Genomic DNA, 41,983 nt, shown 5'->3' on the forward strand with positions numbered 1-41,983 from the left:
CACCGAGGGCGCGGAACGTATCGGTGTATACCGGGTTTTCCATCACGCGAATGCGCAGGCCATCGATATCTTCCGGCGCGTTGACCGGGCGTTCGCTATTGGTCAGGTTGCGGAAGCCACGCTCGGCGTAGGCAAGGCCCTTCAGGTTGACCTCGGAGAGCTTGTCCAGCAGCTCCTGACCGATGGGGCCATCGAGGACTTCGTAGGCGGCTTCCGGTGAGGGAAACAGGAACGGCAGTTCAAACACCGCCATTTCCTCGACAAAGTTGGCCACCGGCCCGTTGGTGATCACGCCCATATCCACGGTGCCGATCTGCATGCCTTCCAGCAGCGTGCGCTCGTCACCCAGCGAGGCGTTGGGGTAAATCTCGATATCCACCTTGCCGTCGGTGCGCTCTTCAACAAGCTCTTCAAACTTGGTGGCGGCGATATGGAAGCCATCCTGCTCGTTCACCACATGCGCCAGGCGCAGGGTAACGGGGTCCATATCCTCAACGGAGGCGTTAGCGGCACTCACCAGCGCCAGTGAGATGCCAAGTGCCAGCGTGCTACGTGCAAATGTTTTCATTTATTGTGTTCCCGGTTCTTTAGGTTCAGAGATGCCCGTTAAGGATGCACCAAGGAACTGAAAAGGGTCAATTGACTTAAGCGGCTAAGCGCTCCCGCGGCTGGACACAGCCCGCCCGCGCGGGTAGGATACGCCCCCTAAGCGCCCGTAGCTCAGTTGGATAGAGTATCGGCCTCCGAAGCCGAGGGTCGCAGGTTCGAATCCTGCCGGGCGCGCCAAATTGTGAAAAAAGGGCCTGCGAGAGATCGCAGGCCCTTTTTTGTTTGTTGGTTTGGCTGTTATCGGCCAAGAGCGGTCTTTGAGGTAGCGCTGATATAACGAGGCTGTAGAAAAACACGTTTTCGAGTTGTTTCCACCGCCTGTTGTCCTTATTCATTTACCCAGCCGGTCATCTGGCTGAGTAATCTTAATATCGGCATTTACCCACTTGAGCGCCCAGCTAAAGCTTGTTGAAGACGGCCTTTTGCTCTTACCCCGCTCTAAACCCTTCATGACGCGGCCATGTGGCCGTAATTCGCCAACTTCTCAATATTGTGCACCATACAGTAGAGCTTCCACTGACCTTGCACCTTCTTCTTGCCCCGCAGGCTGAAGCGGCTCAGCCTCTTCGTCGTGCCAATATTACCGAACACCGGTTCTACTACCGACATGCGGTGGCTGTAAATTTCTTTACCCTTGGGGCTATCGACTCGGTGCTTCATCCAGTCGGTATAATTGGGCAACCGGTTGTTCTCGATAATAAAAGACACTTGTCGACCAGCACCGTTGCGATGGTCGGCAGAGCTCGGATTTTGCATGCATCGGTATTTCTTTGGGCAATGCCGACATTGCAGCAAACGTCCTTCGAAGTGTACCCGGATCTTGCCATTGTCGGCTTCCCGCTGCCCTCGATAAGTCAATTTTTCGCCGGTTGGGCAGATACACGTTAGCTTTACAGGATCAAACTGGAACGCGCTCGCTGGCGTCGTCTCTCGCCACCCTTTGTCCGGTAGGTCCTGGTGGCGCTTGCCGTATTTGTCTTTCTGGTCGGCGAACTTCGGATCTCGACTTCGGAACTGGTTATCGGGGATGTAGCCATTGATCTTCCGTTCGTGCAGGTACTTCATATTGACTTCATTAGCGAAGCCGGTATCCGCGGTCACGACGGTGCCTTTCTGGTAAATATTCTCCGCAATACCCAGCTTCTTAAAGCGCGCTTCAACGGTTTCCAATACTGGCTGCAAGGTGTGGTGTTCTTGGCCTTCGCCAAAGGCCTGAGCGTCAATAATGATTTGGTGTTTTTTGTCCACTGTGGCGACACCGTTATAGCCCTGAATCGTGCCTTTACTGGTGGTCATCTTGGCACTTTCGTTATCGGTGAGGTTGCTCTTCACTTCCTTGATCCGCTTCCCCCGGCCCATCCTTGGGCTGTTCGTCTTTAGGAAACGATCCACTTTGTTCATGGCATCATCTAACGAGAGGATCATCTTAGCCCGGCGAATATCCCGGTCCAGGTCGGCTTCCGTTTCGGCTTCGTCACGCGCGTGGTGCTCCAGTAGGTGATGCCGAATCAGACCTCTCAATTTGTCGCGCTTCTCGCCCAGTTCTTTGAACGTGCCAGACCACTCTTTAGAGGCATCGGATGACATCTTACAGCCGTCAATGGCAAAGAGCTCGTTACCCAGCAAGCCTTGTTCATGGCACACCAGCAGCACTTGTTCGAACAGCGCTTCAATCTCGTCAGCATGGCGACTGACGAAGCTCGCCAGCGTGGTGAAGTGGGGCACGGTATCGCAGGAAAGGGCTTTGAAAATAATATTGGTCTCGCAACACCACTGCATCTCGCGACTGGAGGTGATGCCTTTTGAGTAGGCAAACAGGATGATCTTCAACAGGATGGCCGGATCGTAGGCCAACCGACCAGTCGCATCGTTGCGGTACTTGGGATGGAAAACGGATAAGTCGAGCTTGTGCTCGATCAGGTAGTGCACAGCGTGTTCAAAGGTGCCGGGCTGGAGTTGATCCTGGTAGTTGATCACCACCATGGCGTTCTGGTCGTAGTTATAAGACTTGAAGCGCGGCATGCTGACCACTCCTCGTCTGTTTCCTCGATCCTACCAAAACATAGCCGTCAGCGAGGTTTTTCTACAGCCTCAACGCCGGCGTAACGGGCCGATTTGTGGAGCGGCAGCGGAACAAAGCGATCCCGTTGACGCACTTGTTAAAATCAATCCCTCTGAAAAAGTGGAGGATCCAGTATATATTCCATAATTCCAGCATGCTCACCTTGGTAGTGAACAGAAAGTGGACTCTCTGCGGGAATAACGCCGATCTCCAGTTGGCCGATATCCATACCCGGAACAAATGGTGAAAAGAACAAAATTCGCCCTTCGAAGAGCGCCATATCACCATTTACAACTGCTGGGGCTCTCCCTTCCATCATTTGGGAAAATTGTTCTGGCGCGCTAAATGCGATCGAGTAAGAATTTATGAAGTCCCACTCTCGATATGGTTCAGACGTATTTAAAGGAGCTTTTAATGCTAACCCTCTTCGGAAAAAGACGTCATTACTGCTTAGGTGGCTAGCGTTGGGGTGCTGCTGCTTCCATGCCTCAACGTGACGGTAAATCATCTGGTCATTTACAGTGAGGATGGCCGCAACAGCTTCCGCTGATATCAAAGGCTCGACGCCAGATAGGCTCTCGCGAACCTGAATGAATTCGGCTGGTTTGGTTATGCCAGATACTCGAGACAAATAGTCGTAAACCGACCTTTTCAAACGTCGCGGATTGCCATTCTCGCGAAGCCGTTTCCCATCAAACCATTCCTCTGCAATAACCGAACAAAATAGATCAAGTTCATGACAGCTAATGCGCTCCAATAGCTCTGAAGAGAACTCCTTTCGGAACTCATCTATTCCGTCAGAAAAATAGCTCAGAACGTCAGCTTCGAGTTCAGAACCATCGACCATTTTTATCTTCGTGCTATTGGGACTGCGCACAATTGAAGCGCCTTCCTCATGGGCAGCTATGAGGAATCGCTCCATAAATGCCGCAGATTGCTGATATTGCGGCAACAGTATCGTGTCAGAAGCTGTGTAATTCTTTTTCATGACTTTTAACGCCAGCCAGAATGCGCGGCTACGGAATGAAGGCGAAGCCGCAATGCAGTAGGCGTCGCCGTGACTGGCCTTGTTATATTCTTCACTTAATCACTTCTAATCAAATAACGAAAGATTACCGGCTGCCAAACTTAGATAGTATTTCTTCGTCTGTCTCCGCCTTCTCACTCTCTGATGAATAGCAAAAGCTAATTGTTCGATCATCGCAAAAGTGCGAATACAGATCAGGCCTTAGCAACCTTGTTTTATTATCGTTAAATGGTGTTCTATTTCTATTCTCGCCATTTCTTCTTACATCAAAGCAATACAGTTTGTTTGGGCATCCACTGTCGCTTGAGGATAAATCATTAACCATCGGGTTTTTTAGGCGATCGGGCTTATTTAACTCTACTCTGGTAGGTATAAACCTAGCGAACTGCTCATTAAACTGCTTCAAAATCTCACCAACATTCGAAGCATACTGTATACCAAAAAACTCCCTTAATTCTTTGGCACCTATAATAAAACCATTCACATTTACAGGGATTGTTATGTTTATGTTCGCATCACCCTCTCTCATTATTTTGGCTTTCATGAGAGCGAATTGAGGTCGTGCTTCATTATCCTGATATAGCTTAGCTAAAACTATATAATTATATTTTTTATACTTGAATGGAAAAGCGTCAATAACCCAACCATTTTCCTCCATATCTTCTTTAAGAAGCCGAAAACTCTCGAAAACACTCATGCAATCTCCCACCCAAAATTTACAATTTTATTCACGCCGTACAACCAATTATAAAATATATCTTACTTTCAGATTCTCAGCAAAAAACACGTAACCTTGTATTGAGTCTCGCGCAAACCTCCAGAAATATAACGCCGCCATAAACGGCGCGAGCTTGCGAGCGTCCGGCGACCGGAGGGAGCGAATTTGATGGCCTTGTTAGAAGATTTCATAGTTTGAGCTTCTTTTTTGCGACGCTCTTAAATTTAATGTAACTACTTCGAAACTCTTCAATCAGTTTATGCTCTTTACTTACGTAAACCTCGTATTCTTTTGTTTTACGTAAATCTGGTTGAAGCATCACCCGATTCCCACCAATATCAAAATAGTTTAATTGAAAATATGCTATTGCTTCTTCGAGTGTCGATTGCACCTTTTTCCTATTTTTCTCTAAGGACGCATTCCAATACTTAGAGTTGTATTTAGATATTTCCGAATAATAATCATCAAACAAGTCTTGATGTGAAGGAAACAAACAATGGTTCGCGGCAACGTGGTTAAGTGAGTCATTGATGTCCTCGTAACTTGCAATGGACTCCAAGGCATTAAAATTACTGACGTCTCTTTTTCTCCTTGGGCTCTCATCCCTATAAAGATAGTAATCAAGTAAAAACAACGATATCCCAAGACCAATCATTATCCAGCCAGCAATGTCATTACCCTGGAGTGGCTCTCGTGTATTGAACTCTACAAATAGAAGCGCAAGAGCCAAGATTAAATCAGGATTAATTGCCGCAATTCCGCCAGCAACTAGAATAAACCCGACAGACTTAAGACCTTTTGTAACTAAAATTTTAAGAATATTTATGACTCTATCCATCCGTACCTTCTAATGCCAGCGCACAACGGCGCCCTTGGAATGGAGGCGAAGCCGCAATGGAAAGGGCGTCCGGCGGCCGCAGGCCGCGAATTGATGCGCCTTGTTAGGCATCCTCTCGCCCTACCCAGAATTCAATCTCTCGGCTCAACGTGACGGGGAATGGCTCTTTCTGAAAGATCTCCTTCTCTTTCCACGGCTCCCACAAGAGGTAGGCAACGACTCGATGGTTGCCATCGATTATTTCGTGCTCGCCATCTTTCTCAATCAAAATCGGCGCGCAGGGTAAATTGCCGTTTTCTCGAAGATACTGTAATAATCTGGCGAGTCTAGGCTTGGCTTCCTCCCCCATGAACTCAGAATAAGCGCACGGGACACCAGCTGCATGAAAGCCAATCATCTCCTGGATGCGACGATTGCACTCCGGTGTTAGCACCAATGATGGAGGATAAATAACTTCTCTACTCCATTTTAATGACGACCAATATTTCAGGTCTTTATTCGCAAGCAAGCCCTGCCATCTACCTTCGAGAGGGGATGGTGGCGGCCAACCTTCAGACTCTGCGTAATAACCAATCCACTGATCGATTACATCATCCGGAAAGTTCGGTAAATCTTTGGAAACTTGCTCGATGATGCCCATCTCTCTTCCTTGCCTAACAGCGTATTAGACGGCACGCTCTATGATTGAATCAACGTGCTGCCACTTTTTTCCTGCAAATGTAGCCTACCAGATCCCCCCAAGCCTATGATTCTTCGAGCCATTAATTTCCATTAGGCTGTATATCCAAAATTCGCGCGCCTGCTGCATTTTCCAGAATGTCCGCTTAGGGCCGTTTTCTGCCCCAACGCTTTACAGCTATACATCACGTTTTACTTCCCTAGCTTGCTCATGCCCCTCAATTCTCTACTGAATTTAGCCTAGCACAAGATGGTTAAGTAGGCTGAGGATAGTAAGCCTTTCTTTCAACGCTCGGTCGTGGCGGACTTGATTAGGATTTATAACATTTTCCAGCGTTGGCGGGTTTGTTGCAGGAGCAGTATTGCTTAGATGGTAGCTGGTGGGCGAAGACACAATGCTGAGCAAACAAGAACCACGCGTAAGCTCCTGTAAGCCAAGAGGCGAGGTCGTGTGCTAATGGCCATCACGCTGTTAGCTGCCAGTGCAAAGCCTGCACTTTAAGCCGACATAAAATCATTCCAGCGCCTTACCAAATAGTTATGCTCATCCATGACGGTATTCCACACCGCGATGCGGCTCATTCTTGTCTGGTAGTCTCCGCCGTCGCGGATTTCGCCTCGATGAATCATATCAGAGGTGCCATCGGGGCCTGGAAGACTCTTGGCGGCAGGCTTACCGCCATACCAAAAGTCCCACTCAGCAGTGGATAGGTGAGGGCGGGTCAGTTCTGGGGTGGAAATGTAATAGCCTTGGCGGGCCATGACGGCGCCGGGCCATCCAGAAATCCACCAGTTGAGGTAGTCATAGGCAGCATCTAGTGTGCGCCCCTTCACATGGCGTGAGATTGACATGCCACCGTACCAGGCGCGGTAGCCCTCTGTTGGCGCCGCCATTCGCACCTTGATGTTGCGTTTTTTGAGGTCCGTCATGGCGGGCGACCATAGGCTTTCGATGCCGACTCGGCCGCGCACCATGTCGGAAGAGGCTTGATCCTGGTTGCTCCAGAAGGCGCGGAAGTGTTGCTGACGCTTGAGATTGATAAGGCAATCGATAAGGCTGTCGATCTCTGTCACGCTGAGATTGCCAAGGTCTTCGAACTCGACCAGCCCCGCTGCTTTGGCGGCCAGTGCGGCGTCAATGGCGCCGATGGCGCTGTCATTTTGCAGGCTGACCAAGCCTTTCCAGCGCTTGTCCAACAACCAGCTCCAGCTCTCTTGGTTGATATCCAGCCCTTTAGGGAGCATGTCCATGCGATAACCGAAGCTGTCCACATTGTGGCTAACTGGGAGCATGGTGATATGCCCGCTTGGGCGAGGACCATAATTGCCATCGGGTTGGATGTAGAGAAGATTGACCGGGTTACTGCCTGCACCAAGAGGCGCGTGGGGGGTTAGCCTACCTGTCTTTGGCAGGTCATTGATCATGTCCCAGTGTTTAATGCGATCCACCTGAATGGGTTGAATCGCATTAGCGGGCCACACGAAGTCCACGTTGTGAAACCATTGGTCATAGATATCGAAGCTGTCAGGGGTTAGCACCCCCGCCTGCTGGGCGGCAACGCCATCGAGTACCTCAAAGGTAAGGCGAATACCCAGGTCTTCCCTGGCACGCTTGCGAATGCTTTCAAGCAGTGTCACCGAGGTGCCGAGCACCCTCAGGGTGACGGGGCCACGATTCACATAGGGCGCGGCACACTCTTTGGGTGATGCAGCTTCATGCATGGAATATCCTGGGGCTTGGGTGGTTGCTAACGGCCTTCATGAAGGTCTCCAGCGAGTCTGTCACGCGCTTGGCGGTGATGCCATGAGTGATAAAAATTAGCTCCGAGATGCGATCGTTGTTAGGCCAGTCGCTTACGTGCTCGGGTGGATGAACGGTGTGCTGAACACCGTGTATGATCACCGGGCGAGTATCGTCTTTGACATGCAACACGCCTTTGACTCGCATGACTTGACTGCCATGGCGATTGAGCAACATCGAGAGCCAAAGGCCAAAGCACGTCCAGTCCACTTCGCCGTCGAAGCAGAGGCGGAATGACTGAACATCTCCAAGGTGAGAAGCCGCGTCAGGTGCTGGCGGCTTACGCCAGGGCCCAAGCCATGTTTTTACCTCTGAGTAACTGTAGTGGTCAATATGCGGCCCACTGCCGAATAGCTCATCACTGGCCTGCTTTAAGGCTTCCTGCCCCAATTGCTGCGCTGCCGGGTTGATGGAGTCAATCAGGCTCTGAACCTCATCAAGCTGGGCTTGATCGACCAGGTCGACCTTACTGATGACGAGTTTGTCGGCTACCGCAATCTGGGATTCCCACACCGGCTGGAGTCTGTGGCTAGTGGTTGCGTTGAGGGCATCGACCAGCGTGAGATTGGTGCCTGGGCGCAGGTGATGGCGTAGCACAGGGTCTGCGGTGATCGTTGAGGCGATGGGCCCGGGGTCGGCCAGGCCAGTGGTCTCCAGAATGATTCGTTTGAAGGGTGGAATTTTACCGTCCTGCCGCTGTGACATCAGGCGTCTTAAGGCATCAGACAGCTCGCCACGAATGGTGCAACAGACACAGCCACTGGAGAGCAGCACGGCATCTTCGGCGATTTCACCCAGCAGGCGGTTGTCCAGGCCCACGTCGCCGAACTCGTTGATCAGCACGGCGCTGTCGCCGAAGTCTTCACTGGCCAGTACCGATTTGAGCAAGGTGGTTTTGCCACTGCCCAGAAAGCCGGATATCACGTGAACCGGTAGCAGTGGCGTCTCGTCGTTCATTGATCGGCTCCTCTCAGGGGCAAGCTAGAAACATCTAAGCATCAGTTTAACGATGCCAGAAAATTCTCATCCAACGGGTCGATATCCCGCCCGGTCATCAGCTCGGCTTGGCGCCAGATGCCACCCAGATCCTGGACGATCTCGCGCTTGCCTGTTGCGCTGGCAATCACAAAGCTGGATGCCTGAAAATCATCGAGCACGAGACGATGTGGCTTAAGTACGCGGTTGATCAGCTCTGCCCGGTAGGCTCTGGCACGGCGACGCTCGTAGTGCGCCTGCTCAGGGTCTTCGATGTGAGTGCTCCAGTGGTCTTCACCGCCGAATACGCCGCATAATCCGCACATAAGAGCTCCTTTAACAGTTGATTCAGATTGGCAATGGGCCTATTGGGATTTATTGGGGAGACTCAAGTGATCGCTGGCGGCAAGGGTTACGCGCATAAGTGCTTCATCCTCTCCGCAAGGTGCCGTTAGCTGGATGCTGGTGTGCTGGTGATTCTCATCAACACCACTGGGCAGTGCGACAGCTGGAGCGTCTAGCAGGCTCGCCACCATGCTTAGCCGCAGCGTGGCGAGATTTACTGCAGCGAAGCGCTCTGGGTCATCTTCCAAAGGTGCAAGGAGGGGGGCCGTGTGAGCAACGGTGGGGGAGAGTAGCGTCGCCCCGGCGAGTTCATGGCGAAGCTGAGCTTGAAGCACCCGGCGTTGGCGATAAAGCGTCACGATGCTGTCCGGTGCCATCTTCTGGGCATTTAACAATCGCTGCCGAACTCTGGGATCCATAGTGTCTGCAGCGCCACTTTCCAGCAGTTCACGGTACTCGGTGTACGCTTCTGCGGCGCCCAGCCAGCCGTGATGTTGAATGAGGCTGAGGGTGTCGCTCACGCTGGCAAGCTTGCGTCTGATCAGGTGAAAGCCCGCATTAGCAAGCTGCTCGGCGCTGCGCTCCAGGTTTTGCCGCACACCTTCTTCTATGCGCTCGTCGTCCAGATAGGCGGTATCCAGCACGATTACCGTGCGTTCGGGGTCAGCACCCTCCCGCGTTGTAACCTCTTCTCCTCGCATCGCATCGTCGATGGCCAAACAGTCTTGTAGGGTTGTCGCGATGACGCCAATGGTGTCCAGGCTATGGGCGAGTGGAGTCACGCCTTGCAGACTATGGCGAGCCTGGGATGGGCGATAGGAGGTAAGGCCATTAAAGGCGGCAGGTACCCGCAGCGAGCCTGCCGTATCGGTGCCTATCGCTGCAGGTACGATGCCTTTGGCGACGGCCACTGCTGAGCCAGCACTGGAGCCGCCGGGCACTCTGGGCTCTCCCGTACCCGGCGTATGGTGAGGCGTGCCATAGTGCGGGTTCAGCCCAAGGCCTGAATAGGCCAGTTCGGTAAGGTTGGTCTTGCCCAGGCATATCATGCCAGCCGCTGTCGCATGGCGAACCGCCGTGGCATCGTACGTGGCGGGCCCTTCGGCGAGCACTCGGCCGCCAGCCGTCGTTGCTACCCCAGCAACATCGAATAGATCCTTCCAGGCGAGCGGGACACCATCAAGCGGCCCTAGCGAGATGCCGCGTTCTTGGCGCCGAGCAGCGGCCTCGGCTTCGAACATGGCGCGCTCTGGAGTGAGCGATATAAAAACGGCGTCACTGTCTTTAGCTGCCGTCAGGCATTGGCGCGTCAGCATGACAGGGTCGAGCTTGCCATGTTGGATGGCTTCGCCGATGGCAAGGGCAGTGCTTGGGTAATCGGTCATTATAAAAATCCCCCGAGTTGGCCGACTGGCGCAGTAGCGATGGTTAATGCCAGCTTAGCGATCTTCACGCTTAAGTGCAGAGGCCGGGATATCGTCGGCTGTCAGGCGCTCGAAGCGTTTCTGCTCGGTGTAGACCCAGTTAAGCCCTACTGATGTCGCCAGAAAACGATCATCAAAATTACTATCCAGCTCTTCTTGGGGATAGCGACGCAGGATCCAGGTTTTCATCAGTATCACGTACACCACCAACGCGGTGATGAAGCCAACGGCATAGGCGTACTCTAGGAATATAAGTGCCATGGCCCCGCCAGCCAGCCAGGCGATAATGCCAGCTGGGTTGAAGCCGTTGAAAAAGCGGAACTGGCCTGCGGGATCGTACAAGGCGGGCACGTTAAGGCGACGGTGCCGCAAGATATAGTAATCTGCCACCATAATGCCGCCGACAGCGGAGAGTACCGCGCCATAGTAGCTGAGGAAGGTAAACAAATTGTTCAGAATCAGCCAAGGCATGGAAGCGGTGCCGATGATACCGGCGATAATCAAGGCGACAGGATAGCTAATACGAGGGGCACCGGCATTGACGAAGGTAAGGGCAGCCGGAATCAAGTTGGCGGCATTATTGGTAGACCACTGAGCCAATATCACCATGGCTAATAGTGCCACCATGGTGAAGCCCCCGCCCTGGCCTTGAATGACGGTGACGGGGTTCCAGTCACCTGCTGCGATAAAGGACACGCCACCAATCAACGCAACCCAGGCCTGAGTCGCCGGTAAGGCCAGAAACTGTGCGACGAAGACGTTGCGATTGCGGGCAAAGAAGCTGCGTTGTCCTCCTGGCGTGCGTAGGAAGCGGGTCAAGTTGGGAATATCCACCGCTAGTGCTGACCAAAAAGCCATGTTGGCGAAGAACAGCACCAAAGGCACTACTTGTTGATCGCCAACAAACGTCCAGATATTGATGCCGTTGGTCTCAGCTAACACGTTGAGCGTGAAGTACATCCAGACTGAGATGGCGACGATGCAGGGGGCGGCGATAGAGGCGAGTAATTCTACTGCGCGAATGCCGAGAGCGGTGTTGACGATCTGCACGACAGCGAAGAGCACATACCACAATACCCAATTATCAAACCCCCACAGGTATTCGACAATGCCGTTAAGCGCCAGGGCGCCGAGGTAAGTTTGTACGCCGAACCAGATGGCGGCGACCACACCACGTGAGACAGCCGGAAGATGCGTGCCCTTGAGCCCAAAGGGGGCACGTAAGTAGACGGCAAAAGAGAGGCCGTGCTCTGTTCCTATATCAGCGGTAAGACTCATGACGACGCCAAGCACAAGGTTGGCAAGGAAGATGATGGCCACGACCTGCACCAGTGGCAGGCCAGCAACACCGCCAGCGCCGAGCTGGAAGGTGGCAATGATGACGGCCATCCCGATCCATAACCAGATAAAACCAAAGAAACCGATCGTTCGCTGATTCAGCCAGACCGGCAAGATGGAGGCTTCCAGCAAGTTCTGGTGGCTATTGTCTGATCCAGCCGACGTTGCTGGTTCGTTGATACCTTTTGTGGATTCCATTGCATTGTTCCCCTGAGTTGTTGGTGGTCAGTTTTGGTGACAATGGCGTGCTCATTTTTTAAATTATAAAATGTAGTATGGATACAAAAATCATTAGTTAGCAAGAGGCGCGCTGTAATTCCACGGCGCAAATTGGCCTGAGATAATCTAAAATTCTGTTTTTGAATAAAAAAATTAAGCAAAATCAGGGTGAGTGTCTTTTGGGGATGATGCGTGGGTTGTTGTCGCTTTTGCTCGGCTCAAAAGGCGGGGTAGGAAGTGTTAGAATATAACAATTTGAATGTGCCGTTGCTTAGATGGCGATAGGTAAGCAGGCTTGGTAATCCCTAGGGAAGGATAAGTTTGTGGAGGATGTGGTTCTGACCATTGACGATAGTTCTAATAGTGTTCAAGAAGGGCAAGCTCCACGCTATGCCAAGATTCAAGAATCGTTACGTGATGCCATTCTGTCTCAGCGTTTGCCGCCCAGCCTGGTGCTGCTTGAGGGGCCGCTGGCGAGAATGTATGGAACTAGCCGCGGGCCAGTTCGCAAGGCGCTTGAGCTGTTGCATCAAGAGGGGTTGATAAGTCGCTTTGAGGGGCGTGGTTTTTTGGCAACGTCCGAGCCCGAAACGGTCACGCCGGAGCGTCAGACGCTGACGCCGGAGATGTTGGGTCTCGCCTCTGATTATAAGTCCCAGATCGATGCTCGTCCGATTTCTGACCGCATATACGCCGAGGTGGAAGAGGCTGTTGCCACATGCTTAGCCTTTGGTCATTTTCGCATCGTTGAGACGACGCTTAGTGAATATTATGGCGTCAGTCGTACTGTCGCCAGGCAAGTGCTGGGACGCCTTCGTAACCAAAGGTTGGTAGAAAAAGATAATTACTCGCACTGGTTGGCGGGGCCTCTTACTGCCCAGGCAGTGGCTGAAGATTTCGAAATTCGTGCGCTGCTTGAACCGGCGGCGCTTAAGGCTTCAGGGCCTCTGCTGGAGAAAGCCGAGTTAGAGGCCATGAAAGCAAACACCCAGCGCTTGATTGATCATCCCGAACTGCAGAATGCGGAGTCGATCACACACCTTGAGCAAGATTTGCATCAACGCTGCCTGCGTCACTACCGAAATCGCAAAGCTTGCGAGATGATTGCCCAGAGCCAACTGCCGGTGATCGTCAATCGCATGTTTTTTCAGACGGTCGGAGTGCCCCCGAATGAGCCTCTTTTGAGGGAGCATCAGCTGGTGCTTGACCATCTCTTGTTTGGTGCTTTCGATGCTGCCGCTTCAAGTTTGCAAGCACATCTCCAGGCTGCTGCCGAGCGCACCCGGCGCCGGTTAAAGGTATTGTCCGTTTTTCCCGAGCCTGATCTCCCGCCTTACCTGCTCAAAATTTCTTGAGCCACCCTCCTCAGTGCCCCTGCTGTCCTGTAGGCCGCTAGATGCTTGCAAAAGGGGCAGTGGAGCCTTTTCTTAAAATGTAATATGGATTCATTAGTCCAAAAATGCTCAATTTGAGGGCATTTAAATTATTTTTATCTCCTCTTCAGCTATGTACTGCACCAAGCAGTCTAGGTATTTGTAGTCAAAATTTATGAATTTATTGATTTTATGGCTCGATTTTAGGGCTTTTTAGCGTTTTTTTGCCTTATTGGTGCAATTGGAGTTGGTTTGCTGAGCGATTTTGGACATCAGCAATGTGTTATTGACAGAAATGACTTTTGTGTCCAGCCTTCAATTTATGGCGGTTGGTGATAGCCATCATCCGCCTACTGCAAGCACACCATGATCAAGTACCAACAACGAGGTGTTCAAAATGGCTAAAAAAGAGATTCTCTGTGCATTTGGCGTTGACGTTGATGCCGTCGCTGGCTGGCTGGGGTCTTACGGTGGTGAGGATTCGCCCGACGATATTTCCCGCGGTTTGTTTGCTGGTGAAGTGGGGGCGCCGCGTCTGCTTAAACTGTTTGAGCGCTACAACCTGAAAACGACCTGGTTCATTCCCGGCCACAGCATTGAGACCTTTCCGGATCAGATGAAGGCCGTGGTTGATGCCGGTCACGAGGTTGGCGTTCACGGCTATAGCCACGAAAACCCTATCGCTATGACGCGTGAGCAAGAGCGGGACGTGCTTGACTACAACATCGAACTGGTTACCAAACTATCCGGTAAGCGGCCGACAGGCTACGTGGCACCGTGGTGGGAGTTCAGCCCGGTCACCAATGAGCTGCTACTCGAGCGTGGCATCAAGTATGACCACAGCTTAATGCACAATGATTTTCATCCTTACTATGTGCGCGTCGGCGACTCCTGGACCAAGATCGACTACTCCAAGCCTGCGAAGGAGTGGATGAAGCCGCTGGTTCGCGGCAAGGAAACCGATTTGATCGAGATTCCTGCCAACTGGTATCTCGATGACCTCCCGCCGATGATGTTCATCAAAAAAGCCCCTAATAGCCATGGTTTTGTTAGCCCGCGCCATTTGGGTGAAATGTGGCAAGACCAGTTTGATTGGGTCTACCGCGAGAACGACTATGCGGTGTTTACCATGACCATTCACCCGGATGTGTCGGGCCGCCCTCAAGTGCTGATAATGCTTGAACGTCTGATTGAACATATGCAGAGCCATGAGGGCGTGCGCTTCTGTACCTTCGATGAGATTGCTGACGACTTCGCTAAGCGCAGCCCGCGCAGCTGATGTCGAGAAGCACTGTTAATAATACAAAACGATAATTGAAAAGAGGGTGAAGTCGATGGCCGAGCCAAATTCAGTTACAACTTCCGAGGCAAGTCAGCACGCTGATGAGCCCTGGAATGCTGTCATCACCAAAAAACAGATCGGCTATGCCTCGCTGGTTTGTTTCATTGCCTGGGTGGCGTCGGTCTACGACTACACCCTGTTTGGAACCTTACTGCCCGTGATTGCCGAAGACTTTGGCTGGAGTGCTGCCAAGGCGACCGCGATTAATACTTACGCCACGATAGGGGTATTCCTTGTTTCATTGGTCGTCGGCTTTCTGATTGACCGCTATGGACGCAAGAAGACGTTGATCATGTTGGTGATTGGCGGTGCCGTTAGCTCTGGCCTGTCGGGGGTCGCCATCGGTGCCGCTTCAATGGTGATCATCCGGGCCTTTTCTGGCTTTGCGGTTTCTGAGGAGGTGGTTAATGCCGTCTATCTGAATGAGATCTACAAGAAGGCCAAGGGCCGTGGCTTCATGTATAGCCTGGTTCAGAGCGGCTGGCCAGTTGGCGCGCTTTTGGCAGCGGGTATGACGTCGTTGCTGCTACCTGTGGTGGGCTGGCGTGGCAGCTTTTTTGTGGCGGCCTGTGCCTCCATCATTGTCATCGTCATGGCGATCAAATTACCTGAGTCGCCAATATTCGCTGCGATCAAGGAAGTCGAGCGTCGGCGAAAGGCTGGAGATGCTGAAGGAGCCGCTAAGCTGGCTGCTGAACAAGATATTGAGGTCGATACAGGCAGTAACATGGGGCTGAAGGGCGTATTTGCGCCTGAATTACGCTGCCATACCATCTCTTTATCGTTGGTCTGGTTATTCAGTTGGATGGCGATTCAAGTCTTCGCAGTGTTGGGTACGACAGTGCTAGTGGAAGCGAAGGGAGTTAGTTTTGAAAACTCTCTTTACGTGTTGATCCTGGCCAATGCCGTTGGCTTTGTAGGGTACCTGAGCCATGGCTTAGTAGGAGATCGTATCGGCCGCCGTAACACTGTGCTGATGGGGTTCCTGCTTGGTGGTATAGCCAGCATCTTTATGTTGCTTGGCCCGGCAGATGACAGCTTTATCTACATGATGTACGCCATCACTTTGTTTTTCTTGCTTGGTCCTTTTGCGGCGATCCTCTTCTATATGGGGGAGTCTTTCCCTCCTCACCTTCGTGGTACTGGAACGAATGTGGCTCACGTAATGGCTCCGTTAGGTGCGATTGCTGGTTCGGGTCTTGTCTCAATACTTCTGACAATTGGTGTGCCAATGACTTGGGCCGCGATTTTGGCTGGCTCTTTGCCGTTGGTTCTTAGTGGCTTGTTGATGTTCGGTACGCGCCATGTGGATCACCTCGAAAATGACCCTATAGAGGAGGCTGTGGCATGAGCGTATTAGCGCGCGACGATGGTTTGGCAGGCAAGGTGGCCATCATCTCAGGTGCCGCTAGCGGCATTGGTCAAGCCCTTGCCGTCAGCTATGCCAAAGCTGGCGTTAAGGTGGTGGCAGGCTACTACCCGAACGATCCCCATGATGTAGAGGAAACGGTTTCCGCGGTAAAAGCCATTGGCGGAGAGTGTGTGGCGGTTGCATTAGATGTGAGAGATGCCAATCAATGCGATCACTTTGCACAGACGGCTATCGACACTTTTGGTGCTCTGCACATCGTTGTTGCCGGTGCTGGCATTCTGCGCCAGGCACCCTTAGAGGAGCTTAGCGATCAGGCATGGGACGACATGCTATCCGTAGACTTGACGGGGGTAATGAGAGTGTTCCGTAGCGCTTCCAAGTTGATGCAGGAAGGGGGCTCTATGGTGGCTATTTCCTCTATCGCAGGAGGCGTGTATGGATGGGATAACCATGCCCATTATGCGGCAGCCAAAAGTGGCTTAGTAGGATTAGTAAAGTCTCTGGCGGTTGAACTGGCCCCTCGCGGTATTCGTGTTAATACCCTGATTCCTGGATTGATCGAGACGCCTCAGTCTTTGGATCCGGTTAATTCGCTGGGGCCAGACGGCTTAGCGGCAGCCGGTAAATCAATCCCCTTGGGGCGTGTGGGGTATGCCGATGAAGCAGCCCGTACTGCGCGTTTTCTGAGCAGTGACGATGCAGCCTACGTAACAGGCCAGCAACTGGTGGTCGATGGCGGCTTGACCGTGCGTTGGCCGAGCTAATCGTCTGCCTATGAAGCGAGGAGATATCCTCGCTTCTTTTATTTAATAAGCTGGGTGATCCTTATGTCTAAAAAACTTCAGGGAAAAGTGGCGCTTGTCGTGGGGGGCGCTAGCGGTATCGGCCGGGCTATTGCGGAGTGTTTTCATGCGGAAGGGGCCGCCGTTGCCTTGGCTGATCGCAATCGTGACGCATGTGAAGAGTTAGCAATATTACTCGGAGCTAGTGCAACGCATCATCGTGTCGATGTCGCTGATGAATCTTCTGTTCAGTCGATGGTTAATGAGGTGGTACGCCAGCACCAAGCTATCGATGTACTGGTCAATTGCGCGGGTATTCTGGATGAAACGCCTTTCTTGGAAATTTCTGCTGAGACTTTTGATCGAATGATTAGTATTAACCTGCGCGGTGCTTTCTTGGTTGGGCGCTATGTTGCTGAGCAGATGGTTAAACAAAAAAGCGGCCGGATCATCAATATTTCCTCCCAGCTAGCACTCAAGGGAGGCGTGGGCTTATCGCACTACTGCTCAGCGAAAGCCGGGCTACTGGGGTTGACTAAGTCGATGGCCAGAGAGTTAGCCCCCTATGGGATTCTTACCAACGCCATCGCCCCAGGCCCTATTCTAACGCCGATGTTAGAAGGGCTTAGTAAAGAGTGGGTGGCCAATAAAGAAGCCGAACTCCCTCTCGGCCGATTTGGAACAGCAGAAGAAGTGGCGCCCACGGCGCTTATGCTCGCTGCCTCACCCGATGGCGATCTTTACCTAGGGCAGACGCTTGGGCCTAACAGTGGCGACGTCATGTAGTGGGCTGAAAATAAACTTATGCTAAGCCTTATTTTTGTAAAGTGGTTTTCCACCACGCTGGTGGTGGTCTGCGTATCAATTGCAGCCGTGCGCCTGGGCCCCAAGATCGGAGGTGTTTTGGCAGGTACGCCAATAGTGCTGGGCCCAGGCTACTTTTTCATGATTCGCGAGCAATCCGACCCCTTCGTCGCTGATGCGGCTCTGGGCTCTTTGCATGCTATGTTGGCGACGTTGATATTCTGTCTTAGCTACGTACTGCTGGCGAAGCGATGGGGCGCTGTTGTCAGTGTTGCTTGCTCTGCACTCATTTGGATGGTTGCAGCCGCAATAGCAGATCAGCTACCAGGAGGCGTTTACTTTGCACTGGCGCTTTTTGGCGTAATGTTAGCATTTGCGCGGACTTACGTTAATTCAATGGGGCTCTCTTCCAAAGCCGTTTCGGCGCCCGTACGTTGGGGAGATTTGCTCGTTCGCGGTGTGTTAGCGGGAGGTGTTGTATGTTTAGCGACAATTCTATTGGTGAATGTCGATCCTGCTATCTCGGGTATTGTGCTGAGTTTCCCTATCGGGATGTTGACGATTGCGCTGACACTTCATCAGCGATATGGGGTTGAAGTAGCGCGTGTTACGTTAGCCAATACGCAGCTTGGAATGCTCAGCTTGGTGGCGTTTAGTGCTACGCTGGGCTTAAGCGTTGAAGTAGTTTCCGGAAGCTTAGCATTTTTATTTTCATTGGCTTTGTCGATTTTAGTAAGTTTCTTGCTATGGCTTTTAGTGGGGATAAATGGTCGTAGAGTTTTTCGGCGAGCGTGATGACTCAACGAATTAAATATAACCATGCGGTTACAACCTAGCCTTCAAGAATGCAGTGGTAGTTCAGGTGGAAGATGTGTGTCTTGCCCTAAAATACAAAACACCCGATGCGCTGCATCGGGTAATATAAAAGTTAATCGGCATCAACCTATTTCAGTACTAGACTGCGGCTCAATCCGGTCGTCGTCCTGAGCACTTTCTTCATGCGCGTATTTTACCCATGTCTTGCCAAGATGGTTGCGTAACTCACGGCCGATGCGCTCTACATCTCTGGCCTCCATGGCGGCCATGATGGCTTCGTGCTCTGCCATCGCAATCGACCATTTGTCATTCTTCTGATTGGAGAGATAACGCACTCGGTACAATTGGCGACTTAGGTTGCCATGAATTTCTACAAGTGAGGCGTTCCCCGACAGAGATACAATCCGGTTATGAATTTCTTGGTTGAGCCGAAAGTAGTTCTGTCGATCTCGACGCAGGAAAGCCGCTTTCATTTCAAAGTGAAGAGCCTGAAGTTCAGCTATGTCGTCATCAGTAGCCTTAACACATGCTAGCTCTGCTGCGGCCTGTTCAAGAACGCTCAGGACGTAGGCTTTTTCCTGAATATCTGCCGGGCTGACATCAGCCACCACGGCCCCTCGATGCGGAGAAATGACGACTAATCCTTCGGCTGCCAGGGTTTTTAGGGCTTCTCGCATGGGGGTGCGTGACACTTTCAGTTGGTCAGCCAAGGTACGCTCAGGCAGCCGCTGCCCTGGTTGGAAATGATCCATGACAATATGTTCGCGCAAGTAGTCAGCCACTTTTTCTACCAGTCCTGCACGGTTCGTAGTCTCTATCTCTTCCATTTAGCATCGCCACAGTAATTAGATTCCTGTCGAAATAATGGCATACCATATAAACCCTTTCAAATATAACTCAATTTTTGTTATTGACTAATCTCTTTATAAAACAATTAGTTGTTTAACTTGTTTTAGCTATTGCGACCAAAGTTCAATCGCGGCGACATTGACCTTAAAAATGGTATACCACTACATTGCATTAAAACGACCTCGCTTCGTTAGCACGTACCCTAGTGCATCGTGGCCATGACCCTACCGAGGGCGCACCGGGAGACATCTTCAAGTCATGAATTTTCTACAGCACTTTGATTCTGAAAAAGTTATTGAGGCATGCGTTGCTGGTGCCGGCGACTTTGGGCGTGGTGTATTGCGTCAGGCAGGGCAGATGAAAGGACTGTCAGTGCGTATTGCCGTAGACGTTAATGCTGATGTGGCCGCCCGCGCCCTCCAGCTTTCAGGCGTGCCAGATAAAAAAATAATGGTATGCCATAGCAGTGCGGAAGTAACTGAAGCCTGGGATAAAGGGCTCTTTATCGCCTCAGGCCGTCTTGAACTCGTGACTCACCTGCCATTCGATATTTTAGTAGAGTCAACTGGTATACCAGATGTGGGGGCTCGCCATGCTGAGCTCGCTATCCAGGCCGGTAAGCACGTAGGTATCGCGACGAAGGAAACGGAGTCGGTTGTCGGTCCCTATCTCACTCGCCTGGCCGAACGCCACAAGCGGCTTTTTACCCCGTTGGACGGCGATCAGCCCAGTTTGTTGATCGGGCTTGTTACGTGGGCGCAGACATTGGGCTTCGAGGTTGTCGCGGCTGGCAAAAGCAGCGAATACGATTTTATCTGGGATGAGCAGGACGGCGCGGTCTGGTGCAACGGTCAACGCTACCCGGCACCCGATTTGAAAAGCTTGTGGGCCCTGCCAGAAAACCAGGAGGCAACCACCGTTACGGCACGCAGCAAGGCGCTATCGGCGATTCCACAGATTTCGGTGCCGGATCTCTGTGAGATGACCAACGTCGCCAACGCCACCGGACTGATCCCCGACTGTCCTGCTTTTCATGCCATGGTGCTACGCACTCATGAAGTCCCGACCCTACTTGATCATCGAGAGTTTGGGGGGGTATTGCAGGGCAGTGGTCGATTGGAAGTGTTCAACTGCCTACGCCGACCCGATGAAGTCAGCTTTGCCGGTGGTGTCTTCGTCGTCCTGCGCTGTGAGGACCAGGAAACATGGGAATTACTACATGGAAAGGGGCATGTGCTTAGCCGCCGTGGTCACAGTGCGATGGTATACCTTCCGCGCCATCTACTAGGGCTCGAAGCGCCCATTTCCATGCTTGATGCGGCCCTCAAGGGACTTCCTTCTGGCGGTGGATCAGCGGTCAAACCGCGTGTCGACCTTATCGCTCGGGCCACGCAGGACTTCGTTAGTGGGCAGGCGCTCGAAATGAAAGGCCATCATCGGCATATCGAAGGTCTGAAGCCTGAAGTTCACGATGCTGCTCCATTATCTGCATCTTCTCCTGTCCCGTTTTATTTGCTGCCTGGCGCTGAAATTGTTCGCCCGATTAGTGCGGGTCAGCCTATTACGCTTGATGATGTTTCGTTGCCGGATTCGCATATGCTTCGGCTTCGTCTTGAGCAAGATGCCATGTTCTTTGAGAACTTGGCACCCTCAAATAGAAACCTAAAAAAGGAGACTCATCACTTAAGAGACGCTTAACCTGTTGTTCGTTCACTAAGCATTACAGCGACACTAAATAACAAAATCTTTTGGAGAATGCCATGTTAGTTAAACAATCGCTCTTAGCGGCAGGTTCTCTCGGTTTGGCACTTGTAGGGTATGCATCAGTAACGATCGCAAGTGACACGACCGAGAACTATCCAACCAAGCCTCTTCAATTCCTGGTAGCAGCCGGAGCAGGCGGAGGCACCGATAACTTTGCTCGCACTGTGAAGCCAATGTTGGAAGAGGTATTGGATACTCGTATAACCGTCGTTAATCTGCCCTCGGCCTCAGGTGCCATTGCGCACCAGCGCACGGCCAATAGCGAACCGGACGGTCATACTCTCGACTTCGCTTCCTCGACCCTGGTGACGTCTCTGGCCGCAGGTCAGAACCCGACGGGACTGGACGAACTCACACCAGTTGCTCGCATGCAGTCCGATGTGATGACCTTGATCGTCGACCCTGAGAAATACCCCGACTTCGAATCTTTCCGGAAGCATGCCGAAGAGAACCCGGGGGAGGTCATTATCGGTGGTACTCACGCGGCCAGTCCCGACCGCATGGCATTCCTGTCGTTCAGGGACGCTTCGGATCTGGATATCAACTTCATTCCCTACGATGAAGAGGGTAGCGTTTCAGCCAATGTGATGGGCGGAAACATCGATGGCATGTTCGGTGAAATCAGTTCGACCCTGAGTTATATGGAATCAGGCGAGATGATGCCCATCCTGGTCTTTGCTGAGGAGCGTCTGGGCAACTTTCCTGATATTCCGACGACCGTTGAACATGGCTGGGACCTGACTGACGGCAACGAGCGTGGCGTATTCGTCAACGCTGATACCCCCGAAGCGGTCTTGGCTAAAATCGAATCGTCTTTGAAAGAGGTTTACGATTCCGATGCCTATCAGGAATACGAAGAGCGAGTGAACCTGCATTACCGTGAAGGTTGGCTGGGGAGTGAAGACTATCGCCAGCAGTTGGAGAAGAATCTAGAACTCTACAAGCGCCTGCTCGAAGAGTAATGAGGTTAATTAACCTTTAGCCTGAGACCAGGTTGGTCAAGCATCGTCAACCTGGTCCCTTAGCCATCAATCTTCGTGTCACTTGATCGGCACATTATCATCGGGTCCGACCATGCAAGCTAAGGTAATGACTTTCTCTGCCGCGATAATACTGCTTGCTATCGTGGCACTCATACCCACCCTCCAGCTCCCCAGCGCAGAGGAGGTTTCGACATTCATCGGCCCGCGCTTATGGCCATTGTGCTTGCTGATAGCTCTGTTGGGACTGGGTAGTTTTCTGCTGCTGACGACCTGGCGAAGCAGGCACCCAAAAATTGACGAGGAAGAAGAGAGTCCGTCTGAAGAAGCCGATGGCAAGGCAGATACATTAGCTCATTCCCTGGCAGCGACTCGTCATTGGTGGCTGATGCTAGGTACTGTTGCCTACACCGTGTTGATGCAGGGCATCGGTTTTCTCCTGGCTACCATCGTCTTTACCTTTTTCTGCACCGTGTTATTGGGTGCCCGCCACTGGGGCGCGATCCTCGCAACCATCGTCGTTGCAGTCGTGCTTATCCAAGGCGTGTTCTCGTATCTTTTGGGAATTCCCCTGCCCTGACCTAGGAGTTGAACATGCTCGACAGTTTCCTGAACGGGTTGGCAGTGGTTTTCCAGCCCATGAATTTTCTTCTTTTGACCTCTGCTGTCTTCATCGGCTTCATTGGCGGGGCCTTGCCGGGCATTAGTGGGGTTATCCTTGTGGTGATCCTGCTTCCGGTCACCTACGGCATGGACCCCACCGCCGCGTTCATGCTACTGACGGCCATTTATGGCTCTACCGTTTTTTCAGGCTTGATTACCGCCATCCTTTACCGAGCGCCGGGTACACCGGAAGCCGTAATGACAGCGTTTGACGGCTACCCCATGACGCAGCAGGGGCAAGCCGGTAAAGCCTTGGGTATCGGAGTCTTGAGCTCGGCCATTGGTGGGTTGGTGGGGACCATTGCCCTGATCATATTTACGCCGGTGCTTGCATCGTTCGCACTCAAGTTCTCGTCTCCCGAGTACTTTGCTTTAGCCGTCCTGGGCCTCACGGTAGTGGCTTCTTTGGGTGGGCGATTGATCTATGGCCTCATTGGGGCGTGCCTCGGCCTGTTTATCGCCACCATTGGTTTTGATCCACTGACAGGCACCAGTCGTTATACTTTTGGAAGTCTGGAGCTTGCCGAAGGGGTGGGGTTGATTCCCGTCATCGTTGGGCTGTTTGCCATATCGGAAGTCATGAAGCGCGCCTTGGGCGAGGAAACCCATCAGCCGCTGAAGAAGGTCTCCATCAAGATCTTCGACATGCCTATTTTGCGCAAGATTGGCGTTACCCTGTCTCGGTCCTCACTACTGGGGGTCGTCATCGGGATCTTGCCCGGTATCGGCGCCAGTACGGCTGCCATGGTCAGTTACAGCGAGGCGGTCCGCTGGTCCAAGACCCCTGAGCAATTCGGGAAAGGAGCACCGGAAGGCATCGCTGCCCCCGAAGCGGCGAACAATGCCGCCGCAATGGGGGCCTTGGTACCACTGTTCGCCCTCGGCATTCCCGGAAGCGGGACGACCGCTATCATTCTCGGTGCGTTCATCATGCATGGCCTGCAGCCAGGGCCCATGTTCATGCTGAACAGCAGCGATCTGGTCTATGCGGTGTTTGCTGGTCTGTTCATCGTCAATTTCATGATACTCCTGTTCTCGAAGCCGTTCATCGCCTTGTTCACCAGACTGTTGAACATACCGTACTCGGCCTTGGGGCCTATCATCGTCATGTGCTGCATCATCGGCACTTATTCAGTGCGCAACTCAATGTTTGATGTATGGCTGATGCTAGGGTTTGGCGTTCTAGGCTTTCTATTGGAAAAGCTCAAATTCCCCCTGGTTTCGATCATTCTCGGCCTTGTGCTCGGGCCTATTGCTGAAAGCGAGCTACGCCGGACCCTAGCCATGTCTCGAGGTGATTTTACGATCTTTTTCGAGCGGCCCATCAGCGCAACGTTGATCGTTATCTCGATACTGCTGCTCGCTGCAGCTATTGTCGTGCCTCTGCGCAAGCGGGCAAAGCTGAAGGCAGCGAATACTTAATCTGCAAAGGGAGATTTCCATGACGCTTGTTCTGGGCGCCATCGCCGATGACTTTACCGGTGCTACGGATCTTGCCAACAACCTGGTGCGTGCTGGCATGCGGTGTGTGCAGACCATCGGCGTGCCGAGCTCCGACTTCGCCCTCGACAATGTCGATGCCGTGGTGATTGCGCTTAAGTCACGCTCCATTCCGGCCACTCAAGCAGTGTCGGATTCGCTTGCCGCGTTGGCCTGGCTCGAGGAGCACAACGCCCGACAGATATTCTTCAAGTATTGCTCGACGTTCGACTCCACAGAGGCGGGCAATATAGGGCCGGTTGCCGATGCACTACTGGAGCAACTGGGCGCATCGCAGACGGTGATGGTACCGGCTTTTCCGGTTAACGGACGCACCGTCTATCAGGGACATCTGTTTGTAGGAGATCGATTGCTCAACGAGAGTGGCATGCAACATCACCCTCTCACGCCGATGACAGACGCCAATCTGGTTCGTGTTCTGGGTCGCCAGACAGCGCATGACGTCGGACTGGCCGCTTATCCGGTGTTATCCGGTGGCACAGCATCGACTCGTGCACATCTGGATAAGTTATCTGCCGATGGTATTCGTCATGTGATTTGCGACACATTGGACGAAGACAATCTGGACGTGCTTGCCGGGGCCGTGGTCGGTTATCCATTGGTGACAGGTGGATCTGGTCTTGGCCAGGCTTTGCCGGAGCACTATCGGCGCAAGGGATGGCTTACCGAGGTCAGCGACCCGGGGCGCCTGGCACCGGCTTCCGGCAGCGCCCTGGTGCTTTCCGGCAGCTGCTCCAGTGCGACGCTGGGCCAGGTGGCCAACTTCCTTGAACGCCATCCAGGAATGGCACTCGACCCGCTGCTGCTGGCAAAGGATTCCGCTCACCTTGAGAACGCACTCGCCTTTGCCCGTGAGCATCTCACTGAGGGTGGGCCGGTATTAATCTACGCCTCCGCCGATGCAGGTCGCGTCAAGGCCGCCCAGGAGGAGTTGGGGGTCGAACAGGCCGGCGAGCTGGTTGAAAAGGCCCTGGGTGAGCTGGCTCGAACCTTGGTTTCAGAAGGGGTAGGGCGGTTGGTCGTCGCCGGTGGTGAGTCTTCGGGTGCTGTAGTTTCGGCCCTGGGCATCCGTCAGCTTCGTATAGGCAATCAGATCGATCCCGGTGTGCCCTGGACTCAAGCGCCCCTGGAAGGAAAGGACGCGCCGCTGTCCCTGGCACTGAAGTCGGGCAACTTTGGCAGTGAAGACTTCTTCTCACGCGCCTTCGAGGTGCTAGAGACACGAACCAAAGGAAAATAACCCCATGAGCCTTCATGACGAGAATCGTCTTCGCGAACAGATCGCCACCCTGGGTAAATCCCTCTTCGACCGCGGCCTGACCATGGGCTCCAGTGGCAACATCAGCGTGCGGACCGATGACGGTGGGTGGCTGATGACGCCCACCAATGCCTGCCTGGGCCGCCTGGACCCGGGGTGTATTTCACGACTTGACCGGGATGGGCACTGGAAAGCAGGGGACAAGCCTACGAAAGAGAGCTTTCTGCATATGGCGATGTATGCAGAACGTCCCCAGTCCGAGGCGATCGTCCATCTCCACTCGACTCACTCTGTGGCCGTCTCCTGCCTACCTGGCATCGACCCCTGCGATTGCATTCCGCCATTGACCGCTTACTACGTGATGCGAGTCGGGAAGCTACCTTTAGTGCCTTACCATATACCCGGCGACCCTAGCTTGGGGGATGCTGTTAAGGGGTTGGCTGGTCAGCATAGTGCTGTATTGCTGGCCAACCATGGCCCAGTGGTCGCGGGCAAAAATTTAGAGGCGGCGGTTTACGCTACGGAGGAATTAGAAGAAACAGCTAAGCTGTTTCTATTATTGCAGGGCAAGAACCCTCGTATCCTGTCGCCCGAGCAGGTGGTGGAGCTTGAAAAACGTTTTCCCAAAGCCTGACAAAAATATATCACCCGCTCACATAGCGAGCCATTTCTTCTATGAATTCTTTAACTAATAATCTTTAGCTGCCGGGTCCCGTGTGATTAATTATCCGCTTATTAAATAACTCGGGCGCTTAATTTCCCATTCTTTCATCACTGATATCGGTGACTGATGGTACAGCGCCTTCTGGGGGATATAGTGATTGTACAGCCAATTGTAGCGCTTCAGTGTCTACCTTCAATTCTCATACCGACGTGTGGCGAGAATGTCGCTAATACGGCCATTGAAGCGCTCCATCATGCCATTTGTCTGAGGTCGCCCAGGTTTGATTAGGCGGTGCTCAATGCCTTTCTTTTGGCACACTTGGTTAAAGGGATGGTGGCTGCTCGGTCTTCGTTCACCCGCTCGCGTGAAGCGCTCCGTGAACGATTTATCATTGTCAATCAGCACTGTCTGGATCTTGAATTCACGTCATGAACATCGTCACGGTACCGCCAGCGCCGGATTGTCGAATCGGTCACGTTACACTGACGCGTCAATTCACTATCACTGATATTGGTAGACGCTGCCTGAATCTCAGCACGGATTTTGGGTGTCGTAGTCGCTTGCTTATGCAGTTTGATGTCCATAACCTGCTCCCGAATGAATTGCTGTGGAAGCTCTCTAACGGCCAATAGAAGATAACTTCTATAGCTCATGTGGTCATCAGGGGCCCTACATCTACACAGAAAATACATGCAGCCGTATTGAATTGGCTTAGGTATAAAGCGCCAGGTAGCGGTTTTTGGAAGGTAGCAGGTGCTGACGACACAGGTGAGCCAGGCGTTCGCGGTCTTCGTCACGAATCGCCTCAATCATCAATTCGTGCTCGCGGCGGGCTTGAGCGAGGGCGTCGCGGTCGGTGATCGCAATGAAACGGATGCCGTGGGCTTTCTGGGCGAACTCGTTGATGGTGGCGTAGAGGTAAGTGTTGCCGCAGGCCCGGAAAAGCGTGCGATGGAAAGCGATGTTCATATGAAACACCTGACGCAGGTCGTGAGCATACACGGCCTCGCTGTGCTGCTGATGAACCGCTTCCAGTTCGGCAAGCCATTCCGGCGGAGCGGGCAAAGGCAGCTTGTTGACGGCGGCCAGCTCGAGAATCTCGCGCATGGCGTAGATCTCTTCGACCTCATCCGGTGGATAGCTCCTGACGAAGGCGCCCCGGTTTTTGATGCGTTCCGTCAGGCCAATGCTATCGAGTTGGAAGAGCGCTTGGCGGACGACGTGCCGCTTGCAGTTAAAGCGCTCCATCATGGTTTCTTCGACCAGCCGCTCGCGGGGGTGCAGGCGGCCGAGCACAATGTCCTCTTCTACCGCGGCCACGATGTCACTGACACCATGGGCAGGTTGCGAGGCTTGGGTTTCGGCACCGCGTGTTGACGGCTGGGCGGTTCGGCTCATGATCGGTTTCTCAGCCTCCATGGCAGGGCATATGGTTAAGAAGTGTACCAAACTCGCCTTCACGCTTCATGCTGCCTCGGAATCCGGCAGGTGGGCGCCGGTCGACAGGCGCGGAAATCGCAGCCTTCCTCGGCTTGCAGGATCTGCTCCATAAACAGGCGACGATAGCCCAACAGGGGCGCTTCGCTCGTCTCGGTTTTGAACGCCTGCCGACGTGCATCAAGCTCCTTGTCATCCACTTCCAGGCTTAGCCGATTGTTGCTGACATCCAGCGATATGACGTCGCCATCGCGCACCAGTCCTAGTGGGCCGCCCTCGGCAGATTCCGGGGAAACGTGGAGCACGACGGTACCTGCCGCCGTGCCGCTCATGCGCCCATCGGATATACGCACCATATCTTTGACGCCCTGGGCGGCCAGTTTCTTGGGGATCGGGATGTAGCCAGCTTCGGGCATGCCCGGTGCGCCCTTGGGCCCGATATTCTGCAGTATCAGCACATCGTCGGCGTTAACATCCAGGTCGGGATCGTCAATGCGGTTGGCCAGGTCCTCAAGCCCGGTGAACACCACGGCGCGGCCGCGATGGGTCATCAACTCGGCGGAGGCAGCCGACTGCTTGATGATGGCGCCGGCGGGGGCCAGATTGCCGCGCAACACCGCGATCCCCCCTTGGGCATAAATGGGGCTTTGCTTGGGGCGCACGATCTTCTGGTCGATGAGATGCACGGCGGCATCGATGTTTTCACCCAGGGTTTGGCCGTTGATGGTCATGGCATTCAGGTGCAATAGCGGTTTTAGCTCGCGCAACAGGGTGGGCAAGCCGCCGGCGCGGTGCAGGTCCTCCATGTAGCCCTCGCCAGAGGGCTTGAGGTCCACCAGTACCGGGGTTTCCTGGCTCATGCGGTCGAAGGCTTCAAGGTCGATGTCGATGCCTAGTCGCCCGGCGATGGCGGTCAGGTGAATCAAGGCGTTGGTCGAGCCGCCTAATGCGAGCAGAACCCGCAGGGCGTTCTCGAATGCCTCAGGGGTCAGAATTTGATCGGGGGTAACACCAGCCCGAGCGAGCGCTACGGCCTGGGCACCGGATTGCTCGGCGATGCGTTGCCGGTCGGCATAGACCGCCGGTGCAGTAGCGCTGTTGGGCAGCATGATACCCAGCGTCTCAGCCAGGCAAGCCATGGTGCTGGCGGTACCCATTACCGAGCAGGTGCCTACGGTGGGGACCAGCTTGTCGTTGACCTCGTTGATCTCCGCCTCGTCGATGTCCTTGCCGCGATAGGCCGCCCAGTAACGGCGACAGTCGGTACAGGCACCAACGCGTGTACCACGATGTGAGCCAGAGAGCATGGGACCCGTGACGACCTGGACCGATGGAACACCGGCGCTTGAAGCAGCCATCAACTGAGCGGGAACGGTCTTGTCGCAGCCGCCGATCAGTACCACGGCATCCATCGGCTGAGCGCGAATCATCTCTTCAGTATCCAACGCCATGAGGTTGCGCAGGTACATGCTGGTGGGGTTGGCGAAGGACTCATGGAGGGTGATGGTAGGAAAATCGACCGGCAAGCCGCCCGCGAGCATCACTCCGCGTTTTACGCTCTCGACTAACCCCGGCACGTTGCCGTGACAGGCGTTGTAGCCGCTATAGGTATTGGCAATGCCAATGACCGGGCGTGAAAGCGCGTCATCCGTGTAGCCCATTCCCTTGATAAAAGCCTTGCGCAGGAACAGCGAAAAGTCGGCATCGCCGTAGTTGGTTAGGCGATTGGACATGCCCAGAGTAGGGCCGTCGGCGTCAGATTGCTGATGGTCACTGCCTTGGCGGTTGTTTCGGAAGTCCTGGCTCATCGCGGTTTCCTCTATGTTGTTCGCGGCTTGTCGGAGGTCCGTTGATTACGGTTCTTGAACGCAAGGCTAGGCGGTAAAAATCGGCTTGGCAAGATTATTAATAATATTATTGACAATATTGTTGATAGGCAACTACGTTTGATCTTGCAAGCACGCCTTGCACGACAATGTGCGATACAACGACAAACAGCACGTGAGGTAACAAAGATGCAAATCCGTAGCGCTTACGCCGCAACCCTATTGTCCGCCCTGATGTTTTCAGGGGCCGCCCAAGCCGATTATTCAGCCGCTGATGAGATCAAGGTGCTGCAAGGTTTCAAGGCCGGTGGGGGCAGTGATGCCTTGGCTCAGTTGACCCAACCGTTCTTGCGGGAGTCGCTGGGTGTGGAATTTATTAACGAGTACTTGCCTGGGGCCACAGGCGCGATTGCCTGGACCCGTCTAGCCCACCAGTCGCCGAATGATGGCAGCGTCATCAGCATCACCAATACGCCGATGTTGATGACCAACTACATCATGAATGACGCCATCAATTATTCGATCGAGGAACTGACGCCAATCGCCAACGTGGTCACCGACCCAGGCATCATTGTGGTACCAGAGGATAGCCCCTATGAAACCGTGGAAGAGTTCCTCGCTGCCGCTGAGGAAAGACCCGGTGAGATCACGGTGGGCAACTCGGGTGTTGGGGGGGATGACTTCTTCTCGACCATCATGATCGAGAAGGCGACCGGCCTGTCCTTCCAGAAGGTGCCTTTCCAGGGCGATGGCCCATCGGCCACGGCGGCGCTGGGCGGCAAGATCGATGCCAGCTTCAACAACCTGGGTAACGTCTATGGCCATATCAAGTCGGGCAGCCTGCGGCCGCTAGCGATATTTGCCGAAGAGCGTCTGGATATCCTGCCTGATGTGCCCACCATGGTAGAGATGGATATCGACGTCGTGGCGGGTTCCTCACGCGGTTACAGCGCGCCAGCGGGCATTCCTGACGAGGCTCGCGATGAGCTGATCGCTGCCTTTGAGGCGCTGGGAGAGAACGAGGAGTTCCAGAAGACTGCCCAGGAGCGTGCCATGAACCTCGACATCCAGACCGGTGACGATTACGGCCAGATGATGCAGGACATGGAAGGCCAGTTCGTAGAAATCTGGGCAGATGTCAAAGATGAGGTCAACCAGTAAGGCAACGGCGCCAAAGGCGCAATACGGCGATCGACAAGGGGGTGTGAGATGAACATGAGTCGTCTGGTGTTGGGGGTGTTTGCCATTGGCTTAGCAGCGACGTTCTATGTCACTGCGCTTGGCTACCCCGATAAGGCGGCGAACATGCCTCTTATCTACTCGGTCGTCGTGGCCTTGTTAGGCGCGGCGATGGTGGGGCAAGAGATCATCAGTACCTTGCGTCGCCGCAAGGTGTCGGTCGAGGGAGCGGCCACCGCTTCCGATGCTGCCCCAGAGGAGACAGCCGTTAGCGAGCAGGAACACCAACGCAAGCCATGGAAGGCCATGCTGATCTTCCTGCTGGCCGCCGTCTACCTCTATAGCATTTCGATACTGGGGTACCTGGGCGCTACGGTGGGCTTCATGGTCGTGGCCCTGTCGATCATCGGACATCTCTCATGGCGTTTCGCCGCAATCGGTATCGTGTTGCTGGTCACGCTAGTGTGTACGGTTTTCATCGGCTTTTTGGGTCTGCCTGTGCCGCTGCTGCCGCCATTGCTGTCCTCATAACGACATTGTGCGCACTTCTTATCCTCAGCTCGCCTTTATCGGCCCAGCCTGTCAGCGAGTTGGGGGTGGGTGCCTGACGCAGGCTTCTGGAGTCTAGTCATATGGATAACCTTGTTCTGGTGGGCCTGACCAACGTCATCTCGTTCACCAATATTGCCCTGATTCTGGGCGGCACGCTGCTGGGGCTATTTGTGGGGGCCATGCCAGGGCTCTCTGCCACGATGGCGCTGGCCTTGTTGCTGCCGCTCACCTTCGGTATGGACCCGGCCTCGGGGCTCAGTATGCTGGCGTCGCTTTACGTGGGGGCCTCATACGGTGGTTCGATCGCCGCCATTTTGTTGCGGACACCCGGTACGCCGTCGGCTGCCGCCACCGTGCTTGATGGCTATCCGCTATCGCAACAGGGTCAGGCTGGCAAGGCGTTGGGGGTCTCGATCTTCGCGTCTTTCATTGGTGGTCTGATGAGCGGTATTGCACTGCTCACAGCAGCGCCTCTACTCGGCGTTCTAGTGCTCAAGTTCGGCCCGATCGAGCTTTTCGCCATTGCCGTACTGGGCATTACCATCATCGGCTCGCTGGCTCAGGGCTCGGTCATCAGCGGTCTGCTTTCCGGGGCCCTGGGGCTGCTGGTGAGTACTGTCGGCATGGACCTGATCACCGGTACGCCACGCATGACCTACGGCATCATTAATCTTTTCTCGGGCATTGAGTTCACGGTGGCGCTGATCGGACTGTTCTCGATCCCCCAGGCGCTCATCCTGATCGAGAATGCGCATGGTAAACAAAAGGTGGCGAGCAAGATCACCGACCGGTTGATTCCGCCACTGGCCGAGCTTCGCCGTTTGCTCCCCAATATTTTCCGCTCCGGCGGCATTGGCATCATTACCGGCCTGATTCCGGGAACCGGCGGTGATACGGCGAGCTGGTTCGCCTATAACGAGGCGAAACGTTTTGCCAAGGACAAGAGCCGCTTCGGCAAGGGTGACATCGCCGGGGTGGCCGCTCCTGAAGCCGCCAACAATGCGGTGGTCGGCGGTGCCCTGATTCCCACGATTGCCCTGGGCATTCCTGGCAGTTCCTCCACTGCGATTCTACTGGGGGCCCTCATGGTGCAGGGCATCCTGCCCGGCCCCAATCTGCTCACAGATTATGGCGATGTTACCTACACCCTGATCTGGGCGGTCATTTTCGCCAACATTGGCTTACTGCTGGTGGGTCTTTTGTTTACCCGCCTATGCGTGAGTGTGACACGGATCCCTGACAGCTTTGTGGCCTGCTCGATTATAACGCTGTGTGTGATCGGTGCCTTTGCGATTAACAACAGCCTGTTCGAGGTAGGGATGATGCTCGGTTTTGGGCTGTTCGGTTACTGGATGAACAAGGCGGGCGTATCGCCAGCGCCGATGGTGATCGGGCTGATTCTTGGGCCGGTCATGGAAACCAGTTTCCAGCAGTCAATGCTGATCGGTCAGGGCAATCTGGGCATCTTTTTGACCAGCCCTATCGCCGTTGTGTTGCTGTGCATTGCCGCTTTCTCAGTACTGCAGGCGACCCCATTTTTCCGCTGGTTGCGGGGAACGCTGAGAAGCCGTACTCAGCCGGAATGACCCAATCTCAATGTAAGGATTTACCATGACAACGATAACTGACGTACGAGCTCGGACGGTCAATGTACCGCTGGATACTCCCACCAGCTTTTCCAATCGCCAGGTACTTAAGCGCGATTACGTGCTGGTTGAGGTGGTGGGCGATGATGGCCATGTGGGCATTGGTTTTTGCTATGGCGGCAACAATGCGGGTTCGCTGGTGGCCAATGCCGTCAGGGAACTGCTCAAGCCGGTGCTGATCGGGGCGGATGCCCATTCGACCGAGGCACTGTGGCAGGCAATGTATCAGGAATCGCTGCTGCATGGTCGCTGCGGTTCGGTAATGCGTGCGATCAGTATTCTGGATACCGCGCTTTGGGACCGTAATGCCCGGGCCGCGCAACTGCCGCTTTATAAATACCTGGGCGCAAGCGACACGCAAAGCGTGCCAGCGTATGCCAGCGGGGGTTACTACCTGGACGGCAAGACCCCCGCGATGCTGGGTGAAGAAATGGCCGGCTACGTGGCGAAGGGGTTCAAGGCTGTCAAGATGAAGGTCGGCCGCGAAGACTTGGCTGGCGAGGAAGCGCGACTGGCGGCGGTGCGCGAGGCAGTAGGCCCCAATGTGCAGGTAATGATGGATGCCAACAATGCCTGGTGGGATCTGCCGTCGGCGCTGGCCTTTATGCGCATGGCCGAACCGTACGACCCTTTCTGGATCGAGGAGCCGTTCAGCCCCGATGATATCGACAACCATCGTCGCCTGGCGGAGCGTACGCCGGTGCCGGTCGCCACGGGCGAAATAGAGGCGGGCCGCTGGCGCTTCAAGGAGTTGCTGGATAAGGAAGCGGCAATGATTCTGCAGACCGATGCCGCCGTATGTGGCGGTATTACCGAGTTTCGGCGCATCGCCGCCACAGCGGCCAGTTACGGTGTCGACATTTACCCGCACTGGTTCCACGACCTGCATATTCACCTGGTGGCGTCGGCACCCAACGTGTCCATGGTCGAGTTCTTCGCTGACGATCAGGTGCTTAACTTCAGGCGTCTGGTGGATACACAGCTGCAGTTTGCCGACGGCCAACTGCTGCTGCCCACCGCTCCGGGACTTGGCTTCGGCTTTGATCAGGCGGCGCTTGAGCGCTATGCCATCGAACCCTGGCACTAACCGTCTTACAACAAGGAGAATGTCATGTCTCAAGTGAGTGGAGACGTCTGGTCACCGGTCATTACCCCCTTCGACGCCGACCTGGCGCCGGACGAGCAGCGTTTTGTGGCGCATTGCCAATGGCTGGCCTCGAATGGCGTCGGCTTGGCGGTGTTCGGCACCAATTCCGAGGCCAATTCAATGACGGTGGCTGAAAAGCAGGCGTTGTTGCAGGCGCTGGTGGATGGCGGTATCGATCCTGCCCGAGTGATGCCCGGCACCGGCAACTGCGCGATTGACGACTGCGTCTCATTGACCCGCGCGGCGGTGGAGGCGGGCTGTGCCGGTGTGCTGATGCTGCCGCCTTTCTATTACAAGGGGGTCAGCGATGAGGGCTTGTTCCGCTACTACAGTGAAGTGATCAACCGCGTTGCCGATTCACGCCTGCGGATCTACCTCTACCATATTCCGCCGGTCACTCAGGTGCCGCTTTCGCTCGAACTGATCGAACGGTTACGCGATGCTTTCCCTGGCATCATTGCCGGCATCAAGGACAGCGGCGGTGATTGGGCCCACACCCAAGCGTTGACCGAGCGCTTTGCCGGGCAGGATTTCGCCGTGTACGCGGGTAGCGAACGGTTTCTGCTGGATACCTTGCGGGCCGGTGGCGCTGGCTGCATCAGTGCCACGGCCAACGTCAACCCGGCGGCCATCGTTGAGTTGGCACGGCATTGGCAGGAGGGTGATGCCGACGAGCGTCAGCAGCGCCTTAACGTGGTACGCGACCTGTTTGAAACTTATCCGCTGATCCCTGCCATGAAAGCGGCGACGGCGTATTTTTCGGGAATCGACGATTGGCGGCGCTTGCGCCCACCCTTGGTGGAGCTGGACGACCAACGTACCGCTGAACTTATGTCTGCGCTCAAAGCGACGGGTTTCCAAATGCAAGGAGTGGGTGAGGCGCGCCATGGCTGAGCAAATAAAACCGTGGCGGATTGTCGCCGTACGCCGACTCAGCGAAGCCCAGCTTGAGGCGCTTTCCGGCATGGCGGAGGTTGACTACTTCGAGGATGTGGATGCCTCCAATCACGCCGACTTTATGGCAGCACTTTCCAAGGCCCATGGCCTGATCGGCGGTAAGCTGGAGCTCAGCGAGGCGATGTTGGCCAAAGCACCAGCGCTACAGGTGGTCGCCACTATTTCGGTAGGCTATGACCATTTGCCCCTTGAGGCGCTGAGTCGGCGCGGCATTCTGCTCTGCAATACACCGGATGTGCTGACCGAGACCACCGCCGATACGGCGTTTGCGCTGATCATGGCGACTCAGCGGCGCCTGGTCGAGCTTTCCAATCTTGTCCGTGACGGTGGCTGGCAGGCCCATATCGGCCCCGAGCATTTCGGCGTTGATGTGCACGGTAAAACCCTGGGCATCGTAGGCGCAGGGCGGATTGGCGCGGCGATTGCCCGGCGCGGGGCACTGGGCTTTGGCATGCCGATCCTGTACACGGCGGCATCGCCCAAACCGGCGCTCGAGCAGGAGCTCGGCGCACAGCGGCGTGATCTTGAGGCACTGTTAGCCCAGGCGGATATCGTCTGTTTGAGCGTGCCCTACAACGCCGACACCCATCACCTGATTGACGCCGATGCCCTGTCCCTTATGAAGCCGACGGCGGCACTGGTCAATGTGGCAAGGGGAAAAGTGGTGGATGAACCGGCGCTGATCGAGGCACTACGCCGCGGTCGTATTCGTGCCGCAGGGCTTGATGTGTTCGCCGAAGAACCATTGCCTGCCGACTCACCGTTGTCCGCCATGGACAATGTGGTGGTTGCCCCGCATATTGGCTCGGCGACCCATGAAACGCGTGACGCCATGGCGCAACTGGCCGTCGATAACCTGGTGGGTGCGCTGGTCGGCAGTGGACCGCTTACCCCCGTTAATGAGGATGTCTGGCGACGGATCTTCTCTGAAGCCCAGGAGACATAATGCCCCGACGATTGGACCATATTCTGAGCCTGGATGATTTCGAGCGGGCCGCCAAGCGGCATTTACCGCGACCGCTGTTTGGCTATGTCGCGAGCGTCGCCGAAGACGGCATGACCGCCCGCGCCAGTCGTGATGCTTTCGATCACTACGTGTTTCTACCGCGGGCGCTGGTCAATGTGGCCGATGTATCGACGGAAACCGAGCTCTTTGGTTGCCGCTACGCCTATCCGTTTGGCATTGCCCCAATGGGGATAAGTGCCCTGACAGCCTATCGGGGCGACCGGGTGCTGGCGCGGGCGGCGTCAAACGCTGGCATTCCCATGATCGTCAGCGGTACCTCGTTGATTCCTATGGAAACCTTGGCAGGGTCGAATGGCTCAGATTGGTTCCAGGCCTATCTGCCCGGAACGCCAGAGGAGATTGATGCCCTACTGGCGCGTGTCGAGAAGGCCGGATTTAGCAATCTGGTGATCACCGTGGACTACGCCGTGCCGCCCAATCCTGAAAATCACCGGCGAGCGGGTTTCTCTTCGCCGCTGCGCCCCAGCCTCCGGCTCGCCTTGGATGGCCTGGTACGGCCACGTTGGCTATTCGGGACCTTTTTAAAGACATTGTGGTACCACGGCGTTCCGCACTTCGAGAATAACGCGGCAACGCGTGGCGTGCCGGTGCTGGCAAAAAACGTTAACCGGGATTTCTCGGGCCGTCGGCACCTGGATTGGTCAACGCTTGATCGGGTTCGGGCGTGCTGGAAGGGCAACCTGATAGTGAAAGGTATTCTCCACCCAGACGATGCACGACGGGCCGTCAGTGCCGGTGCCGATGGGGTGATTGTTTCCAACCATGGTGGCCGTCAGCTCGATGCCACCGTGGCACCGCTGACCATGCTGCCCGAGGTGGTGGAGGCAGTTGGTGAAGCGGTGCCGGTGATGATCGATGGCAGCTTCCGGCGTGGCAGCCAGGTGCTCAAGGCGTTGTCCTTGGGCGCCAGCTTCGTGTTTCTGGGCCGTCCCTTTAATTATGCGGCCAGCATCGCGGGCGAAGCCGGTGTGGAGAAAGCTGTCACGTTATTGGGAGCTGAGATAGAGCGAAACATGGCGCTGCTTGGAGTAACAAGCTTGGAGGAATTGGGTACCCAAGTATTACGTTGAAAGGATGATCAGCGCTATTTGAGTTAAGTGAGTTAGACCAGAAAAGTGCAGTGCAAGTCCGATTACAGGTACGCGCGAACCTCAAGGTGCATCTTCGCTTAGCTGCCGCGAATCGATATTTCCTAGTTGTACGCAAGCTGTATTCCTTCTTGCGTGCCGCTTTGTGGGAATTTGAAATTACGACCGTTATCAATCGCAGTTCGCAATTAGTGTGGAAAATGCAAATAGTGAGCCCCTGCGGATAAACCCTAGTCTTTCGACACCATCCGCCTGAGCAACAGCGGAAGCAGCAGCATCAGCAGCGTGATACGCAGCAGGTGGTGCGTGGTAACAAAGGCGGGGTCGATACCCAAGCTCAGTGCGACCAGGCTTAGCTCCGGGGCACCGCCGGGCATGTAGGCGAGCAGCGCTGCAGCGGCGGAATACCCGGTGAGCAGGTGGCCTGCCCAGGCGGCGATAATGGCGAGAAACAACAGTACCAGGGCCTGAATGACGGCCATCAGCAGCGCCATGCCCACTGCACCAAGCTTGGCGCCAGCAAAGCGCACGCCCACGGAGATACCGATGATCACCTGTGCGAACGCGATGATTACCGGGGGCACCGCGGCGTGGGTGAGGCCAGAGAAGTGCAGTACCCCTGAAACCAGCGCCGGGCCGAACAGCAGCGGGCTGGGCAGTCGAAGTATCTTGCCTAGCCATATGCCACTGATACCGGCCGCCAGCAGCCAGCCGATATCTACCGGGGTTGGCATCCATAACCACTGCGACAATGCAGGCGTGGCACTGCCGATATCGACATGGCCGATAAACTGCAGAGCAGGCGGAATGGCCACCAGCAGCACCAGAATGCGCACGGCGTGGGTAATGCCGATAATGCGTAGATCGGCCCCGGAGGAGAGCGCCATTCCTGTCACCGTGGAGACCCCGCCAGGCACGCCAGAGTAGAGCGACGTCTCCCAGGAATGCCCGGCCACGCGGCAGGAAAACCAAACCGAGAAGGTCATCATCACCGCCGTGGCGATCAGCATGACGGCAAGGCTGATACCCCACAGGCTGGCGTCGCCGGTCATCTCCGGTGTGAACGCTGAACCGAGCATGACCCCTATGACCACCAGTACCCCCTTGCGTCCCTTACGCGGTGACTCAAGCGGGATGCCCGCCAGAGAGGCCACGGTGGTGGCGATCATGGCACCCAGCAACCAGGGGAGTGGCACTTGTAGCCAGTAGGCCAGCCCACCGCCGACAAGGCCGAGCGCCAACGTCGGCAGAAAACGACCTAGCGAGCCTATCCTTGCTCCGAGCATGATTTTCAGCCTCCTTTGAGCGTTAGAACCCCGGCAGCTTGGATCATCTGCCGGGGCGGTCGTATGGCTTGTCGGGCGATCGATCGGCTGTTGGCTTTTCGTCAATCAGCGTCTGGCCGCAAGCATCTTCGGCACTGCCCAGGGCAGCACCAGCAGCAAGGCAGCGGCGATCCACAGCCCCAGTGAAATCCCAGACTGCCACAGGATGCCGACATCACCCCCGCTAATGGATAGCGCGCGGCGAAGGTTCTGCTCCATCAAGCCACCCAGCACGTAGCCAAGAATCACGGGGGCCAAAGAGAACCCCAGCTTGCGCAGCAGGTAACCAAACACGCCGATGATCAGCATCAGGTAGATGGCAAACAGGTCGGAGTGCAATTGGTAGACGCCGACGAACGCCAGGATAGCAATGGCGGGCACCAATACCCAGCGCGGAATGGTCAGCACGCGGGCAAAGACGCCAGCCAGGGGCAGGTTCAGCATCAGCAGTACAACGTTACCGATGTACAGCGAGGCGATCAGGCCACCGGCTACTTCCGGGCGTTCGGTGAACATCATCGGCCCTGGGGTGATGTTGTAAAGCATCAGCGCGCCCAGCAAGACGGCCGTGGTGCCAGAACCGGGAATACCAAGCGTCAGCATGGGCACGAAGGAGCCCACCGCGGCCGCGTTATTGGCTGATTCTGGCGCTGCCAGGCCGCGCATGTCGCCCTTGCCAAAGGTGTTGTCCTTGTCGGAAAGGCGCTTCTCGGTGGTGTAGGAGACAGCGCCCGCCACCGACGCCCCGGTGCCGGGGAGAACGCCGATGATAAAGCCGAGCAACCCCGAACGACCGATAGCCCCTTTGCATGCAAGTACTTCCTTGAGGGTGACAAAGACACGACCCAGCGGCGGGAGCTTGCCGTCGTCCTGCGAGCGGTGGGCATGCTCAAGCATCAGCAGAATTTCGCTGATGGCAAACAGGCCGATGATCATCACCACGAAGTCGATGCCGTCGTAGAGCTCGGGTAAACCGAAGGTATAGCGCAACACGCCGCTGCCGGAGTCGATACCCACGGTGGCAATCAGCACGCCGAGCACCGCGCCAATGGCGGTCTTGATGGGATCCTTGCCCATCATCACCGACATGGAGGAGAAAGCGAAGATCATGAGGGCAAAAAATTCTGCCGGGCCGAACATCACCGCGACCTCTGCCAGCAGCGGCGCAAAGAGTGTCAGGCCAATAATGGCAATGGTGGCGCCAATGAAGGAACTGACGGCCGAAAGGCCTAGTGCGGGGCCGGCGAGCCCTTTCTGGGCCAACGGGTAGCCGTCTAGGGTGGTCATGACCGCACCGGCATCACCGGGCACATTGAGCAGGATGCTCGACATGCGCCCGCCGTATTCGGCACCGGTGTAGACGGCGGCCAGCAGGATCAGCGATGACTCCGCTGGCAAGCCAAGCGTGTAGGCTAACGGCATCAGAATGGCGATGCCGTTGATCGGGCCAATACCCGGCAAGGCCCCGAACAGGGTGCCCAGCAGGGCGCCAAGGAAGGCCAGGCCCAGGTTGAGAGGGGTTAGCGCAACCCCGAAGCCGTCGATCAGGAAATCGAACATCTCAGCGATCCTTTAGATGAAGCTGGCGAACAAGTAGCCAGAAGGCAGACTGATGCCGAGGGCGGCGGTGAACAGAAAATAGCCGACAATCGACATGACAATGCCGGTGATCAGTGCCTTACCCCAGGTCGCATCGAACAGTCGCGCCAGGGCGGTGACCACCAGCAGCGATGAGACGATGAACCCCAGCTGTCTGAACAAGACGGCATAGACCAGCAGTAAAACCAGCACCAGTAACAACCGGAGTGCCAGTGCCTTGTGCGGCCAGCTGCCGTTATCGCCGGGCCTGAAGATCATGACCAGCGATAGCAGGGTCAGCAGAATCGACAGCCCCAAGGGGAATGCCTTGGGGCCGACGGGCTCATAGCTGAAAGGCATTTCCAACTGAATGGCCTGGACGGCGATAAACGCCGCCAGACCGATCAGGGCAATACCCAGTACTCGGTCGGCGGCGATTCTCATTGCGTCAGACCCACTTCTTCGGCCAGTCCTTTGAATTCGGCAACCTGTTCCTTGACGTAGCTGTCAAAGTCGTCACCGAAGCGCGACATCGGGAACAGGCCGCGTGCTTCACGCAGTTCTGCAAAGACGGGGTCGTCTGCCAGTTCCTGCATGCGCTCGATCCAGGCTTGGTAGGCTTCATCGCTGACCTCTGGCCCCATGTAATAGCCACGCCAGATCGGCCATTCCACGTCGTAGCCCTGCTCGGCTGCGGTGGGGATCTCGGCGTAGGGGCCGCCCATCCGCTCTTCGGAAAGTGATGCCAGTACGCGGATCTTGCCGCTCTCAAGCTGAGACTTGAGTTCCGAGAGGTCGCCGGTGAACACTTGAATGTGGTCGCCGAGCAATGCCGCCAGGGCCTCACCGCCGCCCTCGAAGGCCACGTAACGAAGATCCTTCGGCGACATATCACCGGACTTGGCGATCAACGCCGCCTTCATCCAGTCCTGGCTGCCAACGGTTCCGCCAGCGCCGAAGGCGATCTCGTTAGGGTTGTCTTTGAGATCGGCCATCAGCTCTTCGAGGTTTTCCCAGGGGGCATCGGCACTGACGACGATCGCGCCATAGTCGACGCCGAGCGCGCCCAGCCAGCGGACTTCATCAGCGTCGTACTGGCCGAACTTGCCCAGCGCCAAATTGACGGCGGCACCGGTGCTGGCGGCAACGATCAGGCCAGGGTCATCGGTGCGTACACCATTGACATGGTTATAGGCCACCGCGCCAATGCCACCGGGCATGTAGCTGACCATCATTGGCTTGTCGATCAGGCCGGTATCCTGGAGGCCGTTGGCGGCCAGGCGGCAGGTCAGGTCGTAGCCACCGCCGGGCTTGGCTGGCGCGATGCACTCGGTGGATTCCGGGATCGTCTGAGCGGAGGCATGGCCGATAAACAACGCACTGCCGATGACGGCAAGGCCTGAGGCGCGGCGAAGGATTGGGTTGATCTTCATGACGAACTCCTGTTCTCTTGTTGTAGTCGGGCGCGGGGAATGTCCGAGCCCGGTCATACCAGATGACAGTCGCCATGTTAGGCAGGCAACCTTTCACCAACCTGTCATCTTCCCAATACTGTTCTGAGACTTTAGTCACATGCGCCTAATCATCGTGGAAGACGATCCGATGATCGCTCGCTCGCTGGACAATGCGCTTGCTCGTCTGAGTAATACTGTTGATATCTTCACGCTCGCAAGCAAAGCGCGTACGGCACTGCGAAATGACACCTTCGATCTTGTTTTGCTCGATCTGGGGTTGCCCGATGGCGATGGCCTTGAATTGCTGAGGGAGTTACGCGAGCGGGGTGACAGGACACCGGTGCTGATCCTTACGGCTCGAGACGGTATCGACGACCGGGTCCATGGCCTTGACCTGGGTGCGGATGACTACCTTGCCAAGCCGTTCTCGGTGGCAGAGCTTGAAGCCCGGGTGCGGGCCTTGCTACGGCGCAGCCAGCAGCGCAGCGATAATCGACTGAAATACGGCCCTTTATGCCTGGACCCTACGGCGGGCGTCGCGACACTCGATGGCACAGTGCTTGAAT

Annotated in this window: 38 protein-coding genes, 1 tRNA gene and 1 pseudogene (1 of these 40 running past the window's edge); 21 read left to right on the plus strand and 19 right to left on the minus strand. The window is 55.2% G+C overall.

Going from position 1 to position 41,983, the window contains the following annotated elements:
• A protein-coding gene (locus tag ADS46_RS13515; protein WP_066320918.1) for a TRAP transporter substrate-binding protein crosses the window boundary here: on the minus strand, window positions 1-568 show its 5' portion. Its footprint begins 425 nt before the window's first position; 568 of the gene's 993 nt are visible here — the first part of the coding sequence; the start codon lies at window positions 566-568; its stop codon lies off the left edge, out of view.
• Between the two features lie 141 nt (window positions 569-709).
• Between ADS46_RS13515 and ADS46_RS13520 the strand changes: the two genes are divergently transcribed.
• Window positions 710-786 (plus strand) — tRNA-Arg (locus ADS46_RS13520).
• A gap of 270 nt (window positions 787-1,056) precedes the next feature.
• Here the strand turns inward: ADS46_RS13520 and ADS46_RS13525 are convergent.
• The 10 genes from ADS46_RS13525 to ADS46_RS13570 all read right to left on the minus strand — a co-directional run bounded on the left by ADS46_RS13525 (window position 1,057) and on the right by ADS46_RS13570 (window position 12,013).
• Complete coding sequence (locus ADS46_RS13525; protein WP_066320919.1) at window positions 1,057-2,631, minus strand: transposase; 1,575 nt, start codon at window positions 2,629-2,631, stop codon at window positions 1,057-1,059.
• A gap of 143 nt (window positions 2,632-2,774) precedes the next feature.
• Window positions 2,775-3,659 (minus strand): hypothetical protein, encoded by an 885-nt coding sequence (locus tag ADS46_RS13530; RefSeq protein ID WP_066320920.1) that lies wholly within the window; start codon window positions 3,657-3,659, stop codon window positions 2,775-2,777.
• 124 nt (window positions 3,660-3,783) lie between these two features.
• A complete protein-coding gene (locus tag ADS46_RS13535) occupies window positions 3,784-4,395 on the minus strand; it encodes a DUF6037 family protein (RefSeq protein ID WP_066320921.1) in 612 nt (203 codons plus the stop codon).
• Window positions 4,396-4,603: 208 nt separating this feature from the next.
• The gene (locus tag ADS46_RS13540) at window positions 4,604-5,254 is read right to left on the minus strand and encodes a hypothetical protein (RefSeq protein ID WP_066320922.1); all 651 of its coding nucleotides are present in this window, start codon (window positions 5,252-5,254) and stop codon (window positions 4,604-4,606) included.
• A gap of 103 nt (window positions 5,255-5,357) precedes the next feature.
• Complete coding sequence (locus ADS46_RS13545) at window positions 5,358-5,894, minus strand: hypothetical protein (protein WP_066320923.1); 537 nt, start codon at window positions 5,892-5,894, stop codon at window positions 5,358-5,360.
• Between the two features lie 536 nt (window positions 5,895-6,430).
• The gene (locus ADS46_RS13550) at window positions 6,431-7,654 is read right to left on the minus strand and encodes an ABC transporter substrate-binding protein (protein ID WP_066320924.1); all 1,224 of its coding nucleotides are present in this window, start codon (window positions 7,652-7,654) and stop codon (window positions 6,431-6,433) included.
• Entirely contained in the window at window positions 7,647-8,690 is a 1,044-nt protein-coding gene (locus ADS46_RS13555; RefSeq protein ID WP_066320926.1) for a CobW family GTP-binding protein, read from the minus strand. The genes ADS46_RS13550 and ADS46_RS13555 overlap by 8 nt, the downstream gene beginning before the upstream one ends.
• Before the next feature lie 41 nt (window positions 8,691-8,731).
• The gene (locus ADS46_RS13560) at window positions 8,732-9,034 is read right to left on the minus strand and encodes a hypothetical protein (RefSeq protein ID WP_066320928.1); all 303 of its coding nucleotides are present in this window, start codon (window positions 9,032-9,034) and stop codon (window positions 8,732-8,734) included.
• Window positions 9,035-9,073: 39 nt separating this feature from the next.
• Window positions 9,074-10,438: an amidase family protein gene (locus tag ADS46_RS13565; protein ID WP_066320930.1), complete on the minus strand. Its 1,365-nt coding sequence runs from the start codon at window positions 10,436-10,438 to the stop codon at window positions 9,074-9,076.
• A 54-nt stretch (window positions 10,439-10,492) separates the two neighbouring features.
• Window positions 10,493-12,013, minus strand: coding sequence for an NCS1 family transporter (locus ADS46_RS13570; RefSeq protein WP_066320931.1), 1,521 nt, complete (start codon window positions 12,011-12,013; stop codon window positions 10,493-10,495).
• A 353-nt stretch (window positions 12,014-12,366) separates the two neighbouring features.
• Here ADS46_RS13570 and ADS46_RS13575 point away from each other — a divergent pair, with 353 nt between their 5' ends.
• The 6 genes from ADS46_RS13575 (at window position 12,367) to ADS46_RS13600 (ending at window position 18,502) form a co-directional block, all read left to right on the plus strand.
• The gene (locus ADS46_RS13575; protein ID WP_199825237.1) at window positions 12,367-13,389 is read left to right on the plus strand and encodes a GntR family transcriptional regulator; all 1,023 of its coding nucleotides are present in this window, start codon (window positions 12,367-12,369) and stop codon (window positions 13,387-13,389) included.
• A gap of 415 nt (window positions 13,390-13,804) precedes the next feature.
• On the plus strand, window positions 13,805-14,686 hold the full coding sequence (locus tag ADS46_RS13580) for a polysaccharide deacetylase family protein (protein ID WP_066320934.1): 882 nt from the start codon (window positions 13,805-13,807) through the stop codon (window positions 14,684-14,686).
• A gap of 55 nt (window positions 14,687-14,741) precedes the next feature.
• A complete protein-coding gene (locus tag ADS46_RS13585) occupies window positions 14,742-16,100 on the plus strand; it encodes an MFS transporter (protein WP_066320936.1) in 1,359 nt (452 codons plus the stop codon).
• Window positions 16,097-16,885 (plus strand): SDR family NAD(P)-dependent oxidoreductase, encoded by a 789-nt coding sequence (locus ADS46_RS13590; protein WP_066320938.1) that lies wholly within the window; start codon window positions 16,097-16,099, stop codon window positions 16,883-16,885. Before ADS46_RS13585 ends, ADS46_RS13590 begins: the two co-directional genes overlap by 4 nt.
• 63 nt (window positions 16,886-16,948) lie before the next feature.
• Window positions 16,949-17,689, plus strand: coding sequence for an SDR family NAD(P)-dependent oxidoreductase (locus ADS46_RS13595; RefSeq protein WP_066320940.1), 741 nt, complete (start codon window positions 16,949-16,951; stop codon window positions 17,687-17,689).
• An 18-nt stretch (window positions 17,690-17,707) separates the two neighbouring features.
• A complete protein-coding gene (locus ADS46_RS13600; protein ID WP_066320942.1) occupies window positions 17,708-18,502 on the plus strand; it encodes a hypothetical protein in 795 nt (264 codons plus the stop codon).
• 143 nt (window positions 18,503-18,645) lie between these two features.
• On the opposite strand, the gene ADS46_RS13605 is transcribed toward ADS46_RS13600, so the two are convergent.
• The gene (locus ADS46_RS13605; protein ID WP_066320944.1) at window positions 18,646-19,350 is read right to left on the minus strand and encodes a GntR family transcriptional regulator; all 705 of its coding nucleotides are present in this window, start codon (window positions 19,348-19,350) and stop codon (window positions 18,646-18,648) included.
• A 280-nt stretch (window positions 19,351-19,630) separates the two neighbouring features.
• On the opposite strand from ADS46_RS13605, the gene ADS46_RS13610 reads away from it, so the two are divergent.
• The 6 genes from ADS46_RS13610 (at window position 19,631) to otnC (ending at window position 26,171) form a co-directional block, all read left to right on the plus strand.
• A complete protein-coding gene (locus ADS46_RS13610; RefSeq protein ID WP_066320945.1) occupies window positions 19,631-21,070 on the plus strand; it encodes an NAD(P)H-dependent oxidoreductase in 1,440 nt (479 codons plus the stop codon).
• A gap of 62 nt (window positions 21,071-21,132) precedes the next feature.
• Window positions 21,133-22,098 (plus strand): tripartite tricarboxylate transporter substrate binding protein, encoded by a 966-nt coding sequence (locus ADS46_RS13615; RefSeq protein ID WP_066320947.1) that lies wholly within the window; start codon window positions 21,133-21,135, stop codon window positions 22,096-22,098.
• 112 nt (window positions 22,099-22,210) lie between these two features.
• A complete protein-coding gene (locus tag ADS46_RS13620; RefSeq protein ID WP_066320948.1) occupies window positions 22,211-22,696 on the plus strand; it encodes a tripartite tricarboxylate transporter TctB family protein in 486 nt (161 codons plus the stop codon).
• A gap of 14 nt (window positions 22,697-22,710) precedes the next feature.
• A complete protein-coding gene (locus ADS46_RS13625) occupies window positions 22,711-24,201 on the plus strand; it encodes a tripartite tricarboxylate transporter permease (RefSeq protein ID WP_066320949.1) in 1,491 nt (496 codons plus the stop codon).
• Window positions 24,202-24,220: 19 nt separating this feature from the next.
• Complete coding sequence (gene otnK / locus ADS46_RS13630; protein ID WP_066320950.1) at window positions 24,221-25,519, plus strand: 3-oxo-tetronate kinase; 1,299 nt, start codon at window positions 24,221-24,223, stop codon at window positions 25,517-25,519.
• Window positions 25,520-25,523: 4 nt separating this feature from the next.
• Window positions 25,524-26,171 carry a 3-oxo-tetronate 4-phosphate decarboxylase gene (gene otnC / locus ADS46_RS13635; protein ID WP_066320951.1) on the plus strand — a complete coding sequence of 216 codons (648 nt, stop codon included), beginning with the start codon at window positions 25,524-25,526 and terminating at the stop codon, window positions 26,169-26,171.
• Window positions 26,172-26,235: 64 nt separating this feature from the next.
• Here otnC and ADS46_RS18575 read toward each other — a convergent pair.
• From ADS46_RS18575 to ADS46_RS13645, 3 genes and pseudogenes are all read right to left on the minus strand, one after another.
• Window positions 26,236-26,785, minus strand: a pseudogene (locus ADS46_RS18575) (integrase core domain-containing protein).
• A gap of 127 nt (window positions 26,786-26,912) precedes the next feature.
• Window positions 26,913-27,599, minus strand: coding sequence for a GntR family transcriptional regulator (locus ADS46_RS13640; RefSeq protein ID WP_066320978.1), 687 nt, complete (start codon window positions 27,597-27,599; stop codon window positions 26,913-26,915).
• Window positions 27,600-27,658: 59 nt separating this feature from the next.
• Window positions 27,659-29,446, minus strand: a complete 1,788-nt coding sequence (locus ADS46_RS13645; RefSeq protein ID WP_082926085.1) for an IlvD/Edd family dehydratase — start codon at window positions 29,444-29,446, stop codon at window positions 27,659-27,661.
• A 207-nt stretch (window positions 29,447-29,653) separates the two neighbouring features.
• Between ADS46_RS13645 and ADS46_RS13650 the strand changes: the two genes are divergently transcribed.
• The 7 genes from ADS46_RS13650 (at window position 29,654) to ADS46_RS13680 (ending at window position 37,042) form a co-directional block, all read left to right on the plus strand.
• Window positions 29,654-30,625 carry a Bug family tripartite tricarboxylate transporter substrate binding protein gene (locus ADS46_RS13650; protein WP_066320952.1) on the plus strand — a complete coding sequence of 324 codons (972 nt, stop codon included), beginning with the start codon at window positions 29,654-29,656 and terminating at the stop codon, window positions 30,623-30,625.
• 48 nt (window positions 30,626-30,673) lie between these two features.
• Entirely contained in the window at window positions 30,674-31,174 is a 501-nt protein-coding gene (locus ADS46_RS13655) for a tripartite tricarboxylate transporter TctB family protein (protein WP_066320953.1), read from the plus strand.
• 101 nt (window positions 31,175-31,275) lie between these two features.
• Window positions 31,276-32,781, plus strand: a complete 1,506-nt coding sequence (locus ADS46_RS13660; protein ID WP_066320954.1) for a tripartite tricarboxylate transporter permease — start codon at window positions 31,276-31,278, stop codon at window positions 32,779-32,781.
• Window positions 32,782-32,806: 25 nt separating this feature from the next.
• Complete coding sequence (locus ADS46_RS13665; protein WP_066320956.1) at window positions 32,807-33,928, plus strand: mandelate racemase/muconate lactonizing enzyme family protein; 1,122 nt, start codon at window positions 32,807-32,809, stop codon at window positions 33,926-33,928.
• A 24-nt stretch (window positions 33,929-33,952) separates the two neighbouring features.
• Entirely contained in the window at window positions 33,953-34,882 is a 930-nt protein-coding gene (locus ADS46_RS13670) for a dihydrodipicolinate synthase family protein (protein WP_066320958.1), read from the plus strand.
• A complete protein-coding gene (locus tag ADS46_RS13675) occupies window positions 34,875-35,891 on the plus strand; it encodes a 2-hydroxyacid dehydrogenase (protein WP_066320961.1) in 1,017 nt (338 codons plus the stop codon). The genes ADS46_RS13670 and ADS46_RS13675 overlap by 8 nt, the downstream gene beginning before the upstream one ends.
• Window positions 35,891-37,042, plus strand: a complete 1,152-nt coding sequence (locus ADS46_RS13680; RefSeq protein WP_066320963.1) for an alpha-hydroxy acid oxidase — start codon at window positions 35,891-35,893, stop codon at window positions 37,040-37,042. Before ADS46_RS13675 ends, ADS46_RS13680 begins: the two co-directional genes overlap by 1 nt.
• Before the next feature lie 248 nt (window positions 37,043-37,290).
• On the opposite strand, the gene ADS46_RS13685 is transcribed toward ADS46_RS13680, so the two are convergent.
• The 4 genes from ADS46_RS13685 to ADS46_RS13700 all read right to left on the minus strand — a co-directional run bounded on the left by ADS46_RS13685 (window position 37,291) and on the right by ADS46_RS13700 (window position 41,396).
• Entirely contained in the window at window positions 37,291-38,346 is a 1,056-nt protein-coding gene (locus ADS46_RS13685) for an AbrB family transcriptional regulator (RefSeq protein WP_066320965.1), read from the minus strand.
• Window positions 38,347-38,451: 105 nt separating this feature from the next.
• On the minus strand, window positions 38,452-39,945 hold the full coding sequence (locus ADS46_RS13690) for a tripartite tricarboxylate transporter permease (protein ID WP_066320966.1): 1,494 nt from the start codon (window positions 39,943-39,945) through the stop codon (window positions 38,452-38,454).
• Between the two features lie 12 nt (window positions 39,946-39,957).
• Window positions 39,958-40,407 (minus strand): tripartite tricarboxylate transporter TctB family protein, encoded by a 450-nt coding sequence (locus ADS46_RS13695; RefSeq protein WP_066320968.1) that lies wholly within the window; start codon window positions 40,405-40,407, stop codon window positions 39,958-39,960.
• Window positions 40,404-41,396 carry a Bug family tripartite tricarboxylate transporter substrate binding protein gene (locus tag ADS46_RS13700; protein WP_066320969.1) on the minus strand — a complete coding sequence of 331 codons (993 nt, stop codon included), beginning with the start codon at window positions 41,394-41,396 and terminating at the stop codon, window positions 40,404-40,406. Before ADS46_RS13700 ends, ADS46_RS13695 begins: the two co-directional genes overlap by 4 nt.
• 139 nt (window positions 41,397-41,535) lie before the next feature.
• Between ADS46_RS13700 and ADS46_RS13705 the strand changes: the two genes are divergently transcribed.
• Window positions 41,536-41,983 (plus strand): response regulator (locus tag ADS46_RS13705; RefSeq protein ID WP_066320970.1); only part of this gene is annotated, 448 nt, incomplete at its 3' end.

Source organism: Halomonas sp. G11 (assembly GCF_001663515.1).
In the GTDB taxonomy this organism is placed as follows: domain Bacteria; phylum Pseudomonadota; class Gammaproteobacteria; order Pseudomonadales; family Halomonadaceae; genus Vreelandella.

Coding starts and splice junctions, on each gene's coding strand:
- ADS46_RS13680 (WP_066320963.1), top strand. CDS start 35,891: ATGCCCCGACGATTGGACCATATTCTGAGCCTGGATGATTTCGAGCGG.
- otnK (WP_066320950.1), top strand. CDS start 24,221: ATGACGCTTGTTCTGGGCGCCATCGCCGATGACTTTACCGGTGCTACG.
- ADS46_RS13605 (WP_066320944.1), bottom strand. CDS start 19,350: ATGGAAGAGATAGAGACTACGAACCGTGCAGGACTGGTAGAAAAAGTG.
- ADS46_RS13585 (WP_066320936.1), top strand. CDS start 14,742: ATGGCCGAGCCAAATTCAGTTACAACTTCCGAGGCAAGTCAGCACGCT.
- ADS46_RS13615 (WP_066320947.1), top strand. CDS start 21,133: ATGTTAGTTAAACAATCGCTCTTAGCGGCAGGTTCTCTCGGTTTGGCA.
- ADS46_RS13530 (WP_066320920.1), bottom strand. CDS start 3,659: ATGAAAAAGAATTACACAGCTTCTGACACGATACTGTTGCCGCAATAT.
- ADS46_RS13670 (WP_066320958.1), top strand. CDS start 33,953: ATGTCTCAAGTGAGTGGAGACGTCTGGTCACCGGTCATTACCCCCTTC.
- ADS46_RS13685 (WP_066320965.1), bottom strand. CDS start 38,346: ATGCTCGGAGCAAGGATAGGCTCGCTAGGTCGTTTTCTGCCGACGTTG.
- ADS46_RS13640 (WP_066320978.1), bottom strand. CDS start 27,599: ATGAGCCGAACCGCCCAGCCGTCAACACGCGGTGCCGAAACCCAAGCC.
- ADS46_RS13590 (WP_066320938.1), top strand. CDS start 16,097: ATGAGCGTATTAGCGCGCGACGATGGTTTGGCAGGCAAGGTGGCCATC.
- ADS46_RS13560 (WP_066320928.1), bottom strand. CDS start 9,034: ATGTGCGGATTATGCGGCGTATTCGGCGGTGAAGACCACTGGAGCACT.
- ADS46_RS13555 (WP_066320926.1), bottom strand. CDS start 8,690: ATGAACGACGAGACGCCACTGCTACCGGTTCACGTGATATCCGGCTTT.
- ADS46_RS13525 (WP_066320919.1), bottom strand. CDS start 2,631: ATGCCGCGCTTCAAGTCTTATAACTACGACCAGAACGCCATGGTGGTG.
- ADS46_RS13695 (WP_066320968.1), bottom strand. CDS start 40,407: ATGAGAATCGCCGCCGACCGAGTACTGGGTATTGCCCTGATCGGTCTG.
- ADS46_RS13600 (WP_066320942.1), top strand. CDS start 17,708: ATGCTAAGCCTTATTTTTGTAAAGTGGTTTTCCACCACGCTGGTGGTG.
- ADS46_RS13665 (WP_066320956.1), top strand. CDS start 32,807: ATGACAACGATAACTGACGTACGAGCTCGGACGGTCAATGTACCGCTG.
- ADS46_RS13610 (WP_066320945.1), top strand. CDS start 19,631: ATGAATTTTCTACAGCACTTTGATTCTGAAAAAGTTATTGAGGCATGC.
- ADS46_RS13625 (WP_066320949.1), top strand. CDS start 22,711: ATGCTCGACAGTTTCCTGAACGGGTTGGCAGTGGTTTTCCAGCCCATG.
- ADS46_RS13690 (WP_066320966.1), bottom strand. CDS start 39,945: ATGTTCGATTTCCTGATCGACGGCTTCGGGGTTGCGCTAACCCCTCTC.
- ADS46_RS13650 (WP_066320952.1), top strand. CDS start 29,654: ATGCAAATCCGTAGCGCTTACGCCGCAACCCTATTGTCCGCCCTGATG.
- ADS46_RS13675 (WP_066320961.1), top strand. CDS start 34,875: ATGGCTGAGCAAATAAAACCGTGGCGGATTGTCGCCGTACGCCGACTC.
- ADS46_RS13660 (WP_066320954.1), top strand. CDS start 31,276: ATGGATAACCTTGTTCTGGTGGGCCTGACCAACGTCATCTCGTTCACC.
- ADS46_RS13565 (WP_066320930.1), bottom strand. CDS start 10,438: ATGACCGATTACCCAAGCACTGCCCTTGCCATCGGCGAAGCCATCCAA.
- ADS46_RS13570 (WP_066320931.1), bottom strand. CDS start 12,013: ATGGAATCCACAAAAGGTATCAACGAACCAGCAACGTCGGCTGGATCA.
- ADS46_RS13595 (WP_066320940.1), top strand. CDS start 16,949: ATGTCTAAAAAACTTCAGGGAAAAGTGGCGCTTGTCGTGGGGGGCGCT.
- ADS46_RS13550 (WP_066320924.1), bottom strand. CDS start 7,654: ATGCATGAAGCTGCATCACCCAAAGAGTGTGCCGCGCCCTATGTGAAT.
- ADS46_RS13700 (WP_066320969.1), bottom strand. CDS start 41,396: ATGAAGATCAACCCAATCCTTCGCCGCGCCTCAGGCCTTGCCGTCATC.
- ADS46_RS13645 (WP_082926085.1), bottom strand. CDS start 29,446: ATGAGCCAGGACTTCCGAAACAACCGCCAAGGCAGTGACCATCAGCAA.
- ADS46_RS13620 (WP_066320948.1), top strand. CDS start 22,211: ATGCAAGCTAAGGTAATGACTTTCTCTGCCGCGATAATACTGCTTGCT.
- ADS46_RS13655 (WP_066320953.1), top strand. CDS start 30,674: ATGAACATGAGTCGTCTGGTGTTGGGGGTGTTTGCCATTGGCTTAGCA.
- ADS46_RS13580 (WP_066320934.1), top strand. CDS start 13,805: ATGGCTAAAAAAGAGATTCTCTGTGCATTTGGCGTTGACGTTGATGCC.
- otnC (WP_066320951.1), top strand. CDS start 25,524: ATGAGCCTTCATGACGAGAATCGTCTTCGCGAACAGATCGCCACCCTG.
- ADS46_RS13535 (WP_066320921.1), bottom strand. CDS start 4,395: ATGAGTGTTTTCGAGAGTTTTCGGCTTCTTAAAGAAGATATGGAGGAA.
- ADS46_RS13540 (WP_066320922.1), bottom strand. CDS start 5,254: ATGGATAGAGTCATAAATATTCTTAAAATTTTAGTTACAAAAGGTCTT.
- ADS46_RS13545 (WP_066320923.1), bottom strand. CDS start 5,894: ATGGGCATCATCGAGCAAGTTTCCAAAGATTTACCGAACTTTCCGGAT.